Raw genomic sequence first — 44,364 nt, 5'->3', positions numbered from 1 at the left:
CCGACCGGCACGCTGCAGTGCTCGAACTGCCACAGCAACACCGCGGCGAGCTTTGCCACCTACACCATGAACCACGCGGCGGTGGCGACGGCGCGCTGCGATAGCTGTCACAACGGCAACTACACCGGCCAGGGCACCAAGGGGGCGCTCGGCACCGCGTCGTACCCGAACCACGTCGCCACCGGCGGCGCCGACTGCGTCAGCTGCCACGCCAAGGCGGCCTCGGGCGGCTTCACCAGCTGGGGCGGTGCGGCCTTCAAGCATGCCGCGACCGACACCAACTGCGCGACCTGTCACAACGGCAAGACGGCGCAGGGCATGACCACGCCGCCGCACATCCCGACCGGGACGCTGCAATGCTCGAACTGCCACAGCAGCACCGCGGCGAGCTTTGCCACCTACACCATGAACCACGCCGCGGTCGCGACGGCGCGCTGCGACAGCTGTCACAACGGCAACTACACCGGCCAGGGCACCAAGGGGGCGCTGGGCACGGCGTCATATCCGAACCACGTCGCCACCGGCGGGGCGGACTGCGTCAGTTGCCATGCCAAGGCGGCCTCGGGCGGCTTCACCAGTTGGGGCGGCGCGGCGTTTGCTCACAAGGCCACCGACACCAATTGCTCCACCTGCCACAACGGCAAGACGGCGTTGGGCATGACCACGCCGCCACATATCCCGACCGGGACGCTGCAGTGCTCGAACTGCCACAGCAACACCGCGGCGAGCTTTGCCACCTACACCATGAACCACGCCGCGGTGGCGACCGCGCGCTGCGATAGCTGCCACAACGGCTCCTACACCGGCCAAGGCACCAAGGGGGCGCTTGGCACCGCTTCGTACCCGAACCACGTCGCTACCGGCGGAGCCGACTGCGTCAGTTGTCACGCCAAGGCGGCGAGCGGCGGCTTCACCAGCTGGGGCGGTGCGGCGTTCAAGCATGCCGCGACTGACACCAGCTGCGCGACCTGCCACAACGGCAAGACCGCGCAGGGCATGACCACGCCGCCGCACATCCCGACCGGCACGCTGCAATGCTCCAACTGCCACAGCAACACCGCCGCGAGCTTCACGACCTACACCATGAACCACGCCGCGGTCGCGACCGCGCGCTGCGATAGCTGTCACAACGGCAGCTACACCGGCCAGGGTACCAAGGGCGCAATCGGAACCGCGTCGTATCCGAACCACGTTGCCACTGGCGGGGCGGATTGCGTCAGTTGCCATGCTAAGGCGGCCTCGGGCGGCTTCACCAGCTGGGGCGGCGCGGCGTTTGCTCACAAGGCCACCGACACCAACTGCGCGACCTGTCACAACGGCAAGACGGCGCAGGGCATGACCACGCCGCCGCACATCCCGACCGGGACGCTGCAATGCTCCAACTGTCACACCAACACCGCGGCGAGCTTTGCCACCTACACCATGAACCACGCCGCAGTGGCGACGGCACGCTGCGACAGCTGTCACAACGGCAGCTTCACCGGCCAGGGCACCAAGGGAGCCATGGGTACGGCGTCGTATCCGAACCACGTCGCCACCGGCGGCGCCGACTGCGTCAGTTGTCACAGCAAGGCCGCCAGCGGCGGATATGTGAGCTGGGGCGGCGCGGCGTTCACCCACTCCGCGGCCAACACCAATTGCTCAGCCTGCCACAATGGTTCGAGCGCGAAAGGCCTGACCACCCCGCCGCATATTCCGGTGACGGGCGTGCAGTGCTCGAACTGCCACAGCAACACCGCGGCGAGCTTCGCGACCTACACCATGAGCCATGCTGCCGTGCATGCCACGCGCTGCGACAGCTGTCACAACGGCTCGTATCGCAGCCAGGGCCGCAGGGGTGCGCAGGGGCCGGATCATAGCGCGAAGTCGCAGGATTGCGGCTGCTGCCACGTGCGCGCCGCCGCCAACTTTTCCACCTGGGACGACGACCCGCAGAAGCCGGCAGCAGGCTGCTCCACGACGGCGCGGTCGGTTGTTCCGGCTCAGGCGCCGGCCGTCAAGGCGGTGACGCCGGCCTCGACCGCCAACCGGACGATGACGGCAGCACCGAATCCCGATGCAGCACCCGGTACGAGCGCTGCACCGGCTGCATCTCAGGCCGGCGCTGCCGCCAAGCCTGCCGCGCCATCCAGTTCGACGCTCCTGTTCAGCAGCAAGCCGCTGGCGAACACGGCTGCGCCGTCGACGGCCCCGACAGCGGGGTCCGAAGCAGGGGCCTCCGCCGGTTCGTCCGGTTCCTCCAAGCCCGACAGTTCGGCCAAAGCTGGCGGCGCGGCGGCGTCCGTGCCGCAGCTGTTGGGCACGCCGCCCCGGATGACATCCGCGACATCGCCGCTCTCGCCGAATGATCCCCGCGGCAGGCTCTTGCCTCCAACCGATACGGGCAGCGACTCGCCGGAAGCGAAGAATGCCGGTCGGCTTCCGTCGCTGCTGCCGACGTTCAATCCGAGGGCAGGGCTTGCCGGATCGAGCACCACGGAGGCCGGTTCCAGATTCAATCACATGACGGCGCAAGGGCCATGCGCATCCTGCCATAACGGAATGACCGCGCCTGGCAAACCGCCGAAGCACGTCGCAACCGCTGCGCCGTGTGAGACCTGTCACAAGAGCACGACGACGTTCAGCGGCGCCCGGTTCAGCCATACTGGAACGACGGCGGCCTGCGCGAGCTGTCACAACGGCATGGCCGCGAGCGGCAAGCCGCAGAAGCACGTAGTCACCAGCGCGCCCTGTGAGACCTGCCACAAGAGCACGACGACGTTCAGCGGCGCCCGGTTCAGCCATACTGGAACGACGGCGGCCTGCGCGAGCTGCCACAACGGCATGGCCGCGAGCGGCAAGCCGCAGAAGCACGTGGTCACCAGCGCGCCCTGTGAGACCTGCCACAAGAGCACGACGACGTTCAGCGGCGCCCGCTTCAGCCACACCGGCACGATGGCGGCCTGCGCGAGCTGTCACAACGGCATGGCCGCGACGGGCAAGCCGCAGAAGCACGTCACGACGAATGCGCCGTGCGAGACCTGCCACAAGAGCACGACGACGTTCAGCGGCGCCCGCTTCAGCCACACCGGCACGATGGCGGCCTGTGCGAGCTGCCACAACGGCATGGCCGCGAGCGGCAAGCCCCAGAAGCACGTGGTCACCAGCGCGCCATGCGAAAGCTGCCACAAGAATACCGTGTCGTTCTCGGGCGCGCGGATGGATCACACCAGCCTGACTGCGCCGTGCGCCAGCTGTCACAACGGCTCCAACGCCACAGGAAAGTCGCCGAAGCACTTCGTGACCAACGTCCCCTGCGAGAGCTGCCACCGGACGGTGAGCTGGAGCTCGGTCAATTACCGGCATATGTCGGCGAGCTATCCGAACCATAGCGCGGCCATCGGCTGCACCGCCTGCCACAGCGGCAACTCGCAGGCCGTTCTGTTCAAGTTCGCGGCCTACAAGCCCGACTGCGCCGCCTGCCACGCCAGTGATTTCCGCCCGCAGCAGCACGCCAAGCTCGTGAAGCCGGCGCCGATGGACTACACCGTCGCCGAGCTCAAGGACTGCACAGGCGCATGCCATATCTATGCTGACAAGTCGCAGACCACCATCGTCACCCGCCGCCAGCGGCAGCACCGGGTCAATGGAGGTGGCTGGTGATGCACGGCTGCTTCAGACAAGCCGCGGCAGCGAGGTCGGCGGGATGGCTGATCGGTCTGCTGGCCGGCTTGCTCGCAATCCTGCTCGACGGGGTCTTTGGCGTTGCACCGGCCCAGCCGGTCATCGATCAGTTCGTCGCCAATGCAAATGCCACGACGATCGGAAACTGCAGCCTTCTGCGGGTCAATTTTCACGTTCGTGTCCGCTACACCGGGCATTTCCCGCTCGACCAAGGCAGCCAGCTCAGCGTCTCGCTGCAATTGGTCGACCGGGACGCCATCATGGCGCGGCGCCTGGTCAGGCGCGAAGGCGTGCGTGTCGACAATGCCCAGGGCTCCGGCCTCCAGGACGTCTATCTGACGCTCGATCAGAACAGGGGACCGATCCTCGTCGTCCAGTTTGCCAGCGAGTTCACCTATCAGATCGTCCAATCCGGCAGCTTCGAGCAGGTGGCGATCGTGGTGGCCCGAAAGGGTCCGGTGTCGGCGTGCAAGGTGAAGGCCCTGGTGCCGAGCGTAGCCGCCCCGGATGCGCCGAAACCGGTTGCGGTCCCCGGTGCGGCGGCGTCGGTCCGCAACGACAATCGCACGACGCAGCAGGCGTCCGCGGCGGACATCCGGTTTGCGGAGGCCTCGATGGACGAGGCGCGCGCGTCGATCAAGAAAGGCAATTTCAGCGCTGCGATCGATCTCCTGCGAAAGGTGCTGAAACTCCCCGAGAACGGCTCGAGCGCCGAGGCGCAGGAGCTGCTCGGCGTGGCGCGGCAGAAGGCCGGCCAGACCGCTGCCGCGCAGGCGGAATATGAAGACTATCTGCGCCGCTATCCGAGCGGCGAGGGCGCCGAGCGGGTGAGGCAGCGGCTTGCCGCGCTTCTCACCGCGACCAGCAGCGCGCCGGCGCGGCCGCGCGACATGTCTGCTGTCACGCCCGAAGGCGGAGACATGGGGGCAGGCATGTCGACCAAGGCGGCAGGGCCGAACGGGGACACCCGCTGGTCGATGTCGGGCAGCCTCTCGACCACCTTCATCACCAACGACACGACCAGCGCCGTCAAGGACAGGGCGATTGCGCCGAACCCGAATGCGGATCCCGACGCGCACCGGGTGCATCAGAACACGCTGCTGACCAATTTTGACTTTCTCGGTACCGCCGACAACGACCGCATCAGGACCAAGTTCAGGCTGGCGTTCACCCATGAGCGCCAGTTCGATACCGGGAACGACAAATACGGCGTCTCGACCGCGCAGGTCGATTACACGCTGAAGGAGGCCGACGTGACGCTGCGCGTCGGACGGCAATCCCGCAACACCGGCGGCGTGATCGGCCGCTTCGACGGCGCGGTGCTGAGCTGGCAGAAGAGCCCGGGGCTGCGCTTGAACGTGCTCGCGGGCTCGCCGAACTGGAGCCGCTTCGACGCACCGTTCAAGGATGGCAAGACGCTCTATGGCGCAAGCATCGACTTCGGCAAGATCCTGGGTGGCCTCGAGACCACGGTCTACCTGATCACGCAATACGACCGCAACATCGTCGACCGCCAGGCCATCGGCGCCGAATTCCGCTATTTCGACGCCAACAAGTCGCTGCTCGGCCTGATCGACTACGACACGCATTTCCGCGCGCTCAATGCCGCCGTGTTCTCGGGAACGTATACGTTCGAGGACAAGTCGGTGGTCAACGCCTCGTTCGATTATCGAAGAGTGCCATTTCTCTCGACCTGGAATGCGCTGCAGGGGCAGCCCTTCCTCACCCTCTACGACATGATGAAGTTCAATACCGCGGGCGAGATCAGGCAGCTCGCGATCGACCGGACGCCGACGTTCCAGTCGGCGATGGTGAGCTACTCGCGGCCATTGAATGAGACTTGGCAGGTTGCTGCCGATGCCACGGTGACCAACCTGACCGGCACGCTGCCGTCCGGCGGCGTCGACGGCACGCCGGCGAGCGGCCTCGAATATTATCTGTCGGCCCAGCTGACCGGGAACGGCATCATCAAGCCGGGCGATCTGTTCATGGGTGCGCTGCGCTACGCGAGCCTGGCGGACTCCAAGTTCTACGTTCTCGATCTTGCCACGCGCTATCCGATCACGCCCGATCTCGCCATCAGCCCGCGGCTGCGGGCGGGGTACAGGTCCGGGACCCGGACCGACCTGAAGGAGTACACGGTTCTGCCGTCGCTGCTGGTCAGCTATCTCTGGTCGAAGGAGATCAGCCTGGAAACGGAGATCGGCTATCGGTTCGTCGACAGCACGCTCGCCAACGTCAAGACGACGACCAAGGACCTGTTCGCGACGGTCACGTTGCGGCGCGATTTCAACGCCGACGGTGTCACGAAGTGCAACGCCTCGATCGTCAGTTGCGCCTGGGCCAGGCCTGCAGCGTTGCAGGGCGGGCAGGGGGCAGGCTCGGGCGACATGCCGCTGCAATCGCGCGCGTCGATCCTGCCGTCCTACATGCTGGAGACCGGTGTGCGCTACTGGTTCAGCTCCGGGCAGAATCGCTACCGCTATTTCGCCGATCAGGCTGCGACGCTTCAGGTCTCCCGGCTCGCCTATGGCGGTATGACCGGGCACAGCGGCGAGATGTTCTTCAGGATCGATGCGCTCGACGGTCCGTTCACCAACATGTTTCTGAAGGGCTATATAGGGGCGGGCAAGATCAGCTCGGGTACGCTCGTCGACGAGGACTTCGCTCCGTTCGTCAATCCGTCGTCCAAGACCGTCAGCAGCGTGGGCGGGGGGCTGCAATATGCAAATCTCGATGTCGGTTTCAACCTGCTGGAGACCGAACGCTTCCGGCTCGGCGCCTTCGTCGGCTATCAATATTGGACGGAGACGGTGGATGCTCGCGGCTGCACCCAGGTGGGCGGCAATCCGACGATCTGCGCTCCTGCGCTGGGGCCTGGCGTCAAGGTGGTGACCGAGCAGGATCGCTGGCATAGCGGACGGGCCGGTGTCTCCCTCGACACGCGGCTGTCGGACCGGCTGAGCTGGCAGGCGGAGGCCGCCTATGTCTGGACCTCGCAGAATGCGATCGATACACACTATTTCACGTTCGGGCGCGATCCTGCCTCGGGGCAAGGAACCGGCTTCCAGGCCGAGACCGTGCTGAACTACCAGCTGACCGACAATTTCCGCATCGGCATCGGTGGACGGTGGTGGCATCTCAGCACCAATGCCGTCGATTCGTTCAATCAGGTCCTGAGATATACGACGGAGCGTTATGGCGTCTTCCTCCAGGGCTCCTACCAGTTCAATCGGGCAAAATAGGCGGCCGGATTGTCGTGGCGGCTGAGCCGCGTCCGAAGGCAACCGGGAACGCCCGACCGCGCCCTATCCTGCATCCAGCCGGATCAGCGCGAGGCCCGAGTCCGGGTCGTGGGCCTTGCGCAGATGCGCCGGCGTTTCGGTAATGATGAGCTCGAGCGTCGGGCGGACATGGCCCGATCCGAGATGCCCGGCCATTGCGGAGCCGTCGCGCTTGCCGACGACCAGATGAACATGGACGGACGGCACGCCGTCGGGCGCCAGCGCGACGTCCCCGACCAGCGAGGCGACCTCAACCTGCTCGTCGACGGGATTGTCGAGATATTCGCGGTCGCCCCAGTCGAAATATCTGAGCACCACCTTTTCGAACGCGCCGATGCCGGTGATCTGCGCGGCCTCGAGACGCGCCTCGCGCGCGAAACGGCGCAGGCACTCCATGGCCTCGTCGCCGGTCTGCAGCACGACCGCGAACGTGCGCAGCCCGCCGCCGTCGTTGAGCAGCTTATGTTGCATGGGTCGCCACCTTTGTCTGTGCGCCTCGCCTGCGCGTGAGCTCTCCCCGGCGTGCCATCGCACGAATCCGGTCTGCGGTACGGCAGGCGATGGCCTGGATGGTCAGGGACGGGTTGACGCCGCCGACCGTGGGGAACACCGAGCCATCGCAGATCCACAGATTGGGGATGTCCCAGCTGCGGCAATCCGCGTCGACGACGCTGGTCCTGGGATCGTCGCCCATGCGCGCCGTGCCATTGAGATGGCAGGTGTCGTCCTCCTGGGCCCAGATGTCCGTCGCGCCGGCGGCCTGCAGGGCGCGGGTCATGAAGGCCAGCGAGTGGTCGATCAGGCGCTTGTCGTTGTCGCACCAGGAGTAGGTCACGCGGGGAATGCGCAGGCCATATTGGTCGATATCGTCGGCCAAGGTGACGCGGTTGCGCTCCTGCGGCAGCATCTCGCCGACGATCTTGAGGCCGGCGACGTGATTGTAGCTGGTCATCTCCTCGACCAGCCGCGCGCCCCACAATCCGCGCGCATGCGCCTGCGTATTGGCCCAGAGCTGCGGCAGCGGCCCCTGGCTCATATAGGCGTAGCCGCCGAAGAAGTCCTTGCCCTTGTCCTGGTAGTTCCAATGCTCGGTGATCGCCAGCGATGGCGGTCCCTTGTAGGAGCGGATCTCGTCGTCCATCACGCCCCACACCGCCTGGTTCGACTGCGTCATCAGGTTCTTGCCGACCAGGCCCGAGCTGTTGGCGAGCCCGTCCGGATATCGGTCGGTTGCCGAGTTCAACAGCAGCCGCGGCGTCTCGATCGCATAGCCGGCCACCACCACGTTGCGCGCTCGCTGGAAGTGCCAGCCGCCCTCGCGGTGATAGTGAACGCCGCTGACGAGGCCGCCATCATCGATCTCGATCCGGCCGACCATCGCGAGGTCGCGGATCTCGGCGCCGGCGGCCAGAGCGCGCGGGATCCAGGTCACCAGCGCGCTCTGCTTGGCGTTGGTCGAACATCCCGCAACGCAGAAGCCGCGGTAGACGCAGGGGTGGGCGAGGCCGCGTGGCGCCGAAAGCGTGGCGAGCGGCGTCTCGGTCCAGGAGATGCCGAGCGCCTCGCAGCCCCGGGCGAGCACGCGCGCGGCCGCATTGAGCGGATGGGCGCGATAGGGATAGCGCGGCCGCTTCGGCCCCCAGGGATAGGTGATCGGGCCTGAGATCTTCAGCGCCTGCTCGACCTCGGTGTAGTAGGCCCACATCTCGCGCCAGTCGAGCGGCCAGTCGGCGCCGTAGCCGAGCAGGGTGCGGGACTTGAACCATTCCGGGCGGAAGCGCAGCGAGACCATCGCGAAGTGGACGGTCGAGCCGCCCACCGCCTTGCCGCTGTTATTGCTGCCGAGCTGCAGCGGATTGGCGCCGTCGACGAGGCGGTCGTCGGTCCAATACAGCTTGCTCTGCTCGGCCTCGTCGGAGGCGAAATCCTCCAGCGGACGGAAATACGGGCCGGCATCGAGCGCGACCACCGAGAAGCCGTATTCGGCGAGCTTGCAGGCCAAGGTGCCGCCGCCGGCGCCGGTGCCGACGATGACGAAATCGACCGGCTCGTCGTCGCGATGGCAGCGCATCGGCACCCAGCCGCCCGGACGAAACACGTCCGGCGCACGGCCCTGTCGTGCGCGGGGCGCCTGGAGGGGATCATCGGACATGACGGTTGATCCTTGCGGCTTCGGCCTCGTGCCCGGGCGTTGCTTCCGCCGCCTCCCAGGGGTCGCGCGCGTTGTCGTCGAGACGGACGTAGCCGCGCGGGCTCGCCGGCCCGCCCCAGCCAACCTCGCTCCATGCGGCGGGATGCGAGTAGTAGGCCATCACGATGTCGCGCAGCAGCCGTCGCTTGAAGAAGTCGACGCAGCGCATGTCACCCCAGTCGGGCGCCTTCAGCTCGCCGCCCTCGGCGCGGCGCAACAGCTGATCCTGCTCGGCTTCGGCCAGCGAGGCAAAGCTCTGGCCGTGCGCGTGGCGTGCCTCCACATCGAGCGCGCGCAGGCCCCGCCGCCACGCCTCGCGCTCCCTCGGCATTCCAGCGGGACGATAGCCGTCGGAGATGCCCGCGTGGAGCTTGCGGTCGACCAGCGATGCTACCGGGATGGCCGGGCGCGTCGCGGGCTGGGGAACGATCCGCGCGGCGATCGCTTCAACCGCCGGGAATTCGCTCGCCGAGAAGAACAGCGGCCTCGCGGTGATCGCCAGCCGCTGCGCAACGACCTCGCGCGTCTTGTCGTTCCACGAAGGCCCGTCGCGCTTTGCGAGCACGTCGTAGTCCGGATAGCGGTTGGGGATCCTCGAATGGACTGGCCGGTCATGCATCGGGATGCTCCCTCATCAGTCCGAGCGCGGCGAGGCCGGCGAGCGCGAGTCCCGTGAAGCTCGGCGGCGCCGGCAGCGGCGGCCCGTTGAGGACGTTCTGGCTCCAATTGCGCCAGCCGCCCATGTTGCGCGACACGCCATAGGCGTGGAAGCCGACGCCGGCAAAACCCATTGCCGCCAGCAGCCACATCCAGACCCGCGTGAGGCGATGCCGCCGGTCGTGGGTCTTGTCCGGGTCGCGCGCGGCGGCGTTGAGCAGCATCGCCGCGCCCAGCGGGGGCAGGGTGACGGGCACCGCCATGAACGGGTCGTGAAACGCGCCGCGGAAGTGCAGCAGCCCGGCCTCGCCCGACGTCCCGAGCAGGCCGGCTGCCGTGACCGCGGCGATGGTGCGCGCCGCCGGCAGGCCGAACACATGCGGTCGCCGCGACCGGCTGGTCTCGCGCACGCGCTCCGAGCAGAAGCCCAGCAGGCCGGAGAGCAGGATCGCGATGGGGGCGCCGAGCGGCGCCCCATAGAACAAATTCTGCCAGCTGAAGCCGCCGACCTTCCTCGTGACGTTGTAGACATGAAACCCCGTGCCCATCAGCCCGGTGGCCGCGGCGAGCAGGTAGCCGCCGTCGCGCAGCCGGTGCGCGAACGGCCGCATGTCCGCGGTGCCATGCGCGCTGGTCGCCAAGGTCAGCGCTGACACCACCAGCGGCGTATACATCGCCTTGTTCTTGAACGAGCCGCGATAGTGCTCGACGCTGCTGTCGGCGAGCACCGAGGCGGCCAGCATGCCCGCGGCGCGGTTGAGCCGCCGCGCAGCGCGCACCGACGCGCCGGGCCGTGGACGCGATTTCCGCGACGGCAGCGCCGCGATGTCGATACCACGGTCCCGCTTCGCGGACCGCGGAAGCAGTGCGGCGGCCGCCAGCACCGATACGACGAGGCCGGCTCCGACCAGAAGATCGTTGTCGCTGCTCATGCCGCACTCACCGCATAGCGCGCTGCGTCGGCGTGTTTGAAGTCGAGCCCATGTCCGGGACGGCTCAGGTCCGGCGCGATCATGCCGCCGTCGGGCCGAGGGGCGCCATCGAACAGCATGTGCTCGATGCGAACGTGGTCGTGAAACCATTCCAGGTGCCGCAGCCGCGGCGCGGCACAGGCGGCGTGGAGATGCAGGGCCGGCGCGCAATGGCCGGAGAGATCGGTATGGAAGGCGTCGCAGAGCGCCGCGATCTGCAGAAAGCCGGTGACGCCGCCGCACCGGGTGATGTCGGCCTGCTGGACGTCAACCGCGCCGGCCTGCAGCATCGTCCGTACCTGATCGGTCGTGTAGCTATATTCGCCGGCGGCGACATCGAGGCCGGCGGGCGCATGTTCGCGGATCAGGCGCAGGCCGGGCAGATCGTCCGACGATACCGGCTCCTCGAACCAGGTTACGCCGAGATCGGCGAAGGGTTGCGCGAGCCCCAGCGCCTTCTTCGCGGTGTAGGCCCCGTTGGCGTCCACAAACAGCTCGGCGCGCTCGCCGATCGCAAGTCTGGCCACCTCGACCCGATGCGGATCGCGCGCGGGCTGCGAGCCCACCTTCATCTTGACATAGGCGCAGCCCTGTTCCGAAACCCAGCCGGCGAGCTGCCTGCGCAACTGGTCGTCCGAATAGCTGGTGAAGCCGCCGCTGCCGTAGATCGGGATGCCATCGCGGACCGCGCCGAGCAGCGTGCACAGCGGCAGATCCAGCAGCCGCGCCTTCAGATCATGAAGTGCGATATCGATCGCCGAGATCGCGGTCGCGGCGAGACCCTGCCGGCCGAGATTGCGGACTGCCCGCTGCATTCCCGCCCAGATGCGCTCGGGCGCGAGGGCGTCGGCCCCCTCGACAAGCGGCGCCAGCATGTCCGAGATCAGGCGGCCGATGCACGCATGCGCATAGGTGTAGCCGGTGCCGGTCCTGCCCCTCGCGGACGCCTCGACCAGCACCAGGGTGGTCGATGTCCAACTGATGGTGCCGTCGGCCTCCGGAAGATCGGTCGGGATCTCGAAGGCGCCGACGCGGAGGCGCTCGATCGGGACGGCGGAGAGCATCAGTCTTTCCCCGGCAGGATGCTGGTCACCAGCTCCTTGGCGCTGTTCTTGAGGACGCTGCCGAGCTCCGGCTCAGACGGGATCATGCTGATGAAGTTCTTGGCGTCCTTCAGCGTGATGTGCGGCGGCAGCGGCGGCACGTTGGGGTCGGTGTAGGCCTCCAGGATCACCGGCCGATCGGCCGAGAGCGCCTCGTCCCAGGCGGTGCCGACATGATCGGGATCGTCGACGAAAATTCCCTTGAGGCCGATCAGCTCGGCATAGCGGTGATAGGCGAAGTCGGGAATGCTCTGGGTCGAGAGCGTCTTGCCGGAGCCGAGCTGGATGCGCTCCTCCCAGGTGACCTGGTTGAGATCGCGATTGTTGAGCACGAGCACGATGAGGCGGGGATTGCTCCACTCGCGCCAATATTTGCCGATCGTGATCATCACGTTGATGCCGTTCATCTGCATCGCGCCGTCGCCCATGCAGGCGATCACCGTGCGCTCGGGATAGGCCATCTTGGCGGCGAGCGCGTAAGGCGTGCCGGCACCGAGCGAGGCGAGGCCGCCGGACAGCGAGGCCTTCATGCCGCGCCGCATCTTCAGATCGCGCGCGTACCAGTTGGCGGCCGAGCCGGAATCGGCGGTGACGATGGCGTTGTCGGGCAGACGCGGCGACAATTCCCAGAACACGCGCTGCGGGTTGAGCGGATCGGCGGAGTCCATCGCGCGGCGCTCCAGCGTCTGCCACCAGTCGCGCACGCCGTCCTCGATCCCGCTGCGCCAGCTGTCTTTCGGCTTCTGCTCCAGCAGCGGCAGCAGCGCGCGCAAGCTCGCCGCGCTGTCGCCGACGAGATTGACCTCCATCGGGTAGCGCAGGCTCAACCGTGTGCCGTCGATGTCGATCTGCACGCCGCGGGCGTCACCGGGTTTCGGCAGGAATTCGCTGTAGGGAAACGCCGACCCGACCATCAAAAAGGTGTCGCACGACTTCATCATGTCCCAGCTCGGCTTGGTGCCGAGCAGGCCGATCGAGCCGGTGACGAACGGAAGATCGTCGGGGAGGGCGGCCTTGCCGAGCAGCGCCTTGGCCACGCCGGCCTGCAGCCGCTCGGCGACCGCGATCACCTCATCGGTTGCCCCGAGCGCGCCGGCGCCGACCAGCATCGCGACCTTGCGGCCGCTGTTGAGCACGTCGGCCGCGCCACGGAGCTGCGATGCGTCCGGAACCTGCGCCGGCCCGGCGTAGCCGAGGCCCGTATGCGTGGTGCCGTGAGCGAGCGGCGGATCCTCGTAGTCCAACTCCTGCAGATCCTTCGGCAGGATGATGCAGGTCACCGCACGCCGGGTCTGGGCGATGCGGACGGCGCGATCGACGAGGTGGCGGACCTGCTCCGGCACGGTCGCCTGTTCCACATAGTCGGCGACATCGTTGAACAGCGTCTTGAGGTCGACCTCCTGCTGATAGCTCGCCCCGATCGAGGCGCGCGCGGCCTGGCCGACCAGGGCGACCACCGGCACGTGATCCATCTTGGCATCATAGAGCCCGTTCAGAAGATGAATCGCACCGGGGCCCGATGTAGCGTAGCAGAGCCCGACCTGCCCGGTGAACTTCGCATGCGCCGACGCCATGAACGCGGCCATCTCCTCATGCCGGACCTGGACGTAGCTCATCACGTCCTGCGCCTTGTCGAGCGCGACGTCGAGACCGCCCACGCCGTCGCCGGGATATCCGTACACGCGGTGAAGGCCCCATTCGGACAAACGATGCCAAACGAATTCGCTGACGTTCATGGACGTGATCCCTGGGTCGGAATGGCTTTGAGCGGCGCTGCTGTCCATCAAACGTGCCGAGCGGACAAAACGTTGCTGACTGAACGAGAATTCATGTTGTTCCGGGAGAACTCATCGAGCGGAACTTGCTCCTCGCTCCCGGGAACCGGTCGGATGTGCCGAAGGTCTGCCGTGGTCGCCGCTTCGCCGCACGCGGCGTCAAGCGCAATGCGCAACGGCCTCGCGGCGCGCGACGCGTCCGAGCTGTTCGGTTCGTTCCGCCCTCGAGAGAACAGAGGGCGCGGGGAATGCCGGGCGCTGGCCGCACCCATGGCCCGCCTGCGAAAAAAATGCAGGCGGCAGGAACCACAGGTTCAGCCGAGACATCCCGGCATTCCCCGCGCGATGGTTGGGCGGCTTATACGTACTCTCCCCGGGGACCGGGCTTGTTTGCCCCCGTCACGGACGGATCATCATCACCATCCGCTTGGTCTCAGCATCGGGAGACCAGGACCATACGACTTCACCGGCACATCGGCTCGTTTCGTCCGCATGACCAGGTCACGCTGCGAACCCACGCACCCACCGCATCCCGCACCCGCGCGTCGTGACGATCGCGAAGCGCCCCTCATAGCGAGGCAGGACCCGTATAGACAATCACATATTCTGATAAAGCGAAAGAAGAATATTTTTCGGCAGAGGACTGGACAGAGGTGATCTCGTTGAAGTCATGAGGGAAACAATTTTAGCGGAGCACGACGGTGGGCCGCGATTGGCCCGAAGGGCATCTGGAGTTGAACTGACGTAGAGAAGGTGGCCGAAGCCACTCTGTTTCGACGCGGGCCGCAACATCGAGATTCCAGTCGATGCGTCGTGGCTTGCTCGGTACACTCGCTCGCTCTTGTCCGCCGTCGCTGCAAGAGCAAAGGCGGGTCCGGGAATCCTGGTGAAGAATACAGGAGGAAGCGCGCCGCGATCTCGGAGTCCGTAAGACGATATCGCCCGTCGTTACCCGCGGCTTGCCGTCAGTTGCTGGCGGTAACGTTCGGCGTCCCAGTTGAGCAGCAACTGCTCGTGCTGCGAGGAGAGATAGCCGATATCGGCCGATAGCGGCAGGCGGCTGGTCACGAGCGCGAGGCAGCTCAGCATGGCCTCGGCGCCCGGGCTGGCGTCGCTGCGGATGATGGCACCGAGACCCGGCGCGAGCGCTGCGACGGGCGCGGGCAGGCGGCTCGCTTCGGCGCGCGCGAGCAGCGTGGCGAGGTCGCTGGCGCTCTCGACCGTCGGCAGGCCCGGGCCGAGAAACACGACGTGGTCCGGATACAATGAGCCGCCGGTCGCGATGGCGCGGTTGAACGGATCGGTGGCGATGCCGTGGCTACCAGCATCCTGCGGCAGGCGATAGGCGGTGCCGGCGCACAGACGGCGCAAGGCCGCTGCGTCGGCAGCAGGCGCCGGGCGTACCGGCAGCGCCAGCCGGTGCTCGACGTCATGGACCAGCGCCTCGGCCTGATCGCAGCTCTCGGCACCGACGACGAGGCCGTGATTGCCGAGGGTCAGCACGTCGATGCGGTCGCGCGCGACGATGGCGCTCACTGCGCGCGCCAGCGGCAGCCCGGGATGAAAGTAATCGAGATGGCGCCAGGCGAGCCCGTCCAGCCGCGCCGCAAAGTCATCGCGCGCATCGCGCCGCGCCGCCCAGGCGATGGTGTTGACGGCGTGCACGTGCAGCACGACCCGGTGCGGCAGTAGCGCATGCAGCGCGGTCTCGATCGAGGCGCGCAGGGGACCGGGAGCGGCCAGCGGAATGCGCTCGTCGTCAGCGGCGAGCGCGTCGCGCGCCGCCGGCAGGAGCACAGGCACGAAGATGTCCTTCGCGTCGGCATCGGCAAGCCAGGTGCCGGACGCCTTCACCCACAGCACATCATCCTGCTTGAGCGAGGAGTTGCCGCCGGCGCCTTGCACCAGCTCGATGTTGCGGCCGACCCGCGCCGACATCCGGCGCAACTCCTGAAGCTCGGCTGGCTCGCGCATTTCGCATCTCCTTCTCACCAAGAAAGGTGCTGCATCGTCCAGTTCGGCATGCGGCCGGGCGAAGCTGCGAGCTTGCGCGTTGCCGCAGCCAGGTCGGGCGCGCCGGCCAAGGTCGTGCGATGCACGCCATCGCCGAGCAGCAGGCTCTGCAGGCCTGCGGCGCGGGCGCCGGCGACGTCATGGTCGAGCGAGTCGCCGATCATCAGCACGCGGTGCGGATCCGGATCGCCGAGCTGCTCCAGCGCGGCCGCGAAGATCGGTTGGTATGGCTTGCCGACGAAGCTCACCGGACCGCCGAGCCACTCATAGGCGCGCGCGAGCGTGCCGGGGGCAGGCACGAGGCCGGCCGCACCGAACATCATCAGGTCGGGATTGGCACAGATCATCGGCACGCCGCGCGCCGCCGCTCCGGTGAAGCGATCGCGCCAGGGGTCCGGCTCGGCGAGGTCGTCATCGAGGCCGCCGAGCAGGATGAAGTCGGCGTCCCGCATATCCGTCACGAGGACGAGATCGAGCCCGTCGATCAGCGAGCAGTCGCCGCCCCTGGTGATCAGGAAGCAGGCGCTGCCGCAATCGGTGAACGGCGCGCGCGTCCGGTCGCGTAGTCCGCTCCAGGTCACCTCGCCCGAGGTGAGAATGCCGTCATAGGCCGAGCGCGGCAGGCCGAGCCGGGCGAGGCGCTCGGCATTGGCGCTCGCGCGCTTGCCGGAGTTCGACAGCACCAGGATCTGCTTGCCGGCCTCGCGCAGCCGCAGGACGCAGTCGTGAGCCGCGGGAAGCACCGTCCGGCCGTCATGCAGCGTGCCCCATTGATCGAGCAGGACGTGATCGAACCGCTCGGCGATGGCGGACAGGCCGCTGATCTCGCACGCTGCCGCCGTCATTGCGGCGGTCCCTGCAGCGCCAGCAGCGCCGCGCCGTAGCTCGCTTCGGTCTGCGCGGCGACGCTGACGGGCACGCCAATGATGCGCCGGCGGATATCGGTCCAGGCGTCGTTCCGGGCGCCACCGCCGATGCTGATCACGCGCCGCAGCGCCGGCGCGCCGAGCGCCTGGAGACGCTGATAGGCCATCGCCTCGACGCTTGCGATGCCTTCGAGCAGCGCCTGGAAGAAGCGGTGATCCTCGGCCGGGCGCGGCGTGATCTTTGGTGCGAGGGCGGGGTCGGCGATGGGGAAGCGCTCGCCGGGTTTGGGCAGCGGATAGTAGTCGAGCCCGGTGGGCTTGTCCGGGCGCAGCAGCGGGGTCATGCGGTCCATGTCGGCGGCGGTGAAATGCGCGAGCAGCGCGGCGCCCCCGGAGTTCGATGCGCCGCCGGCGAGCCATTTGTCACCGAGCCGGTGCGAGTAGACGCCCTGACCGGCGGCGAAGATCGGCTGCGTCGCGACCAGCTTCACCACCAGCGTGGTGCCGAGCGACGTCACCGCATCGCCCGGCGTCGCGGCGCCGGTGGCGATGAAGGCGGCGACGCCGTCGGTCGTGCCGGCGACGATGCGCGCCGACGGCGACAGACCGAGCGCGCGTGCGGTCGACGGATCGACCTCGGCGAACGGCGTGCCCGGCGCCAGAATGCTCGGCAGGACGTCATGGGGAACGCCGAGGCGATCGATCCAGCGCGGCCATTCACGCCTGACGGGGTCATAGCCGAGCTTCAGCGCGTTGTTCTCGTCGCTGACGCCGTGGCGGCCGGCGAGGCGTCCGGCGATCCAGTCGGCCTGATGCACGGCGTGCCGCGCGCCTGTCGTGGAGGCGAGCAGATGCATGAGCTTGGCGAGCGGGCTGCTCGTGCCATGCGCGCCGCTTTCGGGCGGCGCCACCGCGGCGATCCGCCTGGCTTCGCCGACCGCGCGCGCATCGTTGTACATCAGTCCGTGCGAGCGGGGCCGTCCGTCGGCGTCGATCAGCAGCAAGGTGCCCGAGGTGCCGTCGACCGCGATGCGCGCGATGGCGCCGAGATCGACGATCCTGCCGAGCTTGTCGAGCGCTGCGACCGTCGCCTGCCACCACAGCTCGGGATCCTGGTCGACGGCGTTGCCGTCCTGGCGCGGCGCGGCGAGCGGAACTGCGGCTGCGCCCTTGATCTCGCCGCTCGCGTCGGCGGCGCAGGCGCGCACACCGCTCGTGCCCACGTCGATGCCGACAAACAACTCCGTCATGCGACCTCATCCCGTTGTGCGCCGGCGAGCATGCCTGTGCTTGCCCGGCGCGTCATCCCTGACGCGCTGCAGCACGTTTGGGGGATTGACGGCCGGATCGCCGTCTGCAATTTTTTGCAAGGTGTGAAGAAATTTGCAAGCAGGCATTCAAGCGTGACGACAGCTTCCGACAGGGCGTCGATGGTGGACGGCGAGGCTTCGCTGGCGACGCGCGCCGCATGGCTGTATTTCGCGGCCGGGCTGACGCAGTCGGAGGTCGCCGATCGGCTCAACATCCAGAGCACGAAGGCGCATCGCCTGATCGCGCGCGCCAGCCGCGAGGGCATGATCCGTGTCTTCGTCGAGGGTCCCGTCGCCGAATGCGTCGCACTCGAGAACGCGCTGGCCGAACGCTACGGGCTCGACTTCTGCCGTGTCGCGCCGGATCTCGGCGAGGGCGACCTGCCGCTGAAGGCGCTGGCGCTGGAGGGCGCGAGCTTCCTGCGCCAGGTGCTGGAGCGCGGCGACGACAAGATCATCGGTGTCGGCCACGGCCGCACGCTCGCGGCCGTGGTGGCGCAACTGCCGCAGACGCCGGCGCGCGACGTGCAGTTCGTGTCGCTGCTCGGTGGCCTGACGCGCAAATTCGCCGCCAATCCGTTCGACGTGATCCATCGCCTGGCCGAGCGCACCGGCGCCGAAGCCTATCTGCTGCCGGTGCCCGTGTTCGCCAACTCCGTCGCCGACCGCCGCGTGCTGATGCAGCAGTTCGGCATTGCCGACGTGTTTGCTCTCGCGCAGAAGGCTTCGCTGCTGTTCGTCGGCATCGGCCAGATCCATGCCGACGGCTTCCTGGTGTCGAGCGGCATGATCAAGCCGGACGAGGTCGTCGAGCTGAAGCGCGCCGGCGCCTGCGCCGACCTGCTCGGGCATTTCTTCAACGCCCAGGGCGAGCTGCTCGATCTCGATCTTTCGGCGCGGGCCACCTCGATGGCCGCTGCCGATCTGAAGAAACACCGCATCGTCGCCATCGGCGGCGGCGAGGCGAAGATCACGGCCCTGCGCGCTGTGCTGCGCAGCGGCTTCCTGAATGGCCTCATCATCGACGAGGCGACCGCTCAGGCATTGGCGACTGACAAGCCGGAGAAGACATCCGGCAACTCCAAGAACAAGAGTCGGAAGGGCAGGTAACGCGAACACGTCTCTACAAAAAACAAAGGGAGGGTTGAATGTACGATCGTGAGAAGAATCTCTTTGCGTCCTATGCCGGCAAGCGCATCAGCCGGCGTGATCTGCTCGACGGTGCCGCCAAGCTCGGCATTGCCGGTGTCGCCGCCAATGCCGCCTTTGCGTCCGCGATGTCGAAGGCGATGGCCGCTGACTTCAATTGGAAGGCGCATAGCGGCAAGACCGTCAAGCTGCTCTTGAACAAGCATCCTTACGTCGATGCGATGATCGGCGACATCGAGGCGTTCAAGAGCCTCACCGGCATGAACGTCACCTACGACATCTTCCCGGAGGACGTCTATTTCGACAAGGTGACGGCGGCGCTGTCGTCGAAGTCCGACCAGTACGACGCCTTCATGACCGGCGCCTACATGACCTGGACCTATGGTCCGGCCGGCTGGATCGAGGACCTCAACACCTACATCAAGGATCCCGCCAAGACCAATCCGGCCTTCGCCTGGGACGACGTGCTGCCCGGCCTGCGGTCGTCGACGGCCTGGGATGGCGTCGCCGGCTCCGAGCTCGGCTCCGGCAAGGCCAAGCAGTGGTGCATTCCGTGGGGCTACGAGCTCAACAACATCACCTATAACCGCAAGATATTCGACAAGGTCGGCGTCAAGCCGCCGAAGAACCTCGACGAGATGCTCGACGTCGCGGCCAAGATCACCAAGGATGCCGGCGGTCCCTACGGCGTCGGTGTGCGCGGCTCGCGCTCCTGGGCCACCATCCATCCGGGCTTCCTATCGGCCTACGCCAATTTCGGCCAGAAGGATTTCGTGATGGAGGGCGGCAAGCTCAAGGCCGCGATGAACACCAAGGCCTCGAAGGACTTCCACGAGAAGTGGGTCAGGATGATCCAGGGCTCGGGCCCCAAGAACTGGTCGACCTACACCTGGTACCAGGTCGGCACTGATCTGGGCGCCGGCGCCTCCGGCATGATCTTCGACGCCGACATTCTCGGCTACTTCATGAACGGCGGCGAGAACAAGGAGCGCGGCAATCTCGGCTACGCGCCGTTTGCAGCCAATCCGGCCGCCAAGGCGCCGACGCCGAACGTCTGGATCTGGTCGCTGGCGATGTCGAGCTTCTCCAAGCAGAAGGATGCGGCCTGGACGTTCATGCAGTGGGCGGCCTCCGTCGAGCATGATCTGTTCGGCGCCCGCAAGATGGACTTCGTCAATCCGGTCCGCGCCTCTGTGTGGAAGGACAGCGAATTCCGCGACCGCATCGCCAAGTCCTATCCCGGCTATCTCGAGCAGCATGACCTCTCGGCACCGGGAGCGAAGATCTACTTCACGGCGCAGCCGCTGTTCTTCGACCTCACGACGGAGTGGGCGGCCTCGCTGCAGAAGATGGTGGCCAAGGAGATCAGCGTCGACGAGGGCCTCGACAAGCTGGCCGAGAGCATCAACCGTCAGTTGAAGCAGGCCGGCCTCGGCTGAGGCTGGACGCGGACTCTCCACGACCACCCGCCGGTCCGGCCGCTCCCCCACGGGCGTCCGGACCGGCCCATCACCGCGAATGTGTGATCACGCCTGTCATGAGCATGGCTGAACTTGTCGAAACCAACGCGGCGCCGCGCCGCGCGAAGAGATGGCGCGGACGGCTGCTGCCATATCTGCTGAGCCTGCCGGCGCTGCTGGTCTGCATCGCCATCCTGGTGCCATTCGTGACCGCGGCGATCTATTCGCTGCAGCGCTACCGGCTCAACCTGCCTTACTTGCGCGGCTTCATCGGTGTCGACAACTACATCGACTTCCTGTCCGATCCTGCGTTCTGGAACACGCTGCGGATCTCGCTCGTCTACACCGCGGTGACCGTGATCGCCGAACTGCTGCTCGGCCTCGGCATCGCGCTCCTGCTGCGGCGGCCGACGCGCTTCCACAACGCCGTCTCGATCATGCTGCTGCTGCCGCTGATGACGGCGCCGGCGATCGCCGCGCTGATGTGGAAGCTGATGACCAATCCGAGCTTCGGCATCCTGTCCTATCTTGTCGGCCTGTTCGGCGCGCACGATTTCAAGTGGGCGTCCGATCCGTCGACCGCGCTGTTCACCGTCGTGCTGGTCGACGTCTGGGTCTACACGCCCTTTATCATGATCCTGCTCTTGGCCGGCCTGCGCTCGCTGCCGCGGCAGCCGTTCGAGGCGGCGGCGCTCGACGGCGTGCCGGCGAGCTTCGTGTTCTTCCGCATCACCCTGCCCATGCTCGCGCCCTACATCATCACGGCGTCGCTGTTCCGGCTGCTCGACTCCATCCAGCAGTTCGACATCGTCTATGCGATGACGCAGGGCGGCCCCGGCGACCGGCTGATGGTGTTCCAGGTGCAGGCTTATCTGGAATTTTTCCAGTACACCAATGTCGGACGCTCGGCGGCGCTTTTGATGATCCTGTGGCTGATCACCAACATCCTGTCGAACATCTTCATCAAGAACTGGCTGCGGCTGCGCGAACGCGCCCACGGTCACGCCTGAGGAGGCCGCCGATGGATCATTCCAGTCTCGCCGGGCGCATCTTCCGCGGCATTGCGCTCTCGCTGGTGCTCGTCTTCTTCATGTTCCCGATCGTCTGGATCCTCATGATGTCGTTCCAGAGCAACGAGCAGATCCTGCGTATCCCGCCGCGCATCCTGTTCGAGCCGACGCTCGCCAATTACGAGGCGCTGATCTCGGGACAGCTCCGTACGGCAGCCGGCAATCTGCAGATCTCGTTCATGCGTAACCTCATGAACAGCTTCATCCTGTCGAGCGCCTCGGTGATCCTGGCGCTGCTGCTCGGCGTGCCCGCGGCCTATGCGTTCGCGCGGTTCAAGTTCCGGCTCGGCGAGACCATCGCCTTCACGCTGCTGTCGTTCCGCTTCGCGCCGCCGCTCCTGGTGCTGCTGCCGCTGTCGCTGTACTACCAGCAGCTCGGCTTGAACGACACGTATTTCGGCATCGTCTGGGTCTACCAGCTGATCGCGCTGCCGCTGATCCTGTGGATCGTGCGCGGCTATTTCGAGGACATCAGCCCCGACATCGAGCATGCCTACCGGCTGGCCGGGCATTCCTGGCGCGAGGCCTTCACGCGCATTGCCGTTCCGTTGGCGGGACCCGGGATCGCGGCGGCGGGCTTGCTGTCCTTCATCTTCTGCTGGAACAATTTCGTGTTCGCGCTGATCCTGGCCTCCGCCGACAAGCAGCCGGTGACGGTCGGGGCGCTCGCCTTCGTGACGGCGTCCGGCATCCAATATGGCCAGATCGCAGCCGCAATCGTGCTGTCGGTGACGCCGACCTTGCTGCTCGCGCTCTATGCGCAGCGCTATCTGGTCGAAGGTCTCTCGCTCGGTGCAGTGAAGGGTTGAGGATACATGGCGCGTCTCGAACTCCAATCGGTCGACAAGAGCTTCGGCGCCGCAAGCTGCGCCAAGGGCGTGTCGCTCGCGGTCGAGCCCGGCGAGATCGTCGCGGTGTTCGGCCCGTCCGGGAGCGGCAAGACCGTGCTGCTGCGCATGATCGCCGGCATGTTCGAGCCTGATGCGGGCGACATCCTGGTCGGGGGCCGTTCGATCGTCGATGCGGCGCCGGAGCAGCGCGGCATCGGCATGGCGTTCCAGAACTTTGCGCTGTTTCCGCATATGAGCGCGCGAGACAACATCGCCAGCGGCCTGCGGGCGACGGGCGCAGCCGATGTCGCGGCGAAGGTTGCGGCGATGAGCCGGCTGTTGAAGATCGAGCACGTGCTCGGCCACAAGCCTCGTGAACTGTCGAACGGCCAGAAGCAGCGCACCGCGCTGGCGCGCGCTCTGATCGGCAATCCTGAGGTGCTGCTGCTCGACGATCCCTTGCGCAACGTCGATGCCAAGCTGCGCTACGAGATGCGGCTGGAGCTGCCGAGCCTGCTGCGCCGGAGCTCTGCGGCGGTGCTTTATGTGACGCAGGATTATCGCGAGGCGATGGCGATCGCCGATCGCATTGCCGTGCTGATCAATGGCCGCCTGGTGCAGGTGGCGCGTCCGGAGGAGATCTATGCGCGGCCGGCGTCGGTTGCGGTGGCGCGGCTGTTCGGCGATCCCAGCATCAATCTCTCGGAGGTCGTGCCGGTGGTGGAGCAGGGCCGGTTGATAGCGGCTATCGCCGGGACGCAGGTCCGGCTCGACGTCGATGATCTGCCGGCGGATGCGCGGGAGCGCTGCTGGCTGGGCGTGCGGCCGGACGATGTCGCGGTGACGCGCCATGGCGGTGAAGGCGCGATCCCCGCACGCACCGTCGCCGTCACCCCGATTCATGAGCGTGCCGTGGTGCTGCTGCGCTTTGCTGACGGATCCGAGTGGCTGGCGGCGCTGGCGCCCGAGGCGCTGGAAGCCGGCGCCGACGAGGACGTGTTCGTGCGGTTCGTGCCTGAAGCGGCGCTGCTGTTCGACCATGCGACGGGAGACCGTATTGGTGTCTTGCCGCGTCGGCAGGCGGCGTGAGGATGTGAGATGGGCATGCTCGAGATCCGCAACGTCGACAAGGTCTATCACAGCCGAGGCAAGGCGCCGGTTCACGCGGTGCGCGCGCTCGACATGGAGGTGAAGGCCGGCGAGATCGTCGCGCTGCTCGGCTCGTCCGGCTGCGGCAAGACCTCGACCTTGCGCATGATCGCCGGCTTCGAGAGTGTGAGCTCTGGATCGATCGCGCTGGCGCAGCGGCCGATCCATGATCTGGCGCCGGCGAAGCGCAGGGTCGCGATGGCGTTCGAAGGCTATTCGCTGTATCCGCCGCTGACGGTGCGCGAGAATATCGCCTTCGCCCTGAAGGCGCAGCAGTTGTCGCGCGTCGAGATCGCCCACCGCGTCGACAGCATCGCCCGCCTGGTCGAGATCGAGGACATTCTCGATCATCATCCGCGCGCGCTCTCCGGCGGCCAGCAGCAGCGGGTGTCGCTGGCACGGGCGCTGGTGCGCGATGCCGACCTTTATCTGCTCGACGAGCCGATGGGCCAGTTGGAGCCGCAATTGCGCGCGGTGCTGCGCGGCCGCATCAAGGGCCTGCTCGCCGAGCGCGGCATGACCGCGATCTTCGTGACCCATGACCAGACCGAGGCGAGCGCGCTCGCTGATCGCATCGCCGTCATGGAGGATGGCGTGCTGCAGCAGTTCGCTGGGGAACGCGAGCTGAAGAACCGTCCGGCCAATCTGTTCGTCGCGAGCTTCATCGGCGAGCCGCCGATGAATCTGCTGGAGACTGTGGTGACGCAGGAGGAAGGCGGGTTCCGCTTGTCTGTCGGCTCCGATGTTGCCTTTCATATTCCCGGGCAGACGTTGGACGTGGCAGGACAGCAGACGCTGGTGCGGACCGATCGGATCAAGGTCGGCATCCGGCCGCAGCGGATCGCGATCGGCAGCGGCGAGGCGCGGCTGCGCGTGGTCTCCAACCAGTGGCTCGGCGATCAGTCGCATATTGCGGGCGAATGCGCCGGTCATCTGCTGGTCGCGGTGACATCGAGCAAGATCGCGGCGCGGCCGGGCGATGTCGTGCCCTGCGCGCTGGAGTCACGCCATCTCCACATTTTCGGCGCCGACGGCATCTGCGTCCGCCACGCGGAGGCGCGCTGACCATGACCTCGGCTGCGACCCGCGACGTGATCATCGGCATCGACGCCGGGACCTCGGTGATCAAGGCGGTCGCGTTTGCGCGGGATGGCCGCCAGCTCGGCGAGTTCGCGATTCCGAACAGCTACACCACCTTGCCCGGTGGTCGTGTCGAGCAGGACATGGAGCGGACGTGGACCGACACTGTCGCGGCGTTGCGCGGCCTGGGCGGCGCGCTGCCGGACCTGTCCCGTCGCGCCGCCGCGATCGCCGTGACCGGGCAGGGCGACGGCACCTGGCTGATCGACGCGGACGGCCGCCCAGTCGCGCCCGCGCTGCTGTGGCTCGACTCGCGCGCGGCAGGCTTCGTTGAGACCTTCCGAGGCGGCGAGCGCAACGCCGCGCATTATCAGCGCACCGGATCGGGGCTCAACGCCTGCCAGCAGGGGGCGCAGCTGGCCTGGCTGCAGGCGCATGACGCGGAGCTATTGGGACGCGCGGGCACAGCGTTCCACTGCAAGGATTGGCTCTACTTCAAGCTGACCGGCGAGCGGGCGACCGATCCGTCCGAGGCGACGTTCTCCTGCGGCGACTTTCGCCGGCGTGGTTTCGACGGCGAAGCCGCGCGTCTTGTCGGGATCGCCGATTCCGCGCGCCTGTTTCCGGATGTCGTCGATGGTGTCACGACGACGCATGGCTTGACCGCGGCGGCCGCGGCCGAAACGGGCTTGCCCGATGGCGTGCCGGTGTCGCTCGGCTATGTCGATGTTATCTGCAATGCGCTCGGTGGTGGGCTGTATGATCCCGCACCCGACGTCGGCTGCACCATCATCGGCTCGACCGGCATGCACATGCGGCTGGTGAACGGCGCCGACGCGGTCAAGCTGAATGCCGAGGCGACCGGCTATACGATGCCGTTCCCGGTGCCCGGTCACTATGCACAGATGCAGTCGACCATGGCTGCGACCTTGAACATCGACTGGCTGCTCGATGTCGCGCGCGGCGTGCTCGCCATGGAAGGCATCGCGAGGTCGCGCAATGATCTGATCCGGCGCCTCGACGAGCACGTGCTCGCGGCGAAGGTGGGCGAGCTGCTGTATCATCCGTTCATCTCCGACGCCGGCGAACGCGGCCCCTTCGTGTCCCACGAGGCGTCCGCCCAACTGGTCGGCCTGCGCATCCGCCACGGCTACTGGGATCTGATGCGCGCCGTGATGGAGGGACTGGCCTTCGCCGCACGCGACTGCTACGCGGCGATGGGACCGCTGCCGAGGGAAATTCGCCTGACCGGGGGCGCGGCGCGCAGCCGCGCGCTCGGCGCCATTCTTGGTGCGGCACTTGGCAGCACGATTCGAGTCTGCCGTCGCGAGGAGGCCGGCGCATCGGGCGCGGCGATGATCGCGGCGGTCGCGACCGGGCTCTACCCGGACATGATGGATTGCGCGGAGGAGTGGGTGAGACCGTATCTGGATGAGCCGCAAGCGCCGGATGCGGCGCTGGCGGAACGTTATGCGCAATTGTTCCCGGCCTATGTCGACGCCCGTCTTGCGGCACGGCCGGTCTGGAAGCAGCTCGCCGCGCAGCGCACGGGTGCCGATCATGTCTAGCTCCATCGCCATCATCGGCGACCGCTTCATGCTGCCCTCGGTGTTCGCCGAGCGCATCACGGCAATCTGCGGCGATGGCATCGACATCCGCATGCTTGAGCAGCCCTGGCCGGATGAGCCGATGGAGCACGGCTATGCCGGCTCGAAGCTCGACGGGCTCAAGGAGTTCATGGGCGATCCTGACGAGCTCGCTGAGTTCATCGGCGAGGCACCCCTGCTGGTGACGCATCTCGCGCCGATCTCGCGCGCGATGCTGCAGCGGCTGCCGAGCCTGAAATTCATCGCGGTGTCGCGCGGCGGTCCGGTCAATATCGACATGCAGGCGGCGCGCGATCACGGCGTGCTCGTCGTCAATACGCCCGGACGCAACGCCAGCGCGGTGGCGGAATTCACCATCGGCGCGATGCTCGCGGAGACCCGGCTGATCCGCAGCGGCCACGAGTCGATGCGGGGCGGCAAGTGGCGCGGCGATCTCTACCGCGCCGATCGCACGGGACGTGAGCTCGGCGAGATGACAGTCGGCATCGTCGGCTATGGCGCGATCGGCACCCGCGTCGTGAAACTGTTGAAGGCGTTCGGCTGCAAGATCCTGGTGGCCGACCCCTACGTTCAGCTCAGCGCGCAGGACCGCAACGACGGGGTCGAGCATGTCGCGCTGGCCGAGCTGCTGTCGCGCGCCGACGTCATCAGCCTGCATGCCCGCGTGACCGCGGAGACCACCGGCTTCATCGATCGCGACGCGCTGGCGCGGATCAAGCCGGGCGCGATCCTGATCAACACGGCGCGGGGGCCGCTGGTCGACTATCACGCGCTCCATGACGCGCTCAGCTCGCAGCGGCTTGCGGGGGCGATGCTCGACACCTTCGCCGTCGAGCCGGTCCCGCCGGACTGGCCGCTGCTGCAGCTCCCCAACGTCACGCTGACGCCGCACATCGCCGGCGCCTCCGTGCGCACCGTCACCTTTGCCGCCGACCAGGCGGCCGAAGAGGTTCGCCGCTATCTGGCCGGCGAGCCGCCGCTCAATCCCTGCTGACGACGAAAGGTTTTCGACATGAATCGCGAGGAACGGCTGATCCGCGAGACCATCATCGCCAAATGCCGATGGATGAATGCGTCGGGGCTGAACCAGGGCACTTCGGGCAACATTTCCGCCCGCTACAAGGACCGCATGCTGATCACGCCATCGGCGACGCCCTATGACTCGATGAAGCCGGAGATGATCGCGGCGATGCCGCTCGAGGGGGACTACGGTTCCTGGGAGGGGCCGTTGAAGCCCTCGACGGAATGGCGCTTTCATCTCGACATCATGCGCGGCCGTCCGGATGTCGGCGGCGTCGTGCACACCCATTCGACCTACGCCACCGTGCTCGCCATCGCGCGCAAGCCGATCCCGGCCTGCCACTACATGATGGCCGCGTTCGGCGGCACCGACATTCGCTGCGCCGGCTATGCGCGGTTCGGCACGGCCGAATTGTCCGAGCTTGCGCTGGAGGCGCTGGAAGGCCGCAACGGCTGCCTGCTGGCCAATCACGGCATGATCGCGGTCGGCGCCAATCTCGACAAGGCGATGTGGCTTGCGGTCGAGCTCGAGACCATCGCGAAGCAGTACTATCTGTCGCTCGCGCTCGGCCAGCCGCACATCCTCGGCGACGCGGAGATCGCCGAGACCGCGCAGGGCTTTTCCACCTATGGCCTGCAGGAGCCCAAGGCGAAAGCGGCGAAGCCGGCCAAGACTGCGACGAAGGCGCGCGCCGCCGCGCGCAGCAAGCCAGAGAAGAAGCGCAGCAGCAAACGATGAATGCGACGGTCTCACGCAGCGGATCCGATCACGGTCTGTTGGACCTCGCCGTGATCGGCGGCGGCATCAATGGCGCTGGTATCGCCCGTGATGCCGCCGGCCGCGGCCTGAAGGTGCTGCTGTGCGAGAAGGACGATTTCGCCCAAGGCACCTCGTCGCGTTCGGGCAAGCTGATCCATGGCGGCTTGCGCTATCTTGAGTACTATGAGTTCCGCCTGGTGCGCGAGGCGCTGATCGAGCGCGAGGTGCTGCTGGCCTCGGCGCCTCACATCATCTGGCCGATGCGCTTCGTGCTGCCGCACTCGCCGGAGCAGCGTCCCGCCTGGCTGGTGCGCACCGGGCTGTTCCTCTATGACCATCTCGGCGGTCGCAAGCAGCTGCCGGCGAGCCGTAACGTCGACCTCGCGCATGAGCCGGAGGGCGCGCCGCTGCGCCCCGAATTCCGGCGCGGCTTCGAATATTCGGACTGCTGGGTCGACGATGCCCGGCTGGTGATCCTCAATCTCGTCGATGCCGCGCACAAGGGAGCCATCATCCTGCCGCGCACCCGCGCCGTGAGCGCGCGGCGCGAGGGCGATTCCTGGCGGCTGGAGATGCGCTCCGAGAATGGCGAGGTGCAGATCGTCCGCGCGCGGGCGCTGGTCAACGCCGCGGGGCCATGGGTGCAGGATGTAGTGCAGGGTGTCGCCGGGCTCAACTCCGCGCACAATGTGCGGCTTGTCAAAGGCAGCCATCTCGTGGTGCCAAAATTCTGGAGCGGATCGCAGGCCTATCTGCTGCAGAACACCGACCGCCGCGTCATCTTCGTCAATCCCTATGAGACCGATCTGGCGCTGATTGGGACCACCGACATCGTGCATGATGGCCGCGCAGACGACGTCGCTGTCGATGGTGCTGAGATCGACTATCTGCTCGCGGTGCTCGATCGCTATTTCCGGGCCGCGCCGGGCAAGGGTGATATCATTCACGCCTTCTCCGGGGTGCGGCCGCTCTACGATGACAACGCCGACAATCCGTCGGCAGTGACGCGCGACTACGTGTTCGAGGTGCACGGTGCACCCGGGCAGCCGCCGCTGCTGTCGATCTTCGGCGGCAAGATCACGACGTTTCGCCGGCTCGCCGAGCAGGCGATGGAACGCCTCGCGCCGTGGTTTCCGCAGATGGCGCCGGCATGGACGGCGGGCGCGCGGCTTCCGGGCGGCGATCTCGGCGCGCCGTTCGATCGGTTCCTTGCCGATCTCGCCGGCGCGTATCCGGGATTGCCGCGCGATGTGGTAGCACATTATGCGCGGCTCTACGGCACCCGTGCGCGCGATCTGCTCGGAGCGTCCCGCAACGTCGGCGATCTCGGCCGCCATTTCGGTGCCTCCTTCTATGAGCGCGAGCTCGTTTTCCTGCGCGAGCAGGAGTGGGCCGTCACGGCCGCCGACATCCTGGACCGGCGTACCAAGCATGGCCTGCATCTGAGCCGCGCCGAGCGCGAGGCGTTCGAGCTCCAGCTTTGATCGTGTCTTGACGCGTCGAGCTTCTCCGCGACCGCCGCAGCCCCTGGCGGGTGCCGATGACACGCCCTGGCAAACCGTGCTATCGAGCGCCCGCGATATGGAACGCGACGCGCCTGGAGACCCGGAATTCGGCACAATCCGGACCTTCGCCGATGCTTGACGCGCCGAACCGAGTCACAATCAAACCGCCTGCCGACCTCCTGAATTCGACGCCATGCCGGACCAGATCAAAGCGAGAGCCGACCATCGGCGCGGTCCGCGGCAGGCAGGCATCGTCGACGCCTGGACGAGGTTCGCGTCCGGCTCCTGGATGGACCGGCGCTGGACTCCCTGGATCATCGTGCTGAGTGGCCTCGTGCTGGCGCTGCTGTGTGATGCCTTCGTGGCGCACATGCTTTCCGTCAACTATCGGGAGACCTATCGGACGACCGAGGCCGCCAACGGCGATCTCGCCCGCGCGCTCGAAGAATACATGCTGCGCAACATCCAGGGCGTCGACGTGCTCTTGAACACGACGATCGACAGTCTCAAGCAGGACCCATCGCTGCTCACCGCCGGCAATCCGGCGCTGATCAACGAGTTGAAGCGCAGGGTGGTGCCGTACCCCGCCGCGGGCGGCATCGTCGTGCTGGATGCGGACGGCAATCTGCTCGGCGACAGCGCCGGCAACGGAGTTCCCGGCCGCGAGAACAATTTCGCCGATCGGGCCTATTACAAGGTCCAGCGCGATGACCCCGGCCGCGGTCTCTTCATCGACGTGCCGGTGGCCTCGCGCGTGAACAGGGGTCGGTTCATCGCGGTCAGCCGCGCCTTGATGATGCCGGACGGACGATTTGCCGGCGTGATCGTCGTGGCTGTCGACTACGAGAATCTGCGGCAGTTCTTCCTGTCGCTGAACGTCGGGCAGCGCGGAACGGTGACGCTCTATCGCGACGACGGCACGATCCTGCTGCGCACGCCGCATGCCGACGATTTCGCCGGCCGCAACGTCCGGTCCAATCGGCTGTTCAGTCTCTATCTCCCGCAGGCCCCTCACGGCAGCTTCGAGGGCAGCGGCATGACGGACGGCACGTCGCGGAGCATCAGCTATCGCCGCGTCGCCGGCCTGCCGTTGGTGGTGACCGTGGCGCGCGACCCGGTCGAGTATCTGGCGGGCTGGAAGAACAATGCGCTGTACTACAGCGCCATCGCCGCCGGGCTCAATCTGCTGATCGCGGGGTTCGGCCTCGTCCTGGCGCGGCAGTGGCGGCTGCGCGCGGCCTCCGAGCAGGCGCTGCGCGACAGTTTCGAGCAGCATCTGCTGGTGACGGAGAACGTGCCCGCGCTGATCGTCCAGGTCGGCGCCGATGGCGACATCCGCTATGCAAACCGCGTCGCGCGCGAATGGTATGCGCAGCCGTCCAGCGGCGTCGGCCGCAGCCGGCGGATCGACGACTACATCGATCCCGCGCGGCGCGGCGAGGTGAGGCCGAAGATCGAGGCCGCGCTGGCCGGCCGGACCGCGGGCGGCGAGGAGAAGATCGCGTTTCCCGACGGCCGCGAACGCTGGTGCGAGACCATCCGGGTGCCGGATCGCAGCCAGGACGGCACGGTGCGCGGCTATTTCGTGCTGTCGGTCGACATCACCGAGCGCAAGCGCATCGAGGACGAGCTGCGGCAGGCGCAGAAGATGGAGGCCATCGGCCAGCTGGCGGGCGGCATCGCGCACGACTCCAACAACATGCTGGCGGCGACGCTCGGCAATCTCGATCTGCTGCTCGACGCGCTCCCGCCCGGCGAGAGCGCCCGCCGCAGCATGGTCCAGCGGGCGATCGAGGCGGCGGAGCGGGTCGCCGATCTCAACCGCCGCCTGCTGGCCTTCGCCCGCAAGCAGGCGCTGCAGCCGCAGGTCACCGACGTGAACCAGCTCGTCAGCGGGATGACGACCATCCTGCAGCGGACGCTCGGCGAGAACATCGAGATCGCATTGGCGCAGGACCCGATGCTGTGGCACTGCCTGATCGACCCGACCCAATTGCAGAACGCGCTGCTCAATCTGGCGCTCAATGCGCGGGATGCAATGGACGGCGGCGGGCGCCTGACGATCACGACGACGAATGCCGTGCTCGACCAGCCGCTCGACGACGGCGACGAGCGCATCATGCCCGGCGACTACGTGACGATCGCGGTGTCGGACATGGGAGCCGGCATGCCGCCCGAGATCGCGCGCCGCGCCTTCGAGCCGTTCTTCACCACCAAGGAGTTCGGCAAGGGCAGCGGCCTCGGCCTCAGCATGGTCTATGGCTTTGCGCGGCAATCGGGCGGCACGGTGCTGATCGACAGCCGGGTGGCGGAAGGCACCTGCGTCACGCTGTATCTGCCGAGCGCGGGGCCGGGCGTCGGCAGTCGCGCGCGGGCCGGTGCGGCGCGGCTGGCGCGGCCGCAGACCGGCGAACGGATCCTCGTGGTCGAGGACAATCCGCTGGTCGGCGCGATGGCATCGACCATGCTGACCTCGATGGGCTACGGCCCGGTTGTCGTCACCCATGCGACGGCCGCGATCGCCGCGCTGGAGCGGTCGGATCCGTTCGCGCTGCTGCTGACCGACATTCTGCTGCCGGACGCCATGACCGGCATCGACCTGGCGCGCGAGGTGCGCCGCAGATGGCCGGAGCTGCCGATCGTCTTCATGTCCGGCTTCGCCGATCCCTCGCTGGTGCCGGAGGAACTCCGGGCGACGACCGCGCTGCTCGCCAAGCCGTTCCGGCTCGGCCAATTGTCGGAAGCGATCGTGTCGGCCCTGGCCGGCCGGAAGGCGATCTGAGCCCGCGGCGATCATGCGGGGAGCGATCCATCATTCGTCCGATCGTCGGCGCCGTCCGGGCAAGTCGTCTCCGCCTCGCGGCGCGCGATGCGTCCGAGCTGTGCCGGTCGTTTCGCCCTCGAAAGCCGAGGGCGCGGGGAATGCCGGGTGCTGGCCGCACCCATGGCCCGCCTGCGAACAAGAATGCAGGCGGCAGGAACCACAGGTTCAGCCGAGGCATCCCGGCATTCCCCGCGCGATGGTTTTGACGGCTTATACGTCCTCTCCCCGGGGACCGGCTGTCTTGCCCCCGTCGCCCGCGCAACGCGAACGCGTTGTCGCGCGCTTGGCCTCAGCACCGGGAGGCCAGGACCCTACGATTTCGCCGGCGCAACGGCTTCGTTCGTCCGCATGACCTTCGTCACGCTGCGAGCCGCTGCGCCCACCGCATCCCACCCCGCGTGCCGTGACGATCGCGATACGCCCCTCGTGCCGAGGCGGGATGGGGAGATACAATCATGATTTCCGATAAAGCGAAAGAGGAATATTTTTCGCGCGGGGACTGGACAGTGGTGATGTGATTGAGCCGGCGGATGAAAAGAGAATTTCGGCGCAGGCGACCCCCACCGCGAAACCAGCCGGACTTCCGTCTAATTACGATGCGACCGGCCGCGAGATGATCGACGCCGTCCGCCGCGTCGTCGGCCGTCCCGACCTGCCGGTGAAGCCGTTCCCGTGGATCACGCTCTGGTTCGCGGCGCCGTTCGTGCGCTTCATGCGCGAGGCGATCGAAATGCGCTGGCTGTGGAAGCAGAGCCTCGCGCTGGATAATGGCAGGCTGGCCAGCCTGCTCGGCGCGAGTCGCATACGCCCCTCGATGATGCGGTGAGGGCGGCACTCGTGCCCATCACCTGAACCATTCACTCGCGAAAGGAGCGACCGTGATCACCGCATTGTTTGCGGCGCCGCTGACACGCGCCCAGTGTCTCATGCTTGTCCTGCTCGTCGCGGCGCAGGTCGCACTCTTTGTTGCTCTGCTGATCGCGCCTGGCCAGGTTATCAACTGGTCATCCAGTCTGCGCCTGCCTGGCGCGGAAGCTCTGCCGCTGGTCGTGCGCAACCTTTCAGCCATGAAGGCCGGCTACTGGCGCGATGTCCTGAAGGCCTCCACTATGGTTCACGCCGTCTGTAAAGCAGCGCTCGACCCGCGGGGACGAGTTGCAGCAGAAGGTCGTAATCCGCGACGTTCGCGGTAAGGACGACCAAACCGAGCTTCTGGGCCTGAAGAAACAGCACACTGTCCTGAAGTGCGCGCAGCTTACCGTCTCGTTCGTAACTCTGAAGACGGCAAAGGATACCCGAAAGGAGTGCTGCGCGCCCGAGCGTGTCGCCATCAGGTGCAAAGGTGCGATGGGGTGGCATCGCTTTGATGTGCTTTCCGATCACATCGATGACCGGGGCTGTGCGCGGATCAGAGGGGTTCAATACGCCGACCGTGTGCATCAACTCCTGAATCGCAACTGTTGAGTGATTCACTTGCCGATGTGCGATCAGATCGTCGAGAATCGGAGGTGATCGATCCTGCATCTGGTCGATGTAGACGCAGGTGTCGAGCAAAAGCCCCTGTCCAGCGATCAGGGTCGCGTCAACAAATGGTAGTTGGTCATCACTTCTTCGGGGCAGCGTTTTCCACGGGTCGAACCGCGCCCATCGTCGTGCGGCATCGAAATCGAACGCCGCCACGTCAAAAACCGAGCTTCAGCTTCGGATCCGCCGTACCACGCGACCGTTTGAACACATCTGCGAAGTTGTCCTCAAGCGCGACCGTTGCGAGGGCAAATTCGATCAAGTCCGTATCCGTCTCGATGCCCGTTTGCCGCTTCGCTTGGCGGACAAGTGCAGAACTCACCCGGCCGCCGATACGACCTTGTTTGTCTTTCAGCAGACCCGACCGCTCGGCTGCCCGCATCACCGCCTCGAACCGCGTCTCGCTCCCGGCGAACTGGCCAGTTGCCGCTTCGCGGTGAATCCGCGAACTGCTGCCTGCCGCGCCCTTATCTCGGCGGGTTGGTGATTTGCCTGCGGGGGATTTGGTCATGGACGCTTCGATCATGTTAGACAAAAGCTGCTGTTGTTCAACGTAGCACTTCACCACACGGATATCAACGGAGCAGCAGACCGCTCCGCCCTCACTCCACCGCATCTTTCTTAGCGATCCTGTGCAGTTGCTCGAACAGATCCGACTGCTCGCTCGTACACAGGCACACGCCCTGCGCCGACGCCGCTTCGCCCGCGTTGAGGTAGGCGTGGCCCATGGTGCTGTCGAGATACATGCCGTCGCCCTCGTGCAGGATCTCCGGCGCGTAGAACTCGGTGTGCACGGCGATGGTGCCGCGGGTGACGAGGAAGTACTCCTCGCCGCTGTGGCGGAGCAGGGGGCCGAACTCCTCGAGCGTGCGGGCGCGTACCTCGGCGATCATCGGCACCATGCGCTTTCCGATCAGGTCGGTGCACTGATAGGTGTAGGTGTAGAATCGGGTGTTGACGATCTGGCCCTGGCCGGCGCGGCTGACGCTGCGGCGGGCGGTCACCGGGCGGCCCGGCTCGGGGCGCGGCGAAGCAGGGCTGAACAGCTCGGCGATGTCCATCTGCAGGCCCGAGGTGAGCTGCAGCAGCTTGTCATAGGTCAGCGACATCAGGCCGTTCTCGACCTTGGACAAGGTCGACAGCGCCATCCCCGTTTTCTCCGCGACCTGCTTCAGGGTCAGGCCGCGCGCCTGCCGGGCCGCCTTCAGGCACTGGCCGAGCTGGGAGTGCGGGCCTTCGGCTGAAACGCTGATGGCAGTGTCTGTCAAAGCGATCTCCGGAAAATCCGTTAGCGGATCAGGCGTGCCGATGGCCGGGGCAGTTCGGGCAATCTCGCCCCAAAGCGCAGGAAATTCAATTGTGTGCTCCGACGTCCGAAGGTCATGCGTGGACAGCGGTGGAACAATGCGTTTTCAGGTCGTGCATTCGATTTCTTATATGCTAAATAGTTTTCCGAAATGGAAAAGAGAAGCCCTGTGCAATCGATTTGCGACAAGACCGCCGTCGAGCTGGTCAAGCTGCTGAAAACAAAGGCGATCTCCCCGGTTGCGCTGCTCGACTCGTGTCTGGAACGGATCGCGGCGGTGAACCCGGCGGTCAACGCGGTGGTGACCCTGGATGAATCTGGCGCCCGGGCGGCCGCCAAGCGCGCCGAGGCCGAGATCGTCAGGGGCGAGGACAGGGGGCCGCTGCACGGCCTGCCCGTGCTGATCAAGGACACCCAGGACACCGCCGGGATGCGCTCGACCTATGGCAGCCCGATCCTGGCCGACAATGTCCCGGCCGTCGACCAGGCCTCGGTGGGCCGGCTGCGCGCGGCCGGCGCGATCATCTTCGGCAAGACCAACACGCCGGAATGGGCGGCGGGCGGCAACACCCGCAATCCCGTGTTCGGCGCCACCGGAAACCCGTTCGATCCCACGCGCTCGGCCGCCGGCTCCTCCGGCGGTTCGGCGGTCGCGCTCGCCTGCGGCATGGCCCCGCTGGCCTCCGGCTCCGACACCGGCGGGTCCTTGCGCAATCCGGCCGGCTTCTCTGGCATTGTTGGGATGCGGCCGTCCTACGGCCTCGTCGCCAGCGAGAAGCGCGCCCATGGCTGGTCGTGCCTGTCGACCGACGGGCCGATGGCGCGCGACGTCGCCGACACCGCGCTGATGCTGTCGGTGATGGCAAGCGACGATGCGCGCGATCCGCTCGCCTACACCTTGCCCGGCGAGGCCGTGCGCGGCGCGCCAGCGCGCTGGGCGGTGCCGCCAGCGGTGGAACTGAACAAGCTCAGGGTCGCCTTCACCGAGGATTTCGGCTTCGCGCCGACCGAACAACTGATCCGCCGCGCCTTCCGTGCGCGCGTGTCGCGCATCGCGCCGCTGTTTGCCGAGACGCACGAGGGCGCGCCGGATTGCAGCGGGGCCGACGAGACCTTTGCGGTGCTGCGCGCCTCGCTGTTCCTCACCCAGCACGGCAGGAATTTTCGCGAAAGGCCCGACATGCTCGGGCCGAACGTGCGCGCCAATGTCGAGGAGGGGCTCGGCTACAGCCTCGAGGATTTCTCGCGCGCGAGCGCCAACCAGACCCGGATCTATCGCGCCTATCAGAGCTTCTTCGCCAGCCACGACGTGCTGATCAGCCCGATCATCACCTTGAGCCCGCGGCCCTGGGCGGAGCTCTATCCGGCCGAGATCGACGGCGTGCCGACGCGGTCCTACTTCCACTGGCTGGCGCTCGCCTATGCGGTGACCCTGGCCGGGCATCCCGCGCTCAGCCTGCCGCTCGGCCTCGACGACAACGGCCTGCCGTTCGGCCTGCAGATCGTCGGCCCGCGCGGCGGCGATGCGCTGGTGCTCGGCGTGGCCGCGGCGCTGGAAGCCGCCTTTGCCGATGACGCCGAGCTTCGCCGTCCGCGGCCGGATCTCGCAAGGCTCGCGTCGCTGCCGCCGCTGGCGCAGACGCCGGGCTTCATGGCGTGGGATTGAGGCGGCCCTCATGATCACTACATCCTGGAGCGACTAACGATGTCCGACGCCCCCTCATGGCCGTTCTCGCTGGTGCGCCGCGCCGGCGGCCTGGTGTTCCTGTCCGGCGAAGTGCCGGTCGCCGATGACGGCAGCATTCCCGAAGGGATCGCGGCGCAGACCGACCTCGTCTTCAAGCACATCGCGGAAACGCTGGCCGGCGAAGGCCTGACGCTCGACGACATCGTGTCCTGCATGGTGCACCTCGCCGACAAGGCGGATTTCGCCGCCTACAACGAAGCCTATCGCAGGCACTTCAAGGATCCGCTGCCGGTCCGTACCACGGTGCAGGCGCAGATGATCGCGGATGTGAAGATCGAGGTCACCGTCGTCGCGGCGGCGCGGACCTGAGGTAGGAGTGATGACGATGCGAAGCGCGATCGTTCTCGGTGGCGGCATGGTTGGCGTCGGCACGGCGCTGCATCTGCAGAGCCGCGGCTGGTCAGTGGCGCTGGTCGACCGCAGGGAGCCGGGCCGCGAGACCAGCTATGGCAATGCCGGCATCATCCAGAGCGAGGCCGTCCGGCCCTACGCGATGCCCTATGATCTCGCCGGCGTGCTCGACATCGCGCTGGCGCGCACCAACGACGTGCATTACAGCCTCGCGGCGCTGCCCTATCACGTCCGGCCGCTGCTGCAATATTGGTGGAATTCGTTCCCCGCGCGCCACGAGGTGCTGACGCGCACCTATGCGCAACTGATCGCGCGCGCCGCGCCCGAGCACGAGCCGCTGATCCTCGCGGCCGGCGCCGGCAACCTCGTGCGCCGCGACGGCTTCCGTGTGCTGCACCGGACGCAGGCGCAGTTCGACAAGGAGGCCAGGGAGGCCGAGGCGGTCGGCAAGGCGTTCGGCGTCAAGTTCAAGCTCTTGAGCGCGCAGCAGCTCAAGCAGGCCGAGCCCGGGCTGATCGACAGCGGCATCGGCGGCCTGCACTGGCAGGAGCCGTGGACCGTGTCCGATCCCGGCAGCCTCGTCGCCTCCTATGCCGAGCTGTTCACGCGTCGTGGCGGCAAGCTGCTGCGTGGCGACGCGACCACGCTCGCGCAGGCGGGCAGCGGCTGGGCCGTCACCACCGCGGAGGGACGCATCGAGGCCGAGGCCGTGGTGGTCGCGCTCGGGCCGTGGTCGCCGGAGTTCCTGACGCGGTTCGGCTACGACATCCCGATGGTGCGCAAGCGCGGCTATCACCGTCACTACACCGGCGGCGCGCCGCTCGATCTGCCGCTGCGCGATGCGGCGCGCGGCTATCTGATGAACCCGATGGCGCTCGGCGTGCGCATCACGACCGGCGCCGAGCTGTCATCGCCGAATGCGAAATCGACCCCGGTTCAGCTCGGCAAGGCCGAGGCTGCCGCGCGCCAGCTCATCGATCTCGGCAAGCCGGTCGAGCCCGAGCCGTGGATCGGCACGCGGCCGTGCATGCCCGACATGCTGCCGGTGGTCGGCCAGGCGGCGCGTCACAAGGGCCTGTGGCTGCATTTCGGCCACGGCCACCAGGGCTTCACGCTGGGGCCTGCGACCGGCCGCATCCTCGCCGAGCTGATGAGCGGCGAGGCGCCGAGCGTCGACGTCGCCGCCTGCGCGCCGGCCCGGTTCGGCGCATAGTGCGGGAGCCGCTGCAGCCCTGCAATTGCAGGCTGCAGCGGCGCCCGCCGGGCAGTCCCTTGTTTACCAAGCGGGCCTGTTCTGGCGCTGCAAAATCTCCACTTCACGAATTCGCAAGCCCGCTCTCCTAGGGTGACGCCGGTTGGACCAGGACGCGGGGGCGAAACGCGTTTCGTGAGTTCTGTCGTCGGCCAGTGATCCGAACATCATGTGGGGGAGCAGATGAACTTCACGGGCCTCGTGTACCGCTTCGTCTCGAATTTCGTATTTCTCGCGGCCGTCTATCTCAGCCTGAACTACGTCGAGAAGTACCAGAACCGCGCCGTGCTGGCGCTGGTGGTGCTGATCTATGCCGGCATGCGCGCCGTCACGGTGGTGCGCACCTTCCACTTCTTCGGACGGATCGAGAAGATGGAGTCGGACGTTCGCCGTCTGGCCGGCATGCTCGGCGACGGGCCGGTCGGGCAGGTGGTCAGCAGGCAGGTGGTGTCCGACGTCGGATCGCTGCGCAAGGACGGCGAGAAGAAGTCCTACATGGACCTGTTCTTCCTGGCGGCCGCCGTCATCCTCTGCGTCAGCAAGCTGGTCTCGAACTGATCGCGCGCGGCGCGGGCGAATCGTCTTAGCGTCCTCACCTGCAACATCTGCGAATGTTCAGCGCCGCCTGAGGCTGGCGAGGCGCACCGGGCGCGGCGCCGGCTTGGCGGCCACAGCCTTCGGGGCCGGGCTTTCGAGCCGGGCCAGCTGGCGCCGCTGCGCCGACAGCGGCGCGACAGGCGGCCATGCGAACAGATCGGACGCCGGCGCTGCCAAGGCCGGCGCCGCAAGCCGCCGCGCGAGCGGCGGACGCGGCCATGCCGGCTTCTGCGCGACACGTCCGACGGCCGCCGGCACGTCGAGAATGCCGAAATCATCCAGCCTGGCGCGGGCCCCCGTATCGGCGCCAGCGAGATCGACGGGCGCGATCCTCGGCCAATGCGCCACCGGGGTCTCGTCCGACGGGCGGTGCACCAGCCAATCCTCGGGCTCGGTCGGCGTCGCCGGAAGGTCCGGCGTCGCCGCCACGACGTGGACGATTCGGTAGTTCTTGGCCTTGAGCTCGGCGAGGATCTTCGGCAGCGCCGTCACGGTGCGCGCATGGATGTCGTGCAGCAGCAGGATGCCCTTGCCGCGCGCCTCCAGCCGCTTCATCGCGAGCTCGTAGACCTTGGCGCCGGAGATGTTGCGCCAGTCGTCGGCGAGGAAGTCGGCGCTCCAGAGCTGCAGGCCGAGCGAGGCGGCGTAGCTCTCCACGGCGTCGCCGCGCAGCAGGCCGGGCACGCGGAAGAACGGCGACAGCGCCGACGGATCGGTCAGCGCCGCCGTCGTCCAGGCGATGCCCTGGTCGACCTCGGGCTTGACCTGGTCGAGCGTCATCTTGTTGAAGCTCAGCGGATGGTTCTGGCTGTGGGTGCCGATGGTGTGGCCGGCGGCCGCAAGCTTCCGCACGCCCTCGGGATCGGCCTTGGCCTGGCGGCCGATGGTGAAGAACGTCGCCTTGACGCATTGATCGGCGAGGATCTGCAGCACCTGATTGCTGTACTTGGGCAGCGGGCCGTCATCGAAGGTGATGACGACCTCGTGATCCCGAAGCGGCAGCGTCTCCTTGTACTGCATCGCGCCGATGCGCGGATGCTCGCGCGGATCGACCACCAGGACGCGTGACGTGCCGAGCGCGTTCGGATGCCCGGGACAATCGGCCACCGGTGCGGCCGACGATCCGACACTGGAGGCGAAGCACGCGACGGTGCCCAACAGCACTGCGAGCCATGTTGGCCGTCCGACGCAAGCCCACCGACGATCACGCATCACGCTGCTCACATTCCCTTCACCGTCCCGGCTCCTTCGGCCAGGGTCTTCCACGATCGATGATGTGTCGCAGCCGCGCGGAACGGGCAAGCGACCGCCAAGACATAGCAGGGATGTGCGGCTGTCGCGAGATGACATCGTTCCGGGTTCCGGTTTGCCCGCGGCTGTTGCCGGATTGCAAGCGGTAGAAATCGCCGCGATCACGGCAGTCGAGCGTAGACAGTGGTCCTGAACGACGGATTAACCACCTTCGTGCGGCGGCGTCGGCGCGGCTGAAGGGCGCTCGCTATGCTCCTCGTGATGCAAATCCTCCGGCGGCTTCGGCACCACATGGACCACGCGATAGCCGTGCTTCTTCAGGTAGCGCAGGAACGCCGGCAGCATGGCCACCGTGCGCGGCTGCGGGTCGTGCAGCAGGATGATGCCTTTGCGCGCCTGGTTCAGCCGGCTGGTCAGCCGGTGGAGAGTCTGCTGCGGCGACAGCGGGTTCCAGTCGCCGGCCCAGAAGTCGGCGCCGAACACGACGATGCCGCGTGACTGCAGCAGGTCGAGCGTCGCCGGCGTCGATTCGAAATAGGGGAAGCGAAAGAATGGCGTCGACGGCGTGGTCGTCTCGACGCCGTTGAGCGCCTTCTCGTCGGCGGCGATGCCGCGATCGATCTCAGCGACGGCCTGTTCCGGCGTGATGTGCGCGAGATGCGCATGCGTGAAGGTGTGATGACCGACGGTGTGGCCTTCGGCCGCGATCTTCCGCACCAGCGCGGCGCGGCCCGACGCGGGCTGGCCGACCAGGAAGAAGGTCGCGCGCACGCATTCCCTGGCGAGCGCGGCGAGCACCTTGTCGGTCATCGGCGGCGACGGGCCGTCGTCGAAGGTCAGCACCACCTCGCCGTCATGCAGCGGCAGCGTGTCCGGGAAGCTCTTCAGGCCGACGCGCGGATGTGTCGCGGCGTCGACGGTGAGAATGCGCGACGTGCCGAGCGTACCTTCGCGCGGGCATGCGGCAGGCGCGGCCGCGGCGACGTCAGCCGCGAGCAGCGCCGCCACGACGCCGGCCGCGTTTACCCATCCCGTCATCGATCGCCAAGGCCGCATCTTTTCCCGTTGCGCTCGCTGTTGCCGATTATGTAATGCGTGAAGCACAAATCAGACCATTTGCTCTGAAATCAAGCGCGTGAGGCACGTCATGAACGAGACATCGGACGTTGCCCATGCTGATGCAACTCTACGCGATCGCGCGCCGATGCGCACCGAATCCGGCGAGATTCGCGCCGAATTCATCGCGGCCATCGCGGCGGCCATCGCCGCCGAGGACGAGGCGTTCCTGCGCGCCGAGGTCGCCGAGCTGCACGAGGCCGATCTCGGCGACCTGATCGCGGCGCTCGCGCCGGACGACCGTGTCCGGCTGGTGGAGCTGACCGGCACCGATTTCGACTTCTCCGCGCTGAACGAGGTCGACGACGCGGTCCGCGAGGAGATCCTCGAGGAACTCGAGCCCGAGACCGTCGCGGAGGGCGTGCGCGAGCTCGAATCCGACGACGCCGTCGAGCTCTTGGAAAGCCTCGACGAGGAGGACAAGGAGGAGATCCTCGAACGCCTGCCGCCGTCCGAGCGCGACGCGCTCGCGCGCAGCCTCGATTATCCCGAGGGCTCGGCCGGCCGCCGCATGCAGCGCGAGTTCATCGCGGTTCCGCTGGGCTGGACGGTCGGCGAAGCCATCGACTACATGCGCGAGACGCGGGATCTGCCCGAGCGGTTCTACGAGATCTATGCGGTCGACGACGCACGGCATTGGCAGGGCGCGGTGTCGCTCGATGCGCTGCTGCGCGCCCGCCGTCCGGTTCCGCTGGCCGATCTGATCGACGAGGACCGCCGTCGCGTCACCGTCACCGACGATCTCGCCGAGGTGGCGCGGCTGTTCGGCAAGTACAATCTGGTCGCAGCCCCCGTGGTCGATGCCGAGAACCGGCTGGCCGGCGTCATCACCATCGACGACGTGGTCGACGTCATCGAGGAGGAGGCCGACGAGGATTTCAAGGCGCTCGGCGGCGTGTCCGGCGACGAGGAGCTGTCCGACAGCGTCTGGACCATCGCCAAGGGCCGCTTCAACTGGCTGCTGATCAATCTTGCCACCGCGTTCCTGGCGTCCTCGGTGCTCGGCCTGTTCGAGGGCCAGTTGCAGCAGATGGTCGCGCTCGCCGTGCTGGCGCCGATCGTCGCCAGCCAGGGCGGCAACGCCGCGACCCAGACCATGACGGTCGCAGTGCGCGCGCTGGCGACGCGCGAACTCGGGCCGAACAATGCGCTGCGGGTGGTGATGCGCGAGGGGCTGGTCGGGCTCGTCAATGGCCTGGCCTTCGCGCTCGTCACCGGCATCGCCGCCGTGGCGTGGTTCAAGATGCCCGGGCTCGGCATCGTGATCGGGCTTGCGATGATCTCGAATCTCGTCGCGGGTGCGCTGGGCGGCATCCTGATCCCGATGGTGCTCGAACGGGTCCGCGCCGACCCGGCGGTGGCCTCCGGAACCTTCGTCACGACGGTGACCGACGTGGTCGGCTTCTTCTCGTTTCTGGGCATCGCCACGCTCTGGTTCGGCCTGAAATAACCGCTGCGCCTGAACGACTTATATCGTTAATCCGGCCTTAACGCGGTTCGGCGAGACTGTCGCTCGACACGGAGTCGGACGATGCAACGCTTGCGGCTGAAGGCAGATGGACGGATCGTGGAGCTGCGCGACGGCGAGGAGATTCCGCTGGCGCCCGCGGCTCCGCTCGAAGTGCGCGATCTCAGGCGGCGGGTGCATCTGACCCAGCAGGAATTCGCCGCCAAGCTCGGTGTGCCCGTCGAGACCATCCGCAATTGGGAGCAGGGCAAGCGCATGCCGCGCGGCCCGGCGCGCGCGCTGCTCACCGTCATCGCGCATGCGCCCGAGACGGTGTTTGCCGCCTTAGCCAAGACTTAAGCCAACCACGGGTCGTGCGTTGGCAACGCCCGGCGTGTGCCTACATAATGTTGCACGCGCTCTGGAGTGCACGGCCATGCTGATGATCGAGGCCAACGGTGCCAGGATTCCCGCTTTGGGTCTCGGAACCTGGGAGCTGCGCGGGCGCGCCTGCAGCCGCATCGTCGAGCAGGCGCTCACCCTCGGCTACCGGCACATCGACACCGCGCAAGTCTATGAGAACGAGCAAGAGGTCGGCGAGGGCCTGCGTGCGTCCCGCGTCCGGCGCAACGAGGTGTTCCTGACCACCAAGGTGTGGACCACGCATTTCGCGCCGCACGATCTCGAGCGCTCGGCCAAGGAGAGCCTGGTCCGGCTGCGCGTCTCCGAGGTCGACCTGTTGCTGCTGCACTGGCCCAATCCGCACGTGCCGCTGACCGAGACGCTCGGCGCGCTGGCGCATGCCAAGACGCTCGGGCTCGCACGCCATATCGGCGTGTCCAATTTCACGGTCGGTCTGCTCGACGAGGCGGTGGCGGCGTCGCCGGAGCCGCTGGTGTGCAACCAGGTCGAGTATCATCCCTATCTCGATCAGACCAAGGTTCGCGAGGCCTGCGCGCGCCATGGCATCGCGCTCGTCGCCTACAGCCCGATCGCCAAGGGCAAGATCAAGAACGATCCGACCTTGACGCGGATCGGCCGCGCCCATGGCAAGAGCCCGGCGCAGATCTGCCTCCGCTGGCTGGTGCAGCAGAGCGTCGTGGCGATCCCGCGCACCTCCAAGATCGAACGGCTGTCCGAGAACCTCGACGTGTTCGATTTCGAGCTGTCCGAGCAGGACATGGCCGACATCTTCGCGATGGGCAGTCCCGAGGGGCGGATGACCAACTTCGCCTTTGCGCCGAAATGGGATTGAGGGCGGCGCCCGCGCATTTATGCTACAGCCTGACATGACAGGGCGCGGCCGGCGGGCCGCACGACGGCGGCTGCCGCATTCCCTGCCGATGATCGGAGCGATGGCGCGCCGCGCCTTCGCTCATGCGCGGGCGTAGTGAAGCAGCATGGAACGTTGGCAGTTCATCCGTTGGGGCATCGCCGCGTCCGTGCTCGCGCATCTCCTGATCGCCGGTGGGGTCGTGGTCTCGAC

General features: G+C 67.1%; 36 protein-coding genes (1 of these 36 only partly in view). 22 read left to right on the top strand and 14 right to left on the bottom strand.

From position 1 onward, the window contains the following. Together QW845_RS24965 and QW845_RS24960 are read left to right on the top strand one after the other, a co-directional pair. Positions 1-3,642: cytochrome c3 family protein (locus tag QW845_RS24965; RefSeq protein WP_315804176.1), on the top strand; the 3,642-nt coding region annotated here is incomplete at its 5' end. Further along, positions 3,642-6,908 carry a hypothetical protein gene (locus tag QW845_RS24960; protein WP_315804182.1) on the top strand — a complete coding sequence of 1,089 codons (3,267 nt, stop codon included), beginning with the start codon at positions 3,642-3,644 and terminating at the stop codon, positions 6,906-6,908. The genes QW845_RS24965 and QW845_RS24960, both read left to right, overlap by 1 nt. 63 nt (positions 6,909-6,971) lie before the next feature. Here QW845_RS24960 and QW845_RS24955 read toward each other — a convergent pair whose 3' ends face one another. From QW845_RS24955 to QW845_RS24915, 9 genes are all read right to left on the bottom strand, one after another. Next, positions 6,972-7,418, bottom strand: a complete 447-nt coding sequence (locus QW845_RS24955) for a PPC domain-containing DNA-binding protein (protein WP_315804175.1) — start codon at positions 7,416-7,418, stop codon at positions 6,972-6,974. After that, complete coding sequence (locus tag QW845_RS24950) at positions 7,408-9,099, bottom strand: GMC family oxidoreductase (RefSeq protein ID WP_315804174.1); 1,692 nt, start codon at positions 9,097-9,099, stop codon at positions 7,408-7,410. Before QW845_RS24950 ends, QW845_RS24955 begins: the two co-directional genes overlap by 11 nt. Beyond that, a complete protein-coding gene (locus tag QW845_RS24945) occupies positions 9,089-9,757 on the bottom strand; it encodes a gluconate 2-dehydrogenase subunit 3 family protein (RefSeq protein WP_315804173.1) in 669 nt (222 codons plus the stop codon). Before QW845_RS24945 ends, QW845_RS24950 begins: the two co-directional genes overlap by 11 nt. Continuing rightward, positions 9,750-10,727 carry a hypothetical protein gene (locus QW845_RS24940; protein WP_315804172.1) on the bottom strand — a complete coding sequence of 326 codons (978 nt, stop codon included), beginning with the start codon at positions 10,725-10,727 and terminating at the stop codon, positions 9,750-9,752. The genes QW845_RS24945 and QW845_RS24940 overlap by 8 nt, the downstream gene beginning before the upstream one ends. Then, positions 10,724-11,830 carry an enolase C-terminal domain-like protein gene (locus QW845_RS24935; protein ID WP_315804171.1) on the bottom strand — a complete coding sequence of 369 codons (1,107 nt, stop codon included), beginning with the start codon at positions 11,828-11,830 and terminating at the stop codon, positions 10,724-10,726. The genes QW845_RS24940 and QW845_RS24935 overlap by 4 nt, the downstream gene beginning before the upstream one ends. After that, positions 11,830-13,605, bottom strand: coding sequence for a thiamine pyrophosphate-requiring protein (locus QW845_RS24930; protein ID WP_315804170.1), 1,776 nt, complete (start codon positions 13,603-13,605; stop codon positions 11,830-11,832). Before QW845_RS24930 ends, QW845_RS24935 begins: the two co-directional genes overlap by 1 nt. Before the next feature lie 987 nt (positions 13,606-14,592). Then, on the bottom strand, positions 14,593-15,618 hold the full coding sequence (locus QW845_RS24925) for a class II aldolase/adducin family protein (protein ID WP_315804169.1): 1,026 nt from the start codon (positions 15,616-15,618) through the stop codon (positions 14,593-14,595). Between the two features lie 14 nt (positions 15,619-15,632). Next, on the bottom strand, positions 15,633-16,502 hold the full coding sequence (locus QW845_RS24920) for a TIGR01459 family HAD-type hydrolase (protein ID WP_315804168.1): 870 nt from the start codon (positions 16,500-16,502) through the stop codon (positions 15,633-15,635). Continuing rightward, a complete protein-coding gene (locus QW845_RS24915) occupies positions 16,499-17,773 on the bottom strand; it encodes an FGGY-family carbohydrate kinase (protein WP_315804167.1) in 1,275 nt (424 codons plus the stop codon). The genes QW845_RS24920 and QW845_RS24915 overlap by 4 nt, the downstream gene beginning before the upstream one ends. 180 nt (positions 17,774-17,953) lie before the next feature. Between QW845_RS24915 and QW845_RS24910 the strand changes: the two genes are divergently transcribed. The 12 genes from QW845_RS24910 to QW845_RS24855 all read left to right on the top strand — a co-directional run bounded on the left by QW845_RS24910 (position 17,954) and on the right by QW845_RS24855 (position 33,113). After that, positions 17,954-18,943, top strand: a complete 990-nt coding sequence (locus QW845_RS24910) for a sugar-binding transcriptional regulator (protein WP_315804181.1) — start codon at positions 17,954-17,956, stop codon at positions 18,941-18,943. A gap of 38 nt (positions 18,944-18,981) precedes the next feature. Beyond that, on the top strand, positions 18,982-20,421 hold the full coding sequence (locus tag QW845_RS24905) for an extracellular solute-binding protein (protein ID WP_315804166.1): 1,440 nt from the start codon (positions 18,982-18,984) through the stop codon (positions 20,419-20,421). A gap of 104 nt (positions 20,422-20,525) precedes the next feature. After that, complete coding sequence (locus tag QW845_RS24900) at positions 20,526-21,452, top strand: sugar ABC transporter permease (protein ID WP_315804165.1); 927 nt, start codon at positions 20,526-20,528, stop codon at positions 21,450-21,452. An 11-nt stretch (positions 21,453-21,463) separates the two neighbouring features. Further along, positions 21,464-22,321 (top strand): carbohydrate ABC transporter permease, encoded by an 858-nt coding sequence (locus QW845_RS24895; protein ID WP_315804164.1) that lies wholly within the window; start codon positions 21,464-21,466, stop codon positions 22,319-22,321. A 6-nt stretch (positions 22,322-22,327) separates the two neighbouring features. Beyond that, positions 22,328-23,431 carry an ABC transporter ATP-binding protein gene (locus QW845_RS24890; protein WP_315804163.1) on the top strand — a complete coding sequence of 368 codons (1,104 nt, stop codon included), beginning with the start codon at positions 22,328-22,330 and terminating at the stop codon, positions 23,429-23,431. 15 nt (positions 23,432-23,446) lie between these two features. Further along, positions 23,447-24,556 carry an ABC transporter ATP-binding protein gene (locus QW845_RS24885; RefSeq protein WP_315804180.1) on the top strand — a complete coding sequence of 370 codons (1,110 nt, stop codon included), beginning with the start codon at positions 23,447-23,449 and terminating at the stop codon, positions 24,554-24,556. 2 nt (positions 24,557-24,558) lie between these two features. Next, positions 24,559-26,139 carry an FGGY-family carbohydrate kinase gene (locus QW845_RS24880; RefSeq protein ID WP_315804162.1) on the top strand — a complete coding sequence of 527 codons (1,581 nt, stop codon included), beginning with the start codon at positions 24,559-24,561 and terminating at the stop codon, positions 26,137-26,139. Then, positions 26,132-27,172, top strand: coding sequence for a 2-hydroxyacid dehydrogenase (locus tag QW845_RS24875; RefSeq protein ID WP_315804161.1), 1,041 nt, complete (start codon positions 26,132-26,134; stop codon positions 27,170-27,172). The genes QW845_RS24880 and QW845_RS24875 overlap by 8 nt, the downstream gene beginning before the upstream one ends. 18 nt (positions 27,173-27,190) lie before the next feature. Further along, positions 27,191-27,937: a class II aldolase/adducin family protein gene (locus QW845_RS24870; RefSeq protein WP_315804160.1), complete on the top strand. Its 747-nt coding sequence runs from the start codon at positions 27,191-27,193 to the stop codon at positions 27,935-27,937. Continuing rightward, positions 27,934-29,442, top strand: coding sequence for a glycerol-3-phosphate dehydrogenase (locus QW845_RS24865; RefSeq protein ID WP_315804159.1), 1,509 nt, complete (start codon positions 27,934-27,936; stop codon positions 29,440-29,442). Before QW845_RS24870 ends, QW845_RS24865 begins: the two co-directional genes overlap by 4 nt. 214 nt (positions 29,443-29,656) lie before the next feature. Then, positions 29,657-32,245 (top strand): ATP-binding protein, encoded by a 2,589-nt coding sequence (locus QW845_RS24860; RefSeq protein WP_409997963.1) that lies wholly within the window; start codon positions 29,657-29,659, stop codon positions 32,243-32,245. A gap of 655 nt (positions 32,246-32,900) precedes the next feature. Next, positions 32,901-33,113, top strand: coding sequence for a hypothetical protein (locus tag QW845_RS24855; RefSeq protein ID WP_315804158.1), 213 nt, complete (start codon positions 32,901-32,903; stop codon positions 33,111-33,113). A gap of 281 nt (positions 33,114-33,394) precedes the next feature. Here QW845_RS24855 and QW845_RS24850 read toward each other — a convergent pair whose 3' ends face one another. The 3 genes from QW845_RS24850 to QW845_RS24840 form a co-directional block, all read right to left on the bottom strand. After that, the gene (locus tag QW845_RS24850) at positions 33,395-33,967 is read right to left on the bottom strand and encodes a DNA-binding protein (RefSeq protein ID WP_315804157.1); all 573 of its coding nucleotides are present in this window, start codon (positions 33,965-33,967) and stop codon (positions 33,395-33,397) included. 1 nt (position 33,968) lies between these two features. Next, complete coding sequence (locus QW845_RS24845) at positions 33,969-34,337, bottom strand: hypothetical protein (RefSeq protein WP_315804156.1); 369 nt, start codon at positions 34,335-34,337, stop codon at positions 33,969-33,971. Between the two features lie 76 nt (positions 34,338-34,413). Next, complete coding sequence (locus QW845_RS24840) at positions 34,414-35,079, bottom strand: XRE family transcriptional regulator (RefSeq protein ID WP_315804155.1); 666 nt, start codon at positions 35,077-35,079, stop codon at positions 34,414-34,416. Positions 35,080-35,268: 189 nt separating this feature from the next. On the opposite strand from QW845_RS24840, the gene QW845_RS24835 reads away from it, so the two are divergent. The 4 genes from QW845_RS24835 to QW845_RS24820 all read left to right on the top strand — a co-directional run bounded on the left by QW845_RS24835 (position 35,269) and on the right by QW845_RS24820 (position 39,025). Beyond that, complete coding sequence (locus tag QW845_RS24835; protein WP_409997962.1) at positions 35,269-36,783, top strand: amidase; 1,515 nt, start codon at positions 35,269-35,271, stop codon at positions 36,781-36,783. 39 nt (positions 36,784-36,822) lie between these two features. Beyond that, the gene (locus QW845_RS24830) at positions 36,823-37,173 is read left to right on the top strand and encodes a RidA family protein (RefSeq protein WP_315804153.1); all 351 of its coding nucleotides are present in this window, start codon (positions 36,823-36,825) and stop codon (positions 37,171-37,173) included. Positions 37,174-37,189: 16 nt separating this feature from the next. Further along, positions 37,190-38,428 (top strand): FAD-binding oxidoreductase, encoded by a 1,239-nt coding sequence (locus tag QW845_RS24825; protein ID WP_315804152.1) that lies wholly within the window; start codon positions 37,190-37,192, stop codon positions 38,426-38,428. A 222-nt stretch (positions 38,429-38,650) separates the two neighbouring features. Beyond that, entirely contained in the window at positions 38,651-39,025 is a 375-nt protein-coding gene (locus tag QW845_RS24820) for a hypothetical protein (RefSeq protein ID WP_315804151.1), read from the top strand. A 57-nt stretch (positions 39,026-39,082) separates the two neighbouring features. Here QW845_RS24820 and QW845_RS24815 read toward each other — a convergent pair whose 3' ends face one another. Together QW845_RS24815 and QW845_RS24810 are read right to left on the bottom strand one after the other, a co-directional pair. Further along, a complete protein-coding gene (locus QW845_RS24815; protein WP_315804150.1) occupies positions 39,083-40,276 on the bottom strand; it encodes a polysaccharide deacetylase family protein in 1,194 nt (397 codons plus the stop codon). A gap of 240 nt (positions 40,277-40,516) precedes the next feature. Beyond that, complete coding sequence (locus QW845_RS24810; RefSeq protein ID WP_315804149.1) at positions 40,517-41,353, bottom strand: polysaccharide deacetylase family protein; 837 nt, start codon at positions 41,351-41,353, stop codon at positions 40,517-40,519. 109 nt (positions 41,354-41,462) lie between these two features. Between QW845_RS24810 and mgtE the strand changes: the two genes are divergently transcribed. The 4 genes from mgtE to QW845_RS24790 all read left to right on the top strand — a co-directional run. Further along, positions 41,463-42,881, top strand: coding sequence for a magnesium transporter (gene mgtE, locus QW845_RS24805; RefSeq protein ID WP_315804148.1), 1,419 nt, complete (start codon positions 41,463-41,465; stop codon positions 42,879-42,881). 81 nt (positions 42,882-42,962) lie between these two features. Beyond that, positions 42,963-43,238, top strand: a complete 276-nt coding sequence (locus QW845_RS24800; protein WP_315718360.1) for a helix-turn-helix domain-containing protein — start codon at positions 42,963-42,965, stop codon at positions 43,236-43,238. Positions 43,239-43,314: 76 nt separating this feature from the next. Then, entirely contained in the window at positions 43,315-44,133 is an 819-nt protein-coding gene (locus QW845_RS24795) for an aldo/keto reductase (RefSeq protein ID WP_315804147.1), read from the top strand. Positions 44,134-44,278: 145 nt separating this feature from the next. Then, positions 44,279-44,364 carry the 5' portion of a hypothetical protein gene (locus QW845_RS24790; RefSeq protein WP_315804146.1) on the top strand. 787 nt of this gene lie beyond the right edge of the window, so 86 of the gene's 873 nt are visible here — the first part of the coding sequence; the start codon lies at positions 44,279-44,281; the stop codon falls past the right edge of the window.

Origin of the sequence: Bradyrhizobium sp. SZCCHNS3002 (genome assembly GCF_032377435.1) — a bacterium.
In the GTDB taxonomy this organism is placed as follows: domain Bacteria; phylum Pseudomonadota; class Alphaproteobacteria; order Rhizobiales; family Xanthobacteraceae; genus Bradyrhizobium.
Note: the sequence above shows the minus strand (reverse complement) of the source record. Positions and strands in the feature narration are given on the sequence as shown.

What these genes read in the sequence shown, in the direction of transcription:
- mgtE (WP_315804148.1), top strand. Translation starts at nt 41,463, where the DNA reads ATGAACGAGACATCGGACGTTGCCCATGCTGATGCAACTCTACGCGAT.
- QW845_RS24800 (WP_315718360.1), top strand. Translation starts at nt 42,963, where the DNA reads ATGCAACGCTTGCGGCTGAAGGCAGATGGACGGATCGTGGAGCTGCGC.
- QW845_RS24905 (WP_315804166.1), top strand. Translation starts at nt 18,982, where the DNA reads ATGTACGATCGTGAGAAGAATCTCTTTGCGTCCTATGCCGGCAAGCGC.
- QW845_RS24890 (WP_315804163.1), top strand. Translation starts at nt 22,328, where the DNA reads ATGGCGCGTCTCGAACTCCAATCGGTCGACAAGAGCTTCGGCGCCGCA.
- QW845_RS24895 (WP_315804164.1), top strand. Translation starts at nt 21,464, where the DNA reads ATGGATCATTCCAGTCTCGCCGGGCGCATCTTCCGCGGCATTGCGCTC.
- QW845_RS24925 (WP_315804169.1), bottom strand. Translation starts at nt 15,618, where the DNA reads ATGCGCGAGCCAGCCGAGCTTCAGGAGTTGCGCCGGATGTCGGCGCGG.
- QW845_RS24825 (WP_315804152.1), top strand. Translation starts at nt 37,190, where the DNA reads ATGCGAAGCGCGATCGTTCTCGGTGGCGGCATGGTTGGCGTCGGCACG.
- QW845_RS24865 (WP_315804159.1), top strand. Translation starts at nt 27,934, where the DNA reads ATGAATGCGACGGTCTCACGCAGCGGATCCGATCACGGTCTGTTGGAC.
- QW845_RS24815 (WP_315804150.1), bottom strand. Translation starts at nt 40,276, where the DNA reads ATGCGTGATCGTCGGTGGGCTTGCGTCGGACGGCCAACATGGCTCGCA.
- QW845_RS24955 (WP_315804175.1), bottom strand. Translation starts at nt 7,418, where the DNA reads ATGCAACATAAGCTGCTCAACGACGGCGGCGGGCTGCGCACGTTCGCG.
- QW845_RS24795 (WP_315804147.1), top strand. Translation starts at nt 43,315, where the DNA reads ATGCTGATGATCGAGGCCAACGGTGCCAGGATTCCCGCTTTGGGTCTC.
- QW845_RS24950 (WP_315804174.1), bottom strand. Translation starts at nt 9,099, where the DNA reads ATGTCCGATGATCCCCTCCAGGCGCCCCGCGCACGACAGGGCCGTGCG.
- QW845_RS24930 (WP_315804170.1), bottom strand. Translation starts at nt 13,605, where the DNA reads ATGAACGTCAGCGAATTCGTTTGGCATCGTTTGTCCGAATGGGGCCTT.
- QW845_RS24885 (WP_315804180.1), top strand. Translation starts at nt 23,447, where the DNA reads ATGCTCGAGATCCGCAACGTCGACAAGGTCTATCACAGCCGAGGCAAG.
- QW845_RS24940 (WP_315804172.1), bottom strand. Translation starts at nt 10,727, where the DNA reads ATGAGCAGCGACAACGATCTTCTGGTCGGAGCCGGCCTCGTCGTATCG.
- QW845_RS24910 (WP_315804181.1), top strand. Translation starts at nt 17,954, where the DNA reads ATGGTGGACGGCGAGGCTTCGCTGGCGACGCGCGCCGCATGGCTGTAT.
- QW845_RS24810 (WP_315804149.1), bottom strand. Translation starts at nt 41,353, where the DNA reads ATGACGGGATGGGTAAACGCGGCCGGCGTCGTGGCGGCGCTGCTCGCG.
- QW845_RS24960 (WP_315804182.1), top strand. Translation starts at nt 3,642, where the DNA reads ATGCACGGCTGCTTCAGACAAGCCGCGGCAGCGAGGTCGGCGGGATGG.
- QW845_RS24870 (WP_315804160.1), top strand. Translation starts at nt 27,191, where the DNA reads ATGAATCGCGAGGAACGGCTGATCCGCGAGACCATCATCGCCAAATGC.
- QW845_RS24945 (WP_315804173.1), bottom strand. Translation starts at nt 9,757, where the DNA reads ATGCATGACCGGCCAGTCCATTCGAGGATCCCCAACCGCTATCCGGAC.
- QW845_RS24935 (WP_315804171.1), bottom strand. Translation starts at nt 11,830, where the DNA reads ATGCTCTCCGCCGTCCCGATCGAGCGCCTCCGCGTCGGCGCCTTCGAG.
- QW845_RS24835 (WP_409997962.1), top strand. Translation starts at nt 35,269, where the DNA reads ATGGAAAAGAGAAGCCCTGTGCAATCGATTTGCGACAAGACCGCCGTC.
- QW845_RS24915 (WP_315804167.1), bottom strand. Translation starts at nt 17,773, where the DNA reads ATGACGGAGTTGTTTGTCGGCATCGACGTGGGCACGAGCGGTGTGCGC.
- QW845_RS24855 (WP_315804158.1), top strand. Translation starts at nt 32,901, where the DNA reads ATGATCGACGCCGTCCGCCGCGTCGTCGGCCGTCCCGACCTGCCGGTG.
- QW845_RS24860 (WP_409997963.1), top strand. Translation starts at nt 29,657, where the DNA reads ATGCCGGACCAGATCAAAGCGAGAGCCGACCATCGGCGCGGTCCGCGG.
- QW845_RS24900 (WP_315804165.1), top strand. Translation starts at nt 20,526, where the DNA reads ATGGCTGAACTTGTCGAAACCAACGCGGCGCCGCGCCGCGCGAAGAGA.
- QW845_RS24875 (WP_315804161.1), top strand. Translation starts at nt 26,132, where the DNA reads ATGTCTAGCTCCATCGCCATCATCGGCGACCGCTTCATGCTGCCCTCG.
- QW845_RS24820 (WP_315804151.1), top strand. Translation starts at nt 38,651, where the DNA reads ATGAACTTCACGGGCCTCGTGTACCGCTTCGTCTCGAATTTCGTATTT.
- QW845_RS24830 (WP_315804153.1), top strand. Translation starts at nt 36,823, where the DNA reads ATGTCCGACGCCCCCTCATGGCCGTTCTCGCTGGTGCGCCGCGCCGGC.
- QW845_RS24920 (WP_315804168.1), bottom strand. Translation starts at nt 16,502, where the DNA reads ATGACGGCGGCAGCGTGCGAGATCAGCGGCCTGTCCGCCATCGCCGAG.
- QW845_RS24845 (WP_315804156.1), bottom strand. Translation starts at nt 34,337, where the DNA reads ATGATCGAAGCGTCCATGACCAAATCCCCCGCAGGCAAATCACCAACC.
- QW845_RS24880 (WP_315804162.1), top strand. Translation starts at nt 24,559, where the DNA reads ATGACCTCGGCTGCGACCCGCGACGTGATCATCGGCATCGACGCCGGG.